We start from the raw sequence: 55,134 nt of genomic DNA on the forward strand, positions 1-55,134 counted from the left end.
GTCAACGAGATCCACCAGTTCAACGGTGCCACCACCGGTGTGGTGCGCTTCGGCTCCGGCCCCGCGCCGGCGGGGGGCTTGGTGCCACGGGCGGTGGCGCGTTTCGTGGCTGAATACCCGGCGGCGCGCACGTGTTTTCAGGTGGATAACTGGCAGGCGCTGAACCGTCGGCTGATTGCCGAAGAGATCGAATTCTTTGTCGCCGACACGCGCCAGTTCGAGTCAGACCCGGATTACCGCGTGCACAAGCTGACGCCGCAGCGCTGGCACTTCTGCTGCCGCGCCGGGCACCCGCTGACCACTCGTGCAGCCGTGCAGGCGCGGGACCTGTTCGAGTACCCGCTGGCCACCACCTTGCGCCCGCCGAACATTCGCAAGATCCTCAGCGACCTCAGTGGGCGACAGGACTTTCTGCCCTCGGTGGAATGCGAACATGGCTATGCGCTGCTCAACGTGGTGATGCATTCGGACACCATCGGCATTGCCTGCAATGCCAACCTGCGGCCGTATCAGCGGGATGGGGGGCTGGTGGCGCTGAAGCTTGCGGACCTGGCGCCGGAGCAGGAAGAGGCGTTCTATACCCGCTATGGGGTGGTGAGCCGAGTGGGGTATGGGCTGTCGCCGTTGGCGCAGGGGTTGGTCAGGCAGTTGATTGCCTGTGATACCGAGGTATGACCGGCATACCCCTGTAGGCGCGGCCTTGCCGGGGCGCCGGACCGGTCGGAAAGGGCCGCAAAGCGGCCCCAACAGGCTCACCCCTTACGCGTGGTGCGGCTCAGTTGCCCATCCACCCCAACCGGCACCTCACCCGCCAAGGTCACCCGCCGCACGATCCGCGGCTGGGTGCCGTAGTCATCCACCGCATAATGCTGGGTCGCGCGGTTGTCCCAAATCGCCACATCCCCCGCTTGCCAGCGCCAGCGCACGGTATTTTCCAACCGCGTTACATGCCCTTGCAGCACCGCGAACAGGTGTTGTGAGTCGGCCAGCGAATACCCTTTGATGCGTTTCACGAAGTGCCCCAGCTGCAGCGCCCGCTCACCGCTGATCGGGTGCACGCGCACCACCGGGTGCTCGGTCTCGTACACCGTCGAGGTGAACACCTTGCGATAGCGCTCAAGCTTGGCCGGGTCGACGTCAGGCTTGATGGACGCGTAGTCGTATTCGTTGCTGTGCACCGCCCACAGCTTGTCAGCCAGCTCGCGCAGCGGCTCGGGCAGCTCCTGGTACGCCGCCGCCGTGTTGGCCCAGACGGTATCGCCACCGGACGTCGGCGACACCACGCTGCGCAGGATCGAAGCCTTGGGGTAGGCGTCGACGAAAGTCACGTCGGTGTGCCAGGAATTGGCCCGCTGGCCCTCGGCACCGTCTAGCTGCAGCAGGTAGCTGGTGCCATCGACCACCGGCACCGTGGGGTGCGCGACCGGTTCGCCAAGCAGCTTGGCGAAGCCTTCCTGGCTCTGGTCGTCCAGGTGCGTCTGGCCACGGAAGAAGATCACCTTGTGCTGGACCAACGCGGCCTGAATGGCCTCTACAGTGGCGGCATCCAGTTCGGCAGAAAGCTTCAACCCGCGGATCTCGGCGCCGATACGGCCGGCAACCGGATGAATGTCGAGTTCAAGGGCGAGTGGCGCGGTGGCCAGGGCGGCATTGCTCATGGTCGTGGTCCTTACGGTTGTTGTCGGTTCAGAAGGTCAGCGGGCGGCCTGCACGGCCTGTTGCTGTTGCAGTGCGGCGTCGAGAAAACGTGGTTCGACCCAGTCGGCAACCTGGAAGCCGCGGCGGATCAGGCGCTCCTTGGCAGCCAGGTCGACGCCCTGCTGCAGCTGGGCCAGGAAGTCGGCGTCCAGGCGTGGGTCGAAGTAGTGCGCGAGGCTTTCCTGGGCCAGGTCGTCGCTGAGGATGCTGCGCGGCCAGCTGGCGTTATTCGCCACCAGGTCGACGTAGGCATCACGGTTGTGTTCGTCGCGCAGCCACTCGGTGGCCTGTTCCTGGGCATTGACCAGGCGCTGCACCAGGTCGGGGTGCTGGCGGATGAACGCGCCGGTACCCAGCAGTACCGCCTGGGTGCTGCCGGCGCCTTGCAGGTCACGCGAGCTGACGGGCAGTTCGACCAAGCCGCGTTCACGCAGCGAAAGCAGGTTGGACAGGCCCCAGGTGGCGTCGATCTGCTTGGCGGCCAGTGCGGCGTTGGCGGCGTTGAAGTCCAGGTTGATCACCTTCAGCTCACGCTCGGACAACCCCTGGCTGGCCAGCGCGCTGGCGAACGACAGCTGGTTGGCGGTACCGCGGAACACCGCCACACGCTTGCCCTTGAGGTCGTGCAGGGTCTTGATGCCAGACCCCGGCACCACACCCAGGTAGCTTTTCACCCCACGCACACCGGCCGACAGCACGCGGGTATCCAGGCCATTGGCCTTGCCGACGATCGCAGCCAGGTCGCCCAGGTAGGCGAAGTCGGCCTGGCCGTTGGCCAACGCCTCGTTCACCACCGGGCCCGCGCCCTTGAAGAAGTGCCAGTCGATGCGGATGCCGTCCTTGGCGAACTCTTTCTCCAGCAGTTGCTGGTCACGCAGCACATCGACCACGCCGCCGGCACTGTGCTTGCTGCCTGCGCTCAGGTCGGGGACGGCGATGCGGATGCTCTCTGGCTTGGCCGATTCAACCGCGTGAGCGTTGAGGGTGAAGACCAGCCCAAGGGCGGTGATCAGGTGGCGGATGGGGGTGTTCATGGCAAGGCTCCTTGGCAGGCTGCCACCGACGATGGCCGGCGCTTTGGGCAGAAGCTAGGCGGGACTGGTTAGAACATACAAAGATCAAAACTTCATTTTTTAGTAACCAGAAGGCATAAACCAAGCGGTGTGCGGGGCCGCAGGGGGCTTGCGGAGAATGCATGGAAAATATGAGGAAAACGCAACGGCAGGGGGCTTCCGTAGGCGGGGCGTGCGTGCTCTTATCTCTTGAAATGCGCACTGATTAATTTTTTATTCCATTAGTGCATAACGTGAAAACGCTTTGAGAGATGGCGATGAATGGAATTCTGAATTGGGGGCGGGGGCGGCGTCGGGGGCCGCTGCGCAGCCCTTTCGCGACGCAAGGCCGCTCCTACAAGGGCGCATACCTTTCGTGGGTATTGCCGGGGGTGATCGCGCTGTTGTGGGGGGTCGCCAGCCAGCAACACTGGATGAGCGAGCAGATACTGCCGGCGCCGGCGCTGGTGTGGCAGAGCGCGGTGGAGTTTGGTTCGGGGGAGCTTTGGGGGCACCTGTGGATAAGTTTGCAGCGGCTGTTCTGGGGGTTGGCGGTCGGTATTGCCAGCGGGCTGCTGCTGGGCACCTGGCTGGGGTCGTCGCGGCGGGCACAGACGCTGGTGCTACCCACCTTCGTGGCGCTGGCACAAATCCCGACCCTGGCCTGGATTCCGCTGTTCATGCTGTTCTTCGGCATCGGCGAGTTGCTCAAGTTGGTGGTGCTGGTAAAAGCCGTGGTGGTTCCTGTCACCCTGCACACCTTGGTTGGCGTGCGCGATGCCCAGCCCAAACTGCGTGAAGCCGCAGCGGCCCTGCGCCTGCCACGCCACTTGTGGTTCCTGCGCCTGCTGCTGCCCGCCGCCCTGCCCGCCTTTCTGACTGGCGTACGCCTGGCCCTGGCCACCGGCTGGACGTCGTTGCTGGCCGTGGAGCTACTGGCCTCCAGCGAAGGCATCGGCTACCTGATGGTGTGGGGCCGGCAACTGTTCATGCTCGACCTGGTTTTGCTCTGCATCCTGGTCATCGGCCTGGTCGGGGCGCTGATGGAGCAAGGCTTCTCGCGCCTGGAAAAACGCCTGTTGTTCTGGCCGCAACCCGCTACCGGCGAGCAACAGCGCGGCCCCATCCCCAAGGGTTGGCAGAGCCTGCTGCTGCCGGCCGCGCTGCTGGCCCTGTGGCAGGCCAGCAGCAGCCTTGGCTGGGTCGACCAGAACATCCTCACCTCGCCGCTGGGCGTGCTGCGCACCCTGTTCAGCGGGCTGGCGGACGGCACGCTGACAGAGGCGTTGCTGCTGAGCCTGCAACGTACCCTGAGCGGCCTGGCCCTTGGCGGCGGCGCGGGCTTGCTGGTGGGCGTGCTGCTCGGGCTTTCACACCATGCCGAACGCGTGTTCGGGCCAAGCCTGACCGCCGTGCGCCAGGTGGCGCTGTTCGCCTGGGTGCCGCTGCTCACGGCCTGGTTCGGCCTGGGCGAAGGCGCCAAGACCGTGTTTGTGGCCCTGGCTGCGTTCTTCCCGCTGCTGATCGCTACCCAGCGTGGCATCGCCGGGTTGTCGCCACAGCTGGGTGAGGCGGCCCGCACCTTGCGCCTGGGCCTGCTGCAACGCCTACACCGGCTGGTGCTGCCGGGCGCCGCACCGGCGATTTTTGCCGGCCTGCGCCTGTCGCTGATCTATGCCTGGCTGGGCACCATCGGCGCGGAATACTTCATGCCCTCAGACGGCGGCATCGCCAGCCTGATGATCGGTGCGCAACAGCTGTTTCGCATGGACCAGGTGATGGCTGCCATGGTCTTGATCGGCCTGGTCGGCGCCCTGCTCGGCACCCTCGGACAACGCCTCGAATCGCGCGCCACGCGCTGGAGAACTGCATGAACGCCTTCAACACCTCGCACCTGCCCGCCGCCAACCAGGCCGACGTCACCCCGCCGCTGGTCAGCTTCGAGGGGGTCGGTAAAGTCTTCAGCGTCGATGGCCAACCGTTCGAGGCCATCCGCGATTTCAACCTGGCGATCAACCAAGGCGAGTTCATCGCCATCGTGGGTGCGTCCGGCTGCGGCAAGTCCACCCTGCTGCGCCTGCTGGTCGGGCTCGACACCGACTACAGTGGCAACATCCGCGTCGACGGGCAGCCGGTCAGGGGCATCGGTGGCGAGCGCGGCATCGTGTTTCAGGAACACCGCCTGTTCCCTTGGCTGACGGTAGAGCAGAACATCGCTCTGGGGCTGGTCAACGAGTCGCTCACCCAGGGCGAACGCGCCAGGCGGGTGCATGAGTTCGTTTTGCTGGTCGGGCTCAGCGGGTTCGAATCGGCTTACCCACACCAGCTTTCCGGTGGCATGGCCCAGCGCGTCGCCATTGCCCGCGGGTTGGTGGCAAGCCCGCGTATTCTGCTGCTCGACGAGCCTTTCGGTGCGCTCGATGCACTGACCCGCCAGCAACTGCAGGATGAACTGCTGGCCATCCGTGAACGCGCCGGCATCACCACCCTGTTGGTTACGCACGATGCCGAGGAGGCGACGTACCTGGCTGACCGGGTGGTGGTGCTGGAACCACGGCCGGGGCGGATCAAGTCGGTGGTCGAGATTGATCTGCCGCACCCGCGGCTGCGTACGGGCGTGGCATTGCATGGGCTGCGCGAAAAGGTGCTGCACCAGATCACCGGTGACGGTGGTTACCTGCCGCAACCGGCGCGCCGGGTCGAAGGGCTGCGGCCTGAACTGATTGCGCTATGAATGGCTAGCGCGGTGTTTGTGGGCGCGTGCCGAGCTCGCGAAGATACGCCCACGGATAGATCCCCCGCTCATGCCCATCGCTGAAGACCAGTTGCACCCCATACCCTTGCGGCTCGACCCGCTCGATGCGGACATCGGCGGCAACCACGGCGATGCCCCCCAACAACCGCGCCGCACGGCATTGAGAGCACGGGCAGGCGCCGCGCAAGCGGGCATGGCTGATGCTGTGCTCGCCCTCCGCCCACTGCACCAGCAACTGCCCAGGCCCACGCAGGTTGCGGATCCCCCCTGGGGCGTTCATCAGGCTGCACCGCGCAATTGCGCCAGGGCAATGCGCACCGCCTTGCGCACTTCGGGGTCGCTGTCGGCCTCGGCAGCCTGCAACACCGGCAAGGCACGCGCCTGGCCCAACTCGCCCAGGGCCAGTGCCGCCTCCTTGCGCAGGTTGGCGATGCCATGGCCAAGCAGCTCACCCAGCGCGTCGAGCGCTGCGCCGTAACGCAGCCGCCCTAGTGAACGCGCCGCCCGCAAGCGCACCTGCCAGAAGCCATCGGCAAGCGCGCCCACCAGCGCCGGGCCAGCCTGGTCCTGGCCCACTTTGCCCAGGGTGGTCGCGGCTTCTTCGCGCACTTGCCAGGCCGCATCGCTCAACGCTGCCACCAACGCCGGCAGCACCCCGCTGTCGCGTGCCAGGCCGAGTGCGCCAATGGCGGCGCGGCGCACCTCTGTGTCTGGCTCGGCTGCGGCGAGCTTAGCCAGTGCCGGCAATGCCGGCTGGTGCTTGAGCCAGCCAAGAATGCCCACCGCCTCACGCCGCACGGCCGCGTCATCATCCGCCAGTGCCAGCAGTGCCGGGGCTGCTGCCTCTTCCAGGCGCAGCTCACGCAAGGCACGCAGGGCGCTGGCGCGCACGAAGGCCTCGGCGTGGTTGACCCACGGCAGAATCAGTTGCCCGGCCTCCAGGCTCTTGAGTTCGCTGAGGCTCTGCGCGGCCGCCAGGCGTACCGGCTCTGCCGCATCGGCCAGCGCGGCGCACAGTGCCTGCACCACCTCGGGTTCTTCCCAGGCTTCGAGCAGGCTCGCAGCCTCGCTGCGCACCTCGTCGGCGGCATCCACCAGCAGCGCGTCGGTGAGCCACGGCAAGCCATCAGGGTCTTCGAGGTCGGCCAGCTCGATCAGCGCGATGCGCCGCACGCCGGCGTCAGCAGCCTCAAGGCGAGGCAGCAAGGCAAGGATGTCGGGGTTATCAGTCGTTCGTTCAGTCATAGCGCGATCCGTAGCGGCGGGTGGTCGGTGTCTGGCAGGCCCAGCGGGGTCAGGCGCGGCAGTTCGCGGCCCTCCTCGTGGCGCAGCAAGGCCAGGCAGTGACGTTTGAGGTGAGTGAAGGCCGGGCTGGTCAGCAAGCTGGCCTGGCGAGGCCGCGGGAAGCCCAGGCGCAGGTCTTCGATAAAGCGCCCTGGGCGTGGGCTCATCACCAGGATGCGGTCGGCGAGAAACAGCGCTTCGTCGATGTCGTGGGTAACGAACACCACGGTCGTGCGGATGCGCGCCCAGATATCCAGCAGCAACTCCTGCATCCGTGAGCGTGTCTGCGCATCCAGCGCGCCGAACGGCTCGTCCATGAGCAGCAGGCGCGGGCGATTGATCAGCACCCGGGCGATTTCGGCACGCTGTTGCATGCCACCAGACAGCTGGCTCGGCCAACGCTCGGCAAAGTCTGCCAGGCCTACCAGTTGCAACAGCTCACGGGCCTGGCGTTGCCGTTCGGCCTTGCCCAGGCCTTGCATCTTCAGGCCGAAGGCGACGTTGTCGAGCACGCTGCGCCAGGGCAGCAGGGTATGGTGCTGAAACACCATGCCGCGTTGCGGCGACGGCCCGTCGACCGCCAGGCCATCGACCGTCAGTTGCCCGCTGCTGGGCACCAGGTGCCCGGCCAGTGCGCCCAACAGCGTCGACTTGCCGCAACCAGACGGGCCAAGAATGCACACGAACTCGCCGGGAGCGACGCTAAAGTCCAGGCGCTGTACGGCCTCGAAAGCCTGGCTGCCCTGGCCCAGGCGGATCGACACCCCCTGCCCCTCGATACGCCCAGGCTCTGGCACCTGTTGATAACTGCTCATCAAGCCGCCCTCCGCACGTGATACCAAGGGGTTGCCCAGCTGCCGAGGTACTTGACCAAGGCGCTGCTGCCCATGCCCAGCACGCCGATCAGCAGCATGCCGACGATGATGTCCGGGTAGTTCTGCAAGGTGTAGGACTCCCACGTGTAATAGCCGATGCCGAACTGCCCGGCGATCATCTCGGCGGTAACCAGGCAGAACCACGACGTGCCCATGCCGATGGCCAGGCCAGTGACGATGCCCGGCAGGGCACTGGGCAGCACCACTTCGGCGAGAATCGCCCAGCGCCCGGCGCCCAGGCTACGCGCCGACGCCACCAGGCGCGGGTCGACCGCCTCGGCACCGTGCACGGTGTTGAGCAGAATCGGGAACAGCGCCCCGGTGAACGTGATGAACACCATCGACAGCTCCGACGACGGGAACATCAGGATCGCCAACGGGATCCACGCCACCGCCGGGATCGGCCGCAGCACTTCGAGGGGCGGCAACAGGGTGTCTTCGGCCCACTTCGAGCGGCCGATCAACAGCCCCAGCGCCACGCCCAACACGGCCGCCACGCCATAGCCGGCAAATACCCGCGACAGGCTGCTGCAAAGGTGCGCCAGCAAGGCACTGGAGGTGAACAACTGCAAGGCTGCATCCAGCACCGCCCTGGGCGTGGGCACATAGGTAAAGGTGAACAGCCCAAGGTCGAGCTTGGCGCTGGCAGCCACCTGCCAGAACAACAGGCAGGCCAGCAATGAGGCCAGGCGCACGGGCCAGCGTTTGAGGTCGCGGGTCATGACGATGCCTCCGGGTCAGCGCTGGGCGACCAGCTTCTGGTTGGCGCTGACGAAGTCCAGCGCTTCACCGCCATGCGCCTTGGCGTACTGCTCGGCCTGGTCCTTGAGCAGGAAGGCGGCCAGCTCGCCGTTGGCGCTGCGCACGAACCAGGCCTGGTTGGCCAACAGCTTGATGCCACTGTCGGCGGCCTGGGCGTAGATGGCGCGGATGTCTTTGCCTTCCTGCTCCAGCTGGGCCAAGGCAGCGAGGGCAGCCTCGGGCGAGGCGTAGTGGCGTACCTTGCCTTCACCCCGTACCCAGATCTGCGCCAGACGGCTGAAGTCGGTGATCGGTTTGCCGCTCAGCGCATCCACCGCCTTGAGCGGCAGCGGCTCGTAATTGTTCAGCGCCTTGTCATAATCCACACCCGCCTGCTTGAAGGCGGCACGGATGTACTGGTCGTCGATGAACTGCTCGGTGTCCAGGCCGCGGTCGGTCTTTTTCAGCAGTTTGAGGGTCTCGATGGAGGTCGCCACCGCCTTGCGGTATTCCGGCTTCCAGGTCAGGTCGCGGGTCTGCAGGCCGAGCGGGCCGTGGAACAGGTAGTTGACCTCGGCTTCGATGCCGGTGACCTGCTCGATCAGCTCGCTGTACTTCTCGGGCTCGGCGGCGATCAGGCGGTCGGCTTCGAGGCTGGCACGCAGGTAAGCGGTGACCACTTCGGGGTATTTTTTCGCGTAGTCGGCATCCACCAGGGCACCGTGGAACGTGGGCGCGTTGGCCTGGGCACCATCGTAGATCTTGCGGGCGAAGCCTCGGTTGGGGAACAGTTCGGCAAACGGGACGAAATCGGCGTGTGCTTCGATGCGGTTGCTGCGCAAGGCAGAGCCTGCAATCTCGGGCGCCTGGGCAATGATGCGCACATCCTTCTGCGGGTCCCAGCCCTGGGCCGCGACAGCGCGCAACAGCATGCCGTGGGCGGTGGAGGCGAACGGCACGGAAATGGTCTTGCCCTTGAGCTCGCTCAGCGACTGCACGGCGGACGCCGCCGGCACGACGATGCCGTTGCCGCTGCCGTGCACACTGCCCGACAGCACGCTGATGAACAGGCTGCGCTTGCCGGCGTCCAGGTGCGCGACGCCGTTGAACGAGCCCGGGAAGTCGGCCATGGCGCCGAAGTCCAGCTTGCCGGCAACCATCTCGTTGGTCAGCGGTGCGCCGCTGGTGAAGTTTTTCCACTCGACCTGGTAATGGGCATCCTTGTACTTGCCGTCATGCGGCAGGTATTTGTCCAGCAGGCCCAGCTCACGGATCAACAGCCCGCCGGTGGCGCAGTTGATGGTGGTGTCCTGGGTGCCGATGGCGATACGTATGGTTTGAGCACTGGCATTGAGGCCAGCAAGCGCCAGCGCGAGGCCGGCCACGGTTGCTACAAGGCGCATGGGTGTTTCCCCTCGAATCGTTATAGGTTTTGCAATCGTCTCCGCCACCAGGCTTGGTGGTGGGAAACGAGGGGCATTGCAGAGGGGCGTCCGGTGGTTCGCCGGATGGCCTGTGGGTCAGCGCAGCAGGTAAGGGATGTCGACCTTCACGGCGCCGGTGGGGCAGTCCTTTTCGCAGGGCATGCAATACCAGCACTCGTCGAAGGCCATGTAGGCCTTTTGCGTGGCCGGGTTGATCGCCAGCAAGTCCATGGGGCAGACCTCGACGCATACGGTGCAGCCCTTTTCGGCGATGCATTTGTCTTCGTCGATGGTTACCGGGGCGCTGCTGCGGAAGAAGATCTCTTGCGGCTGGTAGGCCATGTCACGGTTTCCTCGGGGCCTGCTTGGGCACCCTTCTCTTGTGGTTTCTACAGCCCTGTGGGCGCGGGATCACGCGCGAACCAGGGCGACCTCTTCGCGGGTACCGGCCTTGACCCGCAGGCGGTCGTAGGCAGTCTGCTCATCGGCATCCAGGGCAATCAGGTAAGGTTCGACGGCTTTCTTGAAGCTGGTCATTTCGCCGTCCTCGCCTTTTTTGAGGTGGCAATGGCAGAACCAGTCGCCATCATTGCGCTCGGGGAAGTCGACCCGGTGGTGGTACAGCCCCCAACGGCTTTCTTCACGGAACAGCGACGCGCGGGCGGCCATTTCGGCGCAGTCGCGGATCACCGTGACTTCCATCGCGCGCATCAGCTCGTGGGGGTTGCTGGCCTTCATCTGTTGCAGGTCGCGCTCGATCTCGGCAAACCGCGTCAGGCCGATCTCCATCTTCTTGGTCACCTTCGGCGGCTGCAGGTAATCGTTGACCATGCGCCGCAGCTTGTACTCGACCTGCGCCGGCGGCAGGCCGTGCTCGCGCTGCAACGGCGCGAACACCCGCGCACGCTCACGCTCGACCTGGGCGCTGTCGACCTCGGCCAGCTCGCGCTCGGCCACGTAATGCGCGGCGTTGACGCCGGCGAACCAGCCATAGGTAAATGCACCGAGCATGTAGTTGTGCGGCACTGCAGCCATGTCACCGGCGGCATACAGGCCTTTGACGCTGGTTTCGGCCTTCTCGTTGACCCACACCCCCGAGGCCGAATGCCCCGAGCAGAAACCGATCTCGGAGATGTGCATCTCGACCATGTGCTGGCGGTAGTCGGTGCCACGCCCGGCATGGAACTGGCCGCGGCTGGGGCGTTCGTTGCTGTGCAGGATCTCCTCGATGTTCTGGATGGTTTCTTCGGCCAGGTGGTCGAGCTTGAGGAACACCGGGCCATTGCCGCCTTCCAGCTCCTGATGAAACTCCCACATCATCTGGCCGCTCCAGTAGTCGCACTCGATGAAGCGCTCGCCCTTGCTGTTGGCGGTATAGCCGCCCAACGGGCCAGTGACGTAGGCGCAGGCCGGGCCGTTGTAGTCCTTGATCAGCGGGTTGATCTGGAAGCACTCAAGGTTCGCCAGCTCCGCACCGGCGTGGTAGGCCATGGCATAACCGTCGCCGGCATTGGTCGGGTTCTCGTAGGTGCCCATCAGGTAGCCAGAAGAAGGCAGGCCCAGGCGGCCGGCCGCACCGCAGGCGAGGATGACCGCTTTGGCGCGGACCACGCGGAACTCACCCGTGCGGCAATCGAAGCCGAGCACCCCGGCCGCAGCGCCCTCGTCGTCGAGCAGCACGCGGGTGCAGACCATGCGGTTGCTGATTTCAACCCGAGCGCGCTTGAGCTGGCGGTACAAGACCTTCTTGATGTCGTGGCCTTCGGGCATGGGCAGCACGTAGGCGCCCATGTGGTGGACCTTCTTCACCGCGTAGTCACCGGTCTCGTCCTTCTCGAACTTGACGCCCCAGCGGTCCAGTTGTTCGAGGGTCTCGAAACTGTGAGTGGCGTAGGCATGCACGGCGGCCTGGTTGACGATACCGTCGTTGGCTACAGTGATTTCCTTGGTGTACTGCTCAGGCGTGGCATGGCCAGGAATGATCGCGTTGTTCAGGCCATCCATGCCCATGCTGATGGCGCCACTGCGCTTGACGTTGGCTTTGTCCAGCAACAGCACACGCAGGCTTTTGTCCTGTTCCTTGGCCTTGATCGCGGCCATCGGGCCGGCGGTGCCGCCGCCGATGACGATGATGTCGTAGTCCTGGGTCTGGATGCTCATGCCTTGCCCCCTTTCTGGCGGTCGATGCGCAGGCGGTACTGGAAGGCATCGCCGCGGTAATAGAGGTGTTCGAAGTCCAGCGGGGCGCCGTCGGCGGTGTGGGTCAGGCGCTCGATGCGCATGATTGGCGAACCCTCTTCCACCTCCAGCGCCTGGGTCAGGTCGCTGTCGGCCAACACCGCATCGATGGCCAGGTCGGCGTGGCCGAGCGCGATGCCGCAGTCGTTCTCCAGCAGCAGGAAGATGTCGCGGGTGACCAGGTCGGCTTTTTCAAGCTTCTCGCCGACGGCCTTGGGCAGCCAGGTCAGCTCCAGCGAGACCGGCTCGCGGTTGATCAGGCGCACGCGGCGGATCTCGGTAACCAGGCTGCCCTCCTCGACCTGCAGCCGCGCGGCCACCAGCGCACTGGCGGGCACATGACGAAAGCTGCGCAGTCGGTTGAGCACTTCGTAGCCCATCTGCGTCATGGACTCGGCCAGGCCTTGCAGGGTGCTGACGTTCTGGAAGGCCTTGGGTTTGGCGACGAACGTGCCCTTGCCGTGGATCTTGAAGATCAGCCCCTCTTTCTGCAGGTCGCCCAACGCCTGGCGCACGGTGATACGGCTGACATCAAACGCCTTGCCCAGCTCGCTCTCCGAGGGCATGCGGCTGTGCGGCGGGTAGGTGCCGTCAAGAATGCGCTCGCGCAGCAGCTCCTTGAGCTGGGTGTAGAGCGGAACAGGGGAAAGGGGGAGCAGTTCGGCCATGGGTCTCTTCGCTGTCAGTTACTTGTTATAACAAGTTGTGACCAGATAGTAGCCAGCATAAGAATCCGCTTGGAAATACTGTTATTGCATATGGATAGAGGTTTTTGCGGCTGGGCGGTGCCTGGGGCAGGATCACCCCGGGGAAAAACAGCCACAGATCAAGGCGATGGACGCAACCGAATCAGATGGGTATCATGCGTGCGCGTTGCACTCGTAGCTCAGCTGGATAGAGTACTGCCCTCCGAAGGCAGGGGTCGTGGGTTCGAATCCCGCCGAGTGCGCCATCTTCGAAAGCCCTGGGATTATTCCCGGGGCTTTTTCGTTTGTGCGACATGTCGCGTTTCTGGTACTCCCGTACCGCAGAGCATTGGTGTTAGCGTGGGCACCTTCCCGTTTTTCGAACGGGTACCTCCCTACAACGATTCGCGAAGGAATGCGCGCACCCATGCACCTGAAAAAACTCACCGCAACCTCACTGCTGCTGGCCAGTATCGGCCTGTTCAGCGTGCCGGCCCAGGCCAACCTCTCCCAGCAACAATCTGCGGCCATCATCAAGGCCTACGACGGCACCGACCCTGCCGACTTCAAGCAGTTCATCGGCAAGCTCAACGGCAGCGACCTGGCCAAGGCCGACAACCTCGGCGAAACGCTGAGCGCCTACCTGGCCAACAAACCCCTGGCCGTCGAACAGCAAAACGAGATCAACCGCCTGCTGGGCCTGTATACCCGCATCAAGTACGGCAAGGCCGCCACCGAAACCCTGCGTGAACTGGTGGCCATCCCCACCTTCAGCGTCGACGGTGTGCCGCAGCACGAGAACCCGCAATTCCTGAAGATCGCCGACAAGATCAAAGCCCTGGCCGAAGGCTTTGGCCTGACGTTCCGCAATGTCGACAACCGGGTCTACGAGATCACCCTCGGCGAAGGCAAGGAAGTGGTCGGCATTCATGCCCACGCCGATGTGGTGCCGGTCAACCCGGACAACTGGAAGCTGGACGATGGCACCCGCCTCGACCCGTTCAAGGTGACCCTGGTAGGTGACCGCATGTACGGCCGTGGCACCGAAGACGACAAGAACGGCATCGTCGTGGCGCTGTATGCACTGAAGGTGGCCAAGGACGAGAAGCTGCCCCTGGCCCGGCAGCTGAAACTGCTGGTGGACACCACCGAAGAGACCAGCGGGGACGCCATCCCCTACTACTTCGAGCGCAACCCGACGCCCGACTACAACCTGGCGCTCGATGGCGGCTACCCGGTGGTAATTGCCGAGAAGGGCTACGGCACGGTGATGGCCAGCTTCGACAAACGCGCCGCCAGCGGCCAGGGCGCTGAAATCACCCACCTCACCGGCGGCCTGGCCACCAACCAGATCCCCACCACCTCGGTAGCCACCCTGGCCAGCGACAAGCCGGCTGAACTGGCCGCAAGCCTGAACAAGGCCGGTGCCGAGTACGTGAAGGGCAATGGCGGTGACTTCAAGATCGACGCCAAGGTGGCCGGCAAGGACGTGCTGCTGACCGTCACCGGCGTCTCGGCCCACTCTTCGGAGCCCGAATCGGGGGTCAACCCAGTGGCGCGCATGCTGGTGTTCATCGATGGCCTGGGCCAACAGGTGCCGCTCAAGCACAACCAGTTCACCGACGCCGCTCGCTATGCCAACGACAACTGGGGCCTGGACTACCTGGGCAAGAAGCTGGGCGTAGGCTTCGAAGATGCGTTCATGGGCCCGCTGACCGCCTCGCTGACCTTCGTCGGCGTGGATGACAAGGGGCTGAAACTGGCGGTGAACCTGCGCATCCCGAAAGGCAAGCCGGTCGCCACGATCAAGCAGGAACTGGTAGCCAGACTGGGCAAATGGACCAGCACCAGCCATGTCCCGGTCGCGTTCGACTACAGCCTCGACGAGCCGATGTTCCGCAACCCGGAAGGCGAATGGGTCAAGGCCCTGCTGGCCGTGGCCAGCGAAAACCTGGGCATGAAACATGAGTTCGGCACCTCGGCGGGTGCCACCTCGGTGCATGACCTGCCCAACGGCGTGCAATTCGGCCTGGCCATGCCTGATGTGAAGTACACCGGGCATAACGACAACGAGTTCAAGACCGTGGAGCAGTTCATGCTGGATCTGCAGGTAGTGAGCGAGATGGTCGCGCGCATCGGGCAGATGCCGAAGCTGTAAGCAAGCGCACTGGGGCCGCAGCGCGGCCCCGGTGTCTGATTATCGAAGGTCGGTGCTCAGGCTCGGTGTACCAAAGCCTTCCAGCGTCGCGTTGGACGCATTCAGGTACTGCGCCCAGAAGTTGTTCAGCGCATCCATGGTCTTGCCGGAACGGTAGGCATGCTTCACCGCGTCGGTGACCAGGCCTGCGCCAGACACATACACCCGTGCACCCTGCAGGTCCGCATACAGCCCCTTGCTTTGCGCAAGCTTGAGCTCGCTGGCGACATCCAGCTGCTTGATCTGATTGGCGGCGTAGAAGCTGGTGTAGTCGGAATGCTCAAGCATGTCCGAAATCAGGTACACCACCCGCTCCTGAACACCCTGCTCCTTGCCCATGTCTTCACCCACGCGGCGCAGCGTGTTCATGATCTCGCTCTTGGGGATGTCCTGGCGGGCTTCACGCAGGCCTTTCACGAACAAGCCGCCAAAGCCTGCCTGAAAGGCTTTTTTCTGGGTCGCCAGGCACTGGTCCAGGCCACGCAGTTTGCGCATGTTCACATCGTCACGCACCTCGCCCTGCAACGGCATGTCCAGCTCGCCGGCATACACCAGGCGCTGATACTCACCCGGCAGGAACGCCGAGAAGGTATACAGCCTGACGCGATCGCCCGGCTGCACGAACCGGTCGATCTGGCCCCAGCTGCTGCGCTGCAGGTCTTCAGGCATCGGGATGGTCTGATCGATGATCACCACCAGCTCGCGGCCGGTCCCTGCTGGCTTGATATCGGCCAGGCCGTTGCGCGTGTAGCAGCTCTGCAGGTCGTTGCGTTCGGCGGCCAGCGCTGCACACGGCAGCGCCAGCGCAAGGATCAGGGCCTTGGCAAGCCTCATGACAGCATGCCCTCCTTGTTCGCCGGGAACAGGCCAAGCGCCTTCAGCGCCTGCTGTTGCTCGCGGATATCGCGCAGTTGCGCCTCGCTGACATTCAGCGCACGGCTGGCGGCGGCCAGGCTTTCTTCCGGCAGGCCGGTGACATCGTGGAAGTCAGACGCCTTGATAGCGGCCGGCTCGACCACTGCCGCAGCAGGGGCGGCTGGGGCAACTGGGGCAACTGGGGCAACGGCAGGCTGGGGCTCGACCGGCGCTGCGGCGACGGCTACGGCGACCGCAGCTGGCGCTGGCGCAACGGCTTCAACGGGCCGAACTGGCTTTTCCGGCTTCTCCGAGATTTTGTCTGCCTTGTGCTCGACGAAACTCAGGAAGTTGCGGCGGGCGGTATTTTCCCCGTCCAGTGCAGTCAGCACGTTGGCATCGGTGTGATCGCGGCTGGACAACAAGGTCTGCAGGCGACGCAGCTTGTCATCGGCATGGCTGGCGATGGCCGAACGCTGCTGATCCATTGCATCGAGCATCTCTTCGGAGGTGGCGTACTTGTGGGTACGCTGCCAGGCGGTATGCGAGTGCGTACCAGCGAAGAAGTAGCGGCTCGCCAACCACAGGCTGATGCCTTGAATCGCCACGTAGATCAGCGACAGCATCACATAGGTGGTCAGGCTGGCCTTGCGGATCGCCTGCATCTTGTCGTCGATGGTGGCGTTATCGGCTTCATCGTTGATGGCCTGGGACTCTGCCGGCAGGTCGAATGGCGACCCTGCAGTGCTGCTTTGCGAGGACGCTTCGGCACGCATGCCGTTGACCATTTCGGTCTCGATGCTGTCCAGGGTGGCCGAACGGATGACGAAGGCGCCGATGGCCATGGCGACCACAAACACACCACAAGTGATCAACCAGAAGAACTTGCGCGTGACGTTGGCGTTTACATCCTTTACGCGGGCCAGCAGCTGCTCGTAGTCAGGCTTGTCCGAGTCGTCGAACGAGTCTTCCAGGTTGATCGCTTTGTTGGATTTCAGGGAGCGGGAGCGCTTGGAGGGCTCTTCACCTTGCCACCAGTGGCGGGCGCGAGCGACCAGGCTGTTGTGGTGCAACGCGTGCCCGGCGGCTTCGGCAAGAAACGCCGAGGCGACAGCCAGCAGGATCGCCACAAAAGCGGTCAGCCAATGACGGTCGTTGGTGGAGGCATCCATGTTCACCCAGCCGGCGACCACATAAGCGAAGCCCATGGCCTCGACCACCACCAACATCAGTACTACCGCCAATACCCACCACGGGCGCGCAGAACGCCCGGCCTCACCCGCTTTGGACAGGTAATCGAGGTAGGCGCTGTAGGCGTTCGCGTCCTTGGCGTACAACTTGAATTTTTTGTTGTACACGTTCGCCAGGTTGACTTCGTGGTTGATCCAGCCGTCACCGTCGACCGAAGCTGGCTTGCGCGACAAGCGCGCCACCGTGCCGATCAAGGGGAAGCTGTGCCAGACACGGATCAGAAAGTAGGACACCTCTTCCCAGTAGTTACGCACGATCACCGCCGTGATCAGCAGCGAAAGCAGGCCAGCGGAAAGCAACTGATTGGCGAGAATCAGCGATTTGAGTGCAGCAAGCGAAAAGTCTTCCATTCAGGACGTCCTTGACGGGGATTTATTTTTTGGCCGGGATCGGCTTGTAGGAAGCGACATACGCGTCACTGCCGGCGGCATAGAACAAGGCACCTTCGTTGACTTCGGCGTTGCCTTTGCTGAACACGATATCCATGCAGGAAATCGAGGCCTTGGCATCACTGGCGAAGACCCGGTACAGCACTTCGCTTTCGCCTTCATAGGTGTTGGCCACGGCGTTCATTGTCCGCGTCTTGTGCTGGGTGGGCAGCTTGTAGTCTTCGACCAGCTGAAGGATCGGCTGGCGATCGACACGGGCGTTCTCGCGCAAGATCGAGACCGGCGACACAGTCACCAGGTGGCCGTTGACCAAGTTGGCCCAGACACGGTTGTTGTAGCCCGGCAGATAGTCCTTGGTGGCGCGCCGCTGCAAAGGCTGGTCATTGGCCATGCTCAGCACTTCACCGGCATTGCGTGGCCGGTCGGCTTCGCAGCTGGACATCGGCATCTGCGCCGCGTAGGCGCTGCTGATCAGCGTGAAACCGCTCTGTTTCGGCTTGATGTTCTGGGCCATGGTCCAGTTGTAGCTGGCAACCGGCGTACCCGCGAAATCGACTTGCGGTCGTGCGCCAGCAACGGCCTTGGCAGTGCTGGTGCTGGTGCTGGTCGCGACAGGCGTACGCTGCGCCGTGGTGGCTTTGGTGGGCGCAGGCTTGCTGCTCGCTTGCGCCGTGGTGGCCGCCTGACGGGGCTTGGCGGCGGTCGAGGTGCCGTAGTGCAGGTAGCGGGTGTTGCTTGCTTCGGCCTGGGCACGCATTACCAGGGCCTGTTCGTTGGCCAGCTCGACGATTTCCACGCGGCGATTCTTGCCACGCAGCAGCGGGTCGCTGTTGTCGGCGATCGGGCGCGATGCCCCGGCTCCTTGGTAGTAGATCGCGCCGGCCGGGATGCCGGCCTGCAGCATGACCTTGCCGACCGTCTTGGCGCGGCGCTCGGACAGCTTCTGGTTGAACTCGGCATTACCCACCGCATCGCTGTGGCCAACGATCAGCAGGCGACGTGCTTGCGCCTCCTTGGCGGCAGCCTGCTTGTCGCTGGCCGCAGGCTTGGCATACATCTGCGCCAGCTTGGCCACGGCCCGCTGGCCGCTGGTAGTCAGTTTGTCGGAACCGGTGGCGAACATGCCGGTGTCCTCGATCTGAGTCACCAGGCCTGCCTGTTCAGGCACCGCCGTTACCACGGCGGCCGAGGCGACTGTCAACTGCTCGGTGGTGATCTTCAGGTTTTCTTCCTTGGCGATGCGGTCAAGCTCCTGCAGGCGGGACTGCCACACATAACCGACGACGCAACCCAGGGCGCCGCCAGCTGCGGCGCCCGGCAAGATGCCGTCCTTGCCTTTGAGGGCATAACCGGCAGCCCCCCCGGCCACGGCCCCGACACCACAGAGCACTGGCAGGCCGTAGTCCTTGCCAATGTCTTTCACAGTCTTGGAAATACTCTCCCTCTGTTGGCTGCTGCAACCGGCAGCGATCATGAAGGCGCAGCTTAGCGCTGTAAGGCGAAACATACTTTGCATTGCGGCTCCTTGCCGAACGAGGTCTAGATGATGGCAACTTGACATTCATTGTCACAGATTATTGGGAACTTTGCCGCCCCCAGGAAGGTTCCCAGCACACTAAATCTGGCCTGGCTCCTGCGCGAAGTACGCAATCAGCTCAACCATGACGTTTTTCAATCGCCTCCATGCCGTTTCCTGCATTGCCGTGCAGAGCGCCGTGCCGGATGCTTTATTTACTTGGAGACATCGCTTTTTCCACCGCAGAGGCCCGTATGAAAAACGTCGAACAAATTCTCAAAACCAAGTCGAAACACCAGACCGTTTACACCATCGGCCCTGACGACTCGGTGCTGGAGGCCCTCAAGCTGCTCGCGGAGAAGAATATCGGCGCACTGCCGGTGGTGGAGAACAACCAGGTGGTGGGCATCGTCAGCGAACGCGATTACGCCCGCAAGCTGGTGCTCAAGGGCCGTTCGTCAGCGGCAACACCGGTGCGCGAGATCATGAGCGCCCCGGTGATCACGGTCGAACCCAAGCACAACCTGGAATACTGCATGAACCAGATGACCAACCTGCATTTGCGCCACCTGCCGGTGGTCAGCAACGGCGAGCTGCTCGGCCTGTTGTCGATCGGCGACCTGGTAAAGGAAACCATTGCCGAGCAGGCCAACCTGATCCTGCAGCTGGAGCAGTACATCCGCGGCGAATGAACTGCGTCAATGGTAGGCGCGCTCCAGTTCGTCCAGTTGATGGTCGAAGCTGCGCAGGCGCGCCGACCAGGTGTACACCAACACTTCAAGGTCGCGATTGAGTACTGCGGTGGTACCGTTGCCGGTACAGGTGGGCTCGCCCAGGTCGAGCTGGTAGCGCTCACGGGCCATGGCCGCCGCCACACTGGATAAGTCCCGCGCGTTGGCCAGCCAATGGTGTTGGTGATCGTGGATTTCGCGGTCGAGCGCCCGGCACTGGCGCTTGAGGGCATCCAGGCTCTGCTCAAGCGGTGTGCCCTTGAGCTCGCCCATGACCTCTTCGAAGGTACGCCCGGAATGCCAGTAGCTACCCCAGAAATAGCGGTCGAACACCGTTTCGACCCGGCGTAGGGCCACCTTGGTGTTCCAGATGGTCAGCAACGTTCGCCCCTGAATCACTTCGCGCTTGTTCAGGTGCAAGTGCTGCCAGGCGATCCAGGTCAGCGCCACCAGCGCAACCGCCACGGTGACCGCGGCGGCGGCGTAGAGAAACTGCACCGCCTGGTTCATCTGTTGCGTCTGCCTGATGCCATAGAAGTAACTGGCCGTCAGCGTGCCCAGGATCGTCACGGAGCACCAGAAGCCTGGTGCGTAGGGATCTTTCATCGCGCTATCCCCTTATTGTTTTCCTGAGCATAGCAACGGCCAATCACTCGTCAGGTGCCGCTCGGCGCTTTATTTTCGGGGGCGACGCAACGCTTCGTTGAGTTGGTCGAAGGGCACCGCCCAATCGGCATCTTCATTGATGCTTTCCTTCAGGAAATTGCGCTGGGCGTCGGTCCAGAACGGGGCATCCACCAGCTTGATCTCGTTTTGCAGCGGTGAATGGCTGGTGATGAATTGATCGATACTCAAGGCATCGTCAGGCAAGCCCAGCTGTTTGAAAAGGTCTGCAAATGGGTGGGTAGGTGCTTCCATGGTTCCTCCTGAAAGCCGGCCAGGCCGTCCACGACGCCCGCCCGGCATTGGTTTGAGAACATCAGCACAGCTCACGCACTTCGGCGTGCGGTACCAGCTTCATGAACTGCTCCATGCTCATGTGGATCAGGTGATCGTGGTCACCTGCCTCCAGGTAGACATCACCTTGGCGGGTAAGGGTCGGGTCGAGCATCATTTTTATCGCGTAGGCATCGCCAAGCGCCGGTACCGCGCCCCGTTCGCAATCACCGAACAGGCTCGGCAAGCCGCTTTCGCGGGTCAGTTGCCAGGCGCCGGACATGCGTACCTTGCTCATGTCCAGATGCCGGTTGGCCGGTAGCACGGCCATGATGTAGTTGCCATGCCGGTCATCGAGCATCACCGACTTGGCGACCCGCTCGGCGGGTACGCCGGCCGTGCGGGCCGATTCCAGGCTGGTGGCCGAATGTGGATGGGGAATGATGTCGTAGTCGCAGTTGGCCTTGTCCAGGCGAGCCTGCAGCGTCTTTGCCATGCGCATGATGCACCTCCGCAGTTACCCCCAATCTTCAATTTTAGGCCTTGGGCCGCCAGCCATGACTAAACTTGTGAAATAGAGGCGAACGAGGTGACGACAGGTGGCCGCTCGCTGGTGGCGCTGGCTGTTGCTGTTGATGCTGCTCGGGTTGACGCCGAGCGGCCAGGCCGCGCCCGGTGCGGTCTGGGTGTTGAGCATCGACGATGCCATCGGCCCGGCCAGTGCCGACTACCTGGTGCGCAGCCTGGACCAGGCCCAGGCGCAGGGCGCGCAACTGGTGGTCATCCGCATGGATACGCCCGGCGGCCTGGACAGCGCCATGCGCCAGATGATCAAGGCAATACTCGCCCGCCCCGTGCCGGTTGCAAGCTTCGTCGCCCCCAGCGGGGCACGCGCTGCCAGCGCCGGCACCTACATCCTCTATGCCAGCCATGTCGCAGCCATGGCCCCGGGGACCAACCTGGGGGCTGCCACACCGGTGCAGATCGGCGGCGCCCCCAAAGACGACAAGGCCAGGCCCGGTGAAGATGAGCAAACCCTCGCCCGCAAACAGGTCAATGACGCCGCCGCCTACATACGGGGCCTGGCGCAGCTGCGCGGGCGCAATGCCGATTGGGCGGAGAAGGCGGTGCGTGAAGCGGTCAGCCTGTCAGCCAGCGAGGCCATGCAGCTGAAGGTAATCGACTTGGTGGCGAACGACCTGCCCGACCTGCTGCGCCAGCTCGATGGCAAGACGCTGGAGGTTGCCGGCCAACCACGGCAACTGCACACCCGCGATGCCAGCCTGGTCGAGCACCTGCCGGACTGGCGCACGCGCTTACTGGCGGTGATCACCAACCCCAGCGTGGCGCTGATGCTGATCATGGTCGGCGTGTACGGCCTGCTGTTCGAGTTCATGAGCCCTGGCTCCGCCGTTGGCGGGGTGATCGGCGGCATCTGCCTGCTGTTGGCGCTGTATGCCCTGCAGTTGCTGCCGGTGAGCTACGCCGGGGTCGCGCTGATTCTGCTTGGGCTGGCCTTCATGATCGCCGAAGCGTTCTTGCCCAGCTTTGGCGTGGTCGGCTTTGGCGGCATCGTTGCGTTCGTGGTCGGTGCGGTGATCTTGATGGATACCGATGCCCCCGGCTTTGGCATTCCTTTGGCGTTGATTGCCAGCCTGGCGCTGCTTTCGGCGCTGTTCATCGGTGGCGTGCTGGGCATGGCGCTGAAAACGCGCAAGCGCGCCTTGGTCAGCGGTGATGCCGGCCTGGTCGGCAGCCTGGTCACTGTCACCCAGGTGCTGGCAGACAACCCGTACTGCGGCTCGGTACAGGCGCAGGGCGAACAGTGGCAGGTACAGTGCGCGACGCCACTGCAACCTGGCCAACACGTGCGCGTCATGGCGCGTCGCGGCGTGATGCTGGAGGTAAGCGCCGCTGCACCTTCGGCGCAAGGAGAATGACGATGTTCATGCAATTGGGTTTCGGCGCCCTGCTGATGCTGCTGGGCGTGCTGTTGCTATCGGCGTTCCGTATCTTGCGAGAGTACGAGCGCGGCGTGGTGTTCCAGCTGGGGCGCTTCTGGCAGGTCAAAGGGCCGGGGCTGATCTTGCTGATCCCGGTCATCCAGCAGATGGTCCGGGTAGACCTGCGCACGGTCGTGCTGGATGTGCCGCCACAGGATGTGATCACCCGCGACAACGTCTCGGTAAAGGTCAATGCGGTGCTGTACTTCCGCGTGCTCGACCCGCAAAAAGCCATCATTCAGGTCGAGGACTTTCTCGTCGCCACCAGCCAGCTGGCCCAGACCACCTTGCGCGCAGTGCTCGGCAAGCACGAACTGGACGAGCTACTGGCCGAACGCGAGCAGCTCAACGCCGACATACGCCAGGTGCTGGATGCGCAAACCGATGCCTGGGGCATCAAAGTGGCCAATGTCGAGATCAAGCACGTCGACCTCAATGAATCGATGGTGCGTGCCATCGCGCGCCAGGCCGAGGCCGAACGTGAACGGCGGGCCAAGGTGATCCATGCCGAAGGGGAATTGCAGGCGTCCGAGAAACTGATGCAGGCGGCGCAGATGCTTAGCAAGGAGCCGGGGGCCATGCAGTTGCGCTATATGCAGACGCTGGGGGCGATAGCCGGGGACAAGAGCTCGACCATCGTGTTTCCGCTGCCGTTGGATTTGCTCAAGGGGTTTGTGGAAAAACCGAAATAGCGGCGGTGCGGCGATCCGACTTGCCCCGCGAACACCGGCGAAGCCGGTGCCATCACTCGCGGGCTTTTTTCAGATAGGCGCGCGGCGCAGGGTCGCCAGGAAGGTCGCCGCGCCGAGGAACAACCCGGCAAAGGTACGGTTCAGCCGCTTCTGCTGCTTGGGCGTACGCAGCAGGCGCAGCACGCGCGAAGCCAGGCCGGTGTAACCCGCCATCACCAGCATGTCGACGGTGATCATGGTCACGGTGATTGCCACGTACTGCGGCAACAGCGCTTCATGGGGGTTGATGAACTGCGGCAGCACCGCCAGCATGAACACCAAGGCCTTGGGGTTGCTGACGTTGACCAGAAAACCACGGAACACCAGGCTCAGCGGTTTGCCGATGGGGCGTACGGCAGGCTCGTCGCTCATGTCCATCGGCAACGCACGCCATTGCTTGTAGGCGAGGTACACCAGGTAGGCGACGCCAAACCACTTGATGATCGTGAAGGCAGTGGCGGACGCAGCAAGGATGGCGCCGACGCCGGCGGCAATGATGGCGATCTGCACGATCAGGCCAATCTGCAGGCCCAGGGCGTTCCAGTAACCGCGCCAGAAACCGTACTGCAGGCCGCTGGACATCGAGGCAATCGCCCCAGCCCCCGGTGAAAGGCTGATCACCCAACACGCGGCAAAGAAGCCCAACCACACTTCCATCGACATCACACACCTCGCTCGAACATATGTTGCAAAACGTTAAGCTAAGGTGTTGGTGAAAAAATAACCAGTGATTTTGCAGATATGTTTAAGGCTTGAGTTGTAGGGTGCTGTTGAGATCGAGCGCCGCCCGCGCGGCGCATCGCGAGCAAGCTCGCTCCTACATTTGTTTCGGGCCAGTTATCCCTGAAGCATTGGCGCGCGCCCCCTTGGTGCCCGCATAGATATCGTGTCGTACAAACAAAGGGTCGCGCGCCTCTATCACAGGCGATATTGGCCCGAAGCAAATGTAGGAGCGAGCTTGCTCGCGATGCGCCGCGCGGGCGGCGCCCGATATCACAGGTGCTGGAAGGCTCTCACCCTGCACACAAACGCCCTGATCCTACCTAAAGACCTGCGCCCCAAACACCTCAGCCATCAGGACAGCGCCTCGAGCTCGGCCTGCATGCTTTCGAGGGTTTCCAGGGCTTCCATCCAGCCCTCTTCCAGCTCGCCTTCACGCTGCTTGAGCTTGCTCTGGCGGGCCAGCAGGTCACGCAGTTCATCCTTGCGCGCCGCCTCGTAGACGCCACTGTCGCCCAGCGCGGTCTCGATCTCGGCCAACTGGCCGTGCACCTGGTTGAGCTCGGCCTCCAGCTTGTCGGCCGCTTTCTTGTGCGGTGCCAACTGCTGCCGCAAGGCCGCTGCCGCCTGGCGCTGGGCCTTCTTGTCAGTCTTGTCCGGGTTGGCTGGGGCGTTGCTGGCCGGCGCACTGCGCTGACGGTAGTCGAGCAGCCAGCGGCTGTAGTCTTCCAGGTCGCCATCGAAGGTACCGACCTTGCCGTCGGCCACCAGCAGGAAGTCGTCGGTGGTGCTCTTGAGCAGGTGACGGTCGTGGGAAACCACCACCACGGCACCGGCGAACTCCTGCAGGGCCATGGTCAGGGCAAGGCGCATTTCCAGGTCGAGGTGGTTGGTCGGTTCGTCCAGCAGCAACAGGTTCGGCCGCTCCCAGGCGATCAGCGCCAGGGCCAGCCGGGCCTTCTCGCCGCCGGAGAAATTCACCACCGGTTCGTCGACACGGTTGCCATGAAAATCGAAGCCGCCGAGGAAGTCGCGCAACGTCTGCTCGCGCTCTGTGGGGGCAATGCGCTGCAGGTGAAGCAGCGGGCTGGCCTTGTCGTCCAGGGAGTCGAGCTGGTGCTGGGCGAAATAACCCACCGCCAGGTTCTCGCCACGGACCAGGCGCCCCGACAGCGGTGCCAGCTCGCCGGCGAGGTTCTTGATCAGGGTCGACTTGCCCGCGCCATTGGGGCCGAGCAAACCGATACGCGCACCCGGCACCAGCTGCAGCTTGACCTTCTCCAGGATGGCCTTGTCGCCATAACCCAGGCAGCCCTCGGACATGTCCAGCAGCGGGCTGGAAATTTTCTGCGATTCGCGGAAGACGAAATCGAACGGCGAATCCACATGCGCCGCCGACAATTCTTCCATGCGTTCCAGGGCCTTGATTCGGCTCTGTGCCTGGCGGGCCTTGGTGGCTTGCGCCTTGAAGCGGGCGATGTACTTTTCCATGTGCGCGCGCTGGGCCTGCTGCTTCTCGTAGGCTTGCTGCTGTTGCGCCAGGCGCTCGGCACAGGTGCGCTCGAACGCGCTGTAGCCGCCCTTGTACAGGTTGAGCTTGCGCTGCTCGACGTGCAGCACGTGGTCGACCACGGCATCGAGGAAATCACGGTCGTGGGAAATCAGCAGCAAGGTGCCGGGGTAACCCTTGAGCCAGTCTTCCAGCCAGAGGATCGCATCCAGGTCCAGGTGGTTGGTGGGCTCATCGAGCAGCAGCAGGTCGGACGGGCACATCAGCGCCTGCGCCAGGCTCAGACGCATCCGCCAGCCACCGGAGAAGTCACCGACACGGCGGCCCATCTGCTCGTTGGTGAAACCCAGGCCTGCCAGCAGCTTGCGCGCGCGGGCATCGGCGGTATAGCCGTCGGCACTTTCCAGCTCACTGTGCAGGCGGGCCAGGGCGGTGCCGTCATGCGCCGTTTCGGCTACGGCAAGCTCGGCCTGCACCTTGCGCAGGCGCACGTCGCCATCGAGCACATAGTCCACGGCCAAGCGGTCGAGGGTGTCGACCTCCTGCCGCATGTGGGCTATGCGCCAGTCGCCGGGCAGCTGGCAGTCGCCGGAATCGGGCGAAAGCTCACCGCGCAGCAAGGCGAACAGGCTGGATTTTCCGGCGCCGTTGGCGCCGATCAAACCGGCCTTGTGGCCGGCGTGCAAGGTCATCTCGGCGCCTTCTAGCAAGCGCTGCGGACCACGCTGTAAAGTGAGGTTGGATAGTCTGATCATGATGGTCGCGGAGTCTACCAGCTTCCTCGACCCGTAGCGTGAGTGGAATCATGTGCACCGACCTGTGGAATCACGCCCTGGCCTTGTATGCCAGGCCCGGCGTGGAAGAGGCCTGCCTTGGCGTGCAAGCGCTGGGCGGTGACGTTTGCCTGTTGCTCTGTGCGACCTGGCTGCAAGCACGCGGCGTGGCCGTGAGTGAGGAGCGCGCGCAAGCCCTGCGTGACATCGCCGAACCTTGGCAGCGTGAAGTGGTGGCCCCGTTACGTGGCCTGCGCCAACAATGGCGCACGGCAGCGCGCAACGATGCGCTGTTGGCGGCATTGCGTGAGCAGGTAAAGGGGCTGGAATTGCAGGCCGAGAAGACCTTGTTGGAACGCTTGCAGGCGCTTTCGCAACAGTGGCCCGCAGACTCTCAGGAGCCCACGGACGACTGGCTGGCCCGGCTAGCGCCGGACCAGGCCCGAGAACACCGCGCGCTGCATCAATTGCGCGTCGCGGCGGCAGCGCTTCAGGAGGCCGAAGACGGCGCCTGAGCCGGGGTGCTGGCGGGTGCCGAAGCGGCTGGGGCTGGCGCGGCCGAGTTGGTCGCGGCCGCAGGCGTGCTGGTGGCAGCTGTGGCCGGCTTGGTTTCGGCTGGCTTGGCGGCCGCTGGCTTGGCTGCAGCTGGCTTGGCGGCCGCTTTCACCGCCGGTTTTGCAGCGGGCTTAGCAGCTGGTTTGGCGGCGGCACGCGCGGGTGCCTTGGCGGCAACGGCCGGTTTCGCTGCAGGCTTGGCCGCTGCTGTTTTAGCCGGGGCTTTGGCAGCGGCTGGTTTGGCTGCAGGCTTGGCGGGTGCCTTGGCAGCAGCTGGCTTAGCTGCGGGTTTGGCAGCAGCAGCCTTGGCCGGGGCTTTGGCAGCAGCTGGCTTGGCTGCGGGTTTGGCAGCAGCAGCCTTGGCCGGAGCTTTGGCAGCGGCTGGTTTGGCGGCTGGCTTGGCCGCAGGTTTGGCGGCGGCGGTTTTGGCTGGCGCCTTGGCGGCAGCGGGTTTAGCGGCAGCTTTGACTGGCGCCTTGGCAGCGGCGGCTTTGGCGGCTGGCTTGGCGGCGGTGCGAGCGGCTGGCTTGGTAGCGGCGGCTTTCGCCGGGGCTTTGGCAGCGGTCGGTTTTGCAGCCTTGGCGGCTACGGCGCGCTGGTCCAGTGCTTTGCTTGCGGCTTCACGCACCTTGCCCACACCCTGGGCCAGCTTCAGGCTGTCCTGGGCATCACGCTTGAGTTGCTGGATATAGGTGCGGGTCTGGGTCTGGCGGTCTTTGAGCGAGTCGAGCAACCCTTCAAGTTCACCAATGGCTTTCTGGGCCTTGGACTGCGCCTTGGCTTTACCTGCCTTGGCCGCGTCCTGCATTTTCAGGCGACCATTGTGCAGTTTCTCTTGTGCCTTGCCCCGTTGCTTTTCCAACTTGGCCAGCAGTTTTTCCGCATCAGCCAGCGCTTGCGAGCAGGCATCTTCCAAATGTTCGAGCAGGCTGCCCGAAAGTTGCTGGAGCAGGTGCAACGGCGTACTTACTGGCTTCTTTTTGGCCGACATGGTTTACCTCCTGGCTGACGAGATTGCGGCTCATACTATGCTTCTGCTGCTACCGCCGCTAGGGCATGTTGACAGTAATATTTACGCCGCGTTGCATGCCTGGGCAAAGTTGTTATCTTGCAGCTCCGTGAAAGTGTAGTTGCTGAATTAAGCGTTGCTCATATTTGGCAGATACTGGCCCACCCCGATGTTGGCTGTAACGGCCCGCTCATTGCGCAGGAACTGCCCATGCCTCGTTTTCTTGTTTTAGGTTTGTGCCTGGTGGCGCCCTTCGCCCTGGCCAATGCGGACGACCACGACCTGGCCTACAGCCTGGGCGCCAGCCTGGGCGAGCGCTTGCGCACCGAGATGCCTGGCTTGCAACTGGACGCCCTGGTCGAAGGCCTGCGCCAGTCCTATCAAGGGCAGCCGCTGAAGCTCGACAAGGCACGCATGCAGGCCGTGCTGCAGCAGCATGAGGCGCAGGCAGACAGCACGGCCGAGCAGGCCGAGGCAGACAAGCTCAAGGCGGTGGAAACACGCTTCATGGCCAACGAGCGGGCACGGGCCGGTGTGCATGAGCTACCCGAAGGCGTGCTCTACAGCGAACTGCAAAGCGGCACCGGGGCACAGCCCAAAGCGGGGGGCAAGGTACAGGTTCGCTACGTGGGCAGGTTGCCGGACGGCTCGGTGTTCGATCAGAACCAACAGCCGCAGTGGTTCAGCCTGGGCTCGGTGATCGAGGGGTGGCAGGTGGCCTTGCCTCGGATGCATGCAGGCGCCAAATGGCGCCTGGTGATTCCGTCGGCACAAGCCTATGGGGCAGAGGGCGCGGGTGACCTGATCGCACCCTATACGCCTTTGGTATTCGAGATCGAACTGCTGGCGGTTGGCGACTGACGCCAAGCCTCAGGCTTCGACTGCGCCCTCTTCCTTGTGCGCGTTGTGCAGCACTTCGATCAGGCAATCTTCCAGCTCGAAGCGCTCGTGCAGCAGGCCGCCCAGCTTGGCCAGTTTTTCGGCGAAGCGCTCCGGGTCCTTGCACTCGCCCTTCTCGCAATGGTCATTGAATGCCAGGGCGATCTGGGTGCTGTCATCGATACGTGGGTTGATCTGTGTGGCCAGTTCAAGGCCGCGCGTATCACCGAAGGCCTTGGCTTCGCTGACCAACTGTTCGCTGACCTCGAAGTGCCAGGCCGACACGTAGTCGACCAGAACCGCACAGAAATCGCGGTTCTTGTCCTTGTCGGCGAAGGCCGGCTTGGCGTCGCGCAACGCGCGAAAAGCCTGCACCAGCTCCTGGCGCTCCAGAAGCCAACGGTCGATCAGCTTATGAACCCCGCCCCAGCGTTCCTGGGCGTTCTGACAACTATCGAGCATGGCGATCTCTTCCCTTCTGGGTAGATGCCGCTGCACCTCGCACCACGACCGCGCAGCACAAAGGTGACATCAGCAGGACGGCATCGAGCAGTTGTATTTTCGGTATGCGTGCTGGGAGATTATTCCCGCGCGTGCTGACCATCAAGGTACTCAGCAGACAAAGTTCATACAAGTGTTTAATACCCCCATACAACGCCATTGGTCGCGATGGCGCCCCAGGTGTGCGCCAGGTCAAGTACCGGCCAGGGTGCGGAAACGATACGCCAGCAGGTGGCTCAAGGGCAGCGCAGCCAGCAACAGGAAGGCCAACAGGCTCCATTCAGGTAGCGTCAGGTCTAGAAAACTCCAGGTCAGCGAGTCACAATCCGGCCCACCCAGCAGCAATTGCCGGGCGGCCTCGCGCCAGGATTGCTCGAACACCCGCCAGATCGGTGCCGGGCATACATGGACCGCCCCACTCGCCCCTTGCAGCCAGACATGCCGGGCGGCCAGCAGCGCCCCCGTCAGCGAGCAGGCCAGCAGCGCCCGCGTGTAACCGCGGCTGGCCGAAGGCGCCTGTACCACTGCGCCCAGGCAAAGCACCGCGTACAGGCCCAACAGCAGGCGCTGGGTGAAGCACAACGGGCACGGTATCAACCCCAGCGTATATTCCAGGTAATAGGACCCGACCAGCACCGCCAACGAGGCCAGGCAGGCAGGGACAAAGAAAGTGCGTAAACGGGCCGGCAGCATGGGCAATGGTGGTCCCGGGGAATGAAGTGGCTTGAAACGGTAGAGGAAACAACCGCTTTGTTTCAAGGCACTACAGGGACGACAAGTCGCTGAATAGCAAAGGAAGTTTCCATTCTGGAAGTAGGAAACGTCTTAAGAAATGGATTGCAGATCTAACTTATATTGCCAGACAAGTTACCCAGCCCCTGATTCCGCACTTCGGCGCGGGCTCAGGGGTGGCTCAGGCAAAGGTTCAGGCGCGAACGGCTTCTGGCAACGGCAGCGCCAACAGACGCTCATCCAGCAAGCCGAGGCCCTCTTGGAACAGCTGGTTGCTGCGCTCGGTCTCGCCAAGGCCGGCGAGCAAGCGGGCCAGCTCGGCGCAGGTTTCCGGGTTGCGTTCCATCCGCAGGCTGTTTTCCAGATAGTCACGCGCCTTGCCCCACAGGCGGTTCTGCAAGCTCAGGCGGCCGAGGGTCAGCAACAGGCTCGGGTCCTGAGGGTTGGCTTTAAGCCAGCCTTCGGCAGCCTGTAGCTGACGTGCCGGGTCATCACCGCGCACCAGGCCATACAAACGGGCCAGGTGGCTTTCGTATTCACGCTTGAGGGCAGTGCGCAACACCTGCTCCGCCTCGCCCTGGGCGCCCACCTGCCGCAGTTGCTCGGCATAGGCCAGCACCAGTTGCGGTTCCTGGCGCTGGGCGGCGGTAAGCTGTTGCCAGGCGCGCTCCAAGGCCTGACGCGCACTTTGCGCATCTTCGCCCCGGGTCGTCGCCAGGCTCAGGTTCTGGCCCCAGGCGCGTTTTTCCAGTTCGGCGAGCTCATCGGCCGGCAGCACCTTGCCCTTGCGCAGCTCAGGCAGCAGGCGAATCAGCGCCGACCAGTCGCCGCGCTCCAGGTGCAGGCGCTGCAGCAGGCGCAGCACCTGGCCGTTGTGCGGGTGTCGCTCGTGCATGGCCAGCAGGGTTTCCAGGGCGCCGTCGGTATCACCGCGGTCCATCTGCAACTGGGCGTGGGTCAGGGCAATGGCAAGCTCGGCCTGCGGCTGACGCTCCAGAGCACGCTCGAGCAACTGGTCGCTGTCTGCCGTGCGGCCTTGCTCGTTGGCCGCGCGGGCGGCACCGAGGTAGTACAGCAAGGGTTGGCGCTCGGCTTCGGCGGCGCGGTGCAAATGGCGTTGGGCGCTGGCCCAGCGGCCCTCGGCGAGGTCCAACTGGCCTTGCTCGATGGCCACCCGGATGCGACGGCTGCGGTTGCGTCGCGACCACGGGTTGACCACACCACTGGAGGTCAGCACCAAGCCGACCAGGTAGCGCAGCAACCAGAGCACGGCGACCACGGCGATCAGCCCGGCCAACGCCGCCCACAACCCCGACTGGTAACGGAAGCTGCCATAGGAGATCAATACATAGCCACTGTGCTTGGCCACCGCGATACCCAGCGCGGCGGCGATCACGATCGCCAGCACGGCCAGCAGGTAGACCCGCTTCATGGTTTGCCCCCTTCACCCTCGGCCGGCAGGTGACGGCGCTGGATGTAGGCCTGCACCGAGGCCAGGCTTTCGCTCAGGTCAGGGGTGACGACAGACACCGGCTGCTCGGCCAGGGCGTTGAGGCTGTCGAGCATGGCCTTGCTCTGCGGGTTGTCGGCGTTGAAGTTGGCCAACAGCACAGAGCGCGCATCATCCAGCGCCTGGGTGTAGACCTTGGCCTCGCCGTTGAGCGCCGCCCACTGGGCCTGCTCAATGGTCAGGCTGAGGGCCAGGCGCAACTGGTTGAGCGACTGCCCGGCCAGCAGCGGCCGCACGTTGTCATCGGCATTGAAGTCGATCTGGAAGTACTTGGAGATTTCCGCCCACCACTGCGACCAGCGACTGGCGCCATCGCCGTCGGCAGTCAGCGCGCCAAGGGCATCGGCGTTGCTGTCGAACTCGGGCGACTGGGCGCTGAGCTGCTGCACCAGTTCACGTTGCGCGGCCAGCTTGAGGTACAGGCCGGTGCGGTCGGGTTGCTGGGTGCTGTTGAGCGTTGCCAGGCTGCGTGCCAATTGCTCGCGGGCGGCGAAGGCGCCTGGGTCGCTCTGCTCGCGCAGGATTTCGTCGGCGCCTTCGACCAGCGCCTTGGCACTGGTAATGTCTTGCAGGGCCGAGAGGCGCAGGGTGGCCAGGCGCAGCAAGTGCTCGGCCTCTGCCAGGCGCCATTCCTTGCGGCTTTCGCCAAGCACGGTTTCCAGGCGCTGGCTGAGGCGCTGCTGGTCGCCTTGCAGCTGCGAGACCAGCCGGCGGCGGTCTTCCAGCTCGCTGGCGGCCGGCAGGCTGGCCAACTGTGCACTGATCTGCTGCTCACGCTGCTGCAGCGCTTCGGCGCGCTGGTTCAGCGCTTCAAGGTGCTGCCCTTGGTTGAACTCGTTGCCTTGCAGTTGACGCACCTGCCAGACACCCCAGCCACCTATTGCGACCCCGGCCGCTCCCAGCAGCAGGGCCAGTGCTGCCAGACCACTGCCGGAGCGCTTGGCAGGTGGGGCGGTGACGGGGTCCGCCGGCGTCTGGGCCGACGGCTGATCATTATTGGACAAGACAGTTTCGCTCACGTATCCATCCTTTGCATGGGGGCGCTTGGCGTTCAGCTTAGCGCCTTAAGAGGCAGGTGCAGCGCTGCGCTGCACGGCTGCCAGCAAGGCCGTGGCACTGGCGCCACGGCAATCCACAACCTGTTGGGCCCCGGCGGCCCTGGCCTGCTCGGCAACCCGCGGGCTCGGCACGAACAGCGGCAGACGCGCCACCTGCGGCCAATCGGCGCCGGCCATCTGCTGCAAGTGTTCAAAGCCCTGCCCACTGCTGACCACCAGGCCATTAAGGCGTTCCGCTTCGATGCGACGCATCAAGGTGCCCACCGGGTATTCCGGCAGGCTGCGACGATACAGTTCCAGATAATCGACACTAGCACCTTGCTCTGCAAGACGCTCTGCCAGCAGTTCGCGACCTCCGACGCCGCGGACGATCAAGACACGCGGCGCAGGCACGCCGATAGCCTCGCGCAGGGCCGCCAGCGCGAGCAAGGCTTCACTGTCGTCACCTTGCGCTGGGCAGGCCACCTCAAGGCCCGCGCCCTGCAGCACCGCTGCGGTCGCCTCGCCCACCGTGAACCAGCCTTGAACCGGTGGCTGCAGCCCGGCCTGGGCCAGCCGTTCGAGCAGCAACCTGGCTGCCGGCTTGCTGACCACGATGATTGCCTGAAAGCCCTGCAGGCCACCCAGCAACTGGCGTTGCCGCTCATCCACAGCAACAGCGTCTATCGCCAGCAGCGGCAGACAACTGCTGGCCACCCCCGCCGCCGCCAGCCGTTGCGCCAGTGCTGTGCAGTCATCGGCAGGCCGGGTCAGCAACAGGCGCCAATCGCTCACGGGTGCCCGGCCTCGCCATAGACTTCCTTGAGGATGGCTTCGGCGCCCTGGCCCAGCAGGTCTTCGGCAACCTGCACGCCCAACGCCTCAGCCGCTGCGCGCGGCGCCCGGGCGTCGGCCACCAGCAAGGTGCCACCGCTGGGCTGGCCGACCAGGCCACGCAGCCACAGCTGGTCGCCTTCAAGCACCGCGTAACAGGCGATCGGCACCTGGCAGCCGCCATTGAGGTGTTTGTTCAATGCCCGTTCGGCCACCACCCGGTCGGCGGTGTCGAGATGGTGCAGTGGCGCCAGCAGCGCATGGATTTCGCTGTCGGCGCTGCGGCATTCGATGCCCACCGCACCTTGGCCGCCCGCTGGCAGGCTGTCGTCGACGCTGATGCTGGAGGTGATGCGGTCTTCGAAACCGAGGCGGATCAAACCCGCCGCAGCGAGGATGATTGCGTCATATTCGCCGGCATCGAGCTTGGCCAGGCGGGTATTGACGTTGCCCCGCAGGAAGCGGATTTCGAGGTCCGGGCGGCGCGCCAGCAACTGGGCCTGACGGCGCAGGCTGGAGGTACCGACGATGCTGCCGGCGGGCAAGGCTTCAAGGCTTTCGAAACGGTTGGAGACGAACGCATCGCGCGGGTCTTCGCGTTCGCAGATGCAGTACAGGCCCAGGCCTTCGGGGAAGTCCATGGGCACGTCCTTCATCGAATGCACGGCGATGTCGGCTTCGTTGTCCAGCAGGGCGGTTTCAAGCTCTTTGACGAACAGGCCCTTGCCGCCGATTTTCGCCAGCGGCGCGTCGAGCAGCTTGTCACCGCGGCTGACCATGGGCACCAGGGTCACGATCAGCCCAGGGTGGGCCTGCTCGAGGCGGGCTTTGACGTATTCGGCCTGCCACAGGGCCAAGGCACTTTTACGGGTGGCAATGCGGATTTCGCGAGTGGACATGGAACGCCCCGATGCAGAGAAATACCGCCGATGATAACAGCTCCGGTGGCATCGCTAGCAGATACGGGTCAAAGGCGGTGCGGTGGGGGTGGCTGGTGTGTTTGTGCCCACGGATGGCTGTTTGTAGGAGCGGCCTTGCGTCGCGAAAGGGCCGCGAAGCGGCCCCGGCAATCTGTGCGGTGAAGCTGAAAACCTGGGGCTGCTGCGCAACCCTTTCGCGACGCAAGGCCGCTCCTACAACAGGCAGTGCACGGCGGGTCAGAGCGTCTGCATCATCTTGCGCACGCCAGCCACGTGGCGCCGGCTGACGGTCAGCGCATCACCGTCAAGGCCCTTGAGAAACAGCTGAAAATGCCCCAGCGGCGTGCGCTGCAGGCGTTCGATACGTTCGCGGGCCACCAGCGCGTTGCGATGGATGCGCACAAAGCGATCGCCAAATTCATCTTCCAGGGCCTTGAGCGGCTCATCGAGCAGCACTTCTCCGGTCTCGTGGCGCAAGGTCACGTACTTGTGGTCAGCTATGAAATAGATGACCTGGGGCAACGGAATCAGCTCGATGCCCTTTCGCGTTCGCGCGCTGATATGGCTGCGCGGGCCTCCGCCTTCATTGGCAGGCCGGGTAAGCGCCGCCAACTGGGCGCGGTTGGGCTTCTCGGCCTTGCGCAAGGCATCGCGCAGCGCCTGGGGCTGGAAGGGTTTGGTCACATGGCTGAGGGTGCTGTCCTTGAAAGCCTCGGTGCCGTATTCGTCGTCGCCGGTGCAAAACACCACCGACGGCGGCGCCTCGCGTTCGCACAGGCGAGCGGCAACCTGCAGGCCATCCAGGCCGGGCATGCCGATGTCGAGCAGGACGACATCAGGCTTGAGGCTTTCAATCAGCGCCAGGGCTTCCTCGCCGTTGGTGGCGCTAGGCTCCAGCACGGTGTAACCCTCCAGTTCGCCGAGCAGCCTACTGAGGCGTTCACGGCCTTGGGGTTCGTCATCAACGATCAGGACATTCATAATTGCGCTGGATTCCTGAATGAGTCTCGCACAGGTATAGCGTAGACAGATGTGGTTCGAGCGACACTGCGGTCACGCTCTAGACCGGTGCGATGGCCAAAGATTCACTCGGCTGGCAGATTCACTGCCAGTCCTCTGTCCAACTGTAGACGGTCCATGGAACACTGCCGTTCAATCCTGCAAATCCTTGTGTGCGTGTCTGCCTGCCGTTTTCGGGCCATTTCTCTCGACCGGCGCCCTGCGGCAGCAAGCCCAACCCTGCTATCATCGTTGCCACTTTTTCGTTCACGCCTGCAATGAGTGAATCCATGAGCACCGACAAGACCAATCAGTCCTGGGGCGGCCGCTTCAGTGAGCCCGTCGACGCCTTCGTCGCCCGTTTCACCGCTTCGGTCGATTTCGACAAGCGCCTGTACCGCCACGACATCATGGGTTCGATCGCCCACGCCACCATGTTGGCGCAGGTCGGCGTGCTCAGCGATGCCGAGCGCGACACCATCATCGATGGCCTGAAGACCATCCAGGGCGAAATCGAGGCCGGCAACTTCGACTGGCGCGTCGAGCTTGAAGACGTGCACATGAACATCGAGGCACGCCTGACCGATCGCATCGGCATCACCGGTAAAAAACTGCACACCGGCCGCAGCCGCAACGACCAGGTGGCCACCGACATCCGCCTGTGGCTGCGCGACGAGATCGACCTGATCCTGGCCGAAATCACCCGCCTGCAAAAGGGCCTGCTGGAGCAGGCCGAGCGTGAAGCCGACACCATCATGCCCGGCTTCACCCACCTGCAGACGGCCCAGCCGGTCACCTTCGGCCATCACCTGCTTGCCTGGTTCGAAATGCTCAGCCGCGACTACGAGCGCCTGGTCGACTGCCGCAAGCGCACCAACCGCATGCCCCTGGGCAGCGCCGCGCTGGCAGGCACCACCTACCCGATCGACCGCGAGCTCACCTGCAAGCTGCTGGGCTTCGAGGACGTGTCTGGCAACTCGCTGGACGGCGTTTCCGACCGCGACTTCGCCATCGAATTCTGCGCTGCCGCAAGCATCGCCATGATGCACCTGTCGCGCTTCTCCGAAGAGCTGGTGCTGTGGACCAGCGCGCAGTTCCAGTTCATCGACCTGCCTGATCGCTTCTGCACCGGCAGCTCGATCATGCCGCAGAAAAAGAACCCGGACGTACCGGAGCTGGTACGTGGCAAGAGCGGCCGCGTGTTCGGCGCGCTGACCGGCCTGCTGACCCTGATGAAAGGCCAACCGCTGGCCTACAACAAGGACAACCAGGAAGACAAGGAACCGCTGTTCGACGCCGCCGATACGCTGCGCGACTCGCTGCGTGCCTTTGCCGACATGATCCCGGCGGTCAAGCCCAAGCACGCGATCATGCGCGAAGCTGCCCTGCGTGGCTTCTCGACTGCCACCGACCTTGCCGACTACCTGGTACGCCGTGGCCTGCCGTTCCGTGATTGCCACGAAATCGTCGGCCATGCCGTGAAGTATGGTGTGGACACCGGCAAGGACCTGGCCGAGATGAGCCTGGAAGAACTGCGCCAGTTCAGCGACCAGATCGAGCAGGACGTATTCGCCGTGCTGACCCTGGAAGGCTCGGTCAATGCCCGTGACCACATTGGTGGTACCGCGCCGGCGCAAGTGCGTGCGGCGGTAGTACGCGGCCAAGCCTTGCTGGCTTCGCGCTAAGGCCATGGCGAGGGCTTTGCCCTCGATCGCGGGGCAAGCCCGCCCCACAGAGAAACCGCTAACTCATTGATTTAACGGAACCCTGTGGGGGCGGGCTTGACGCTTCTGCAAACCTCAGCGCTTGCCGCTGCGGATCATCTCCATGAAGGCCGGCATCGACGCCTCCTTGTCTGCCAAAATCCGCGCCATGTGCGGGTTCTCGCCCATTCGCTGCAACAACGCCTTCGCCTGCGGGAAATCCGCCAGGAAGTCGACGTTCAGCACCTTCTTGCCCACCGCGTAAGCCAGGTCGACCGAGAAGCAGAACATCAGGTCGGCAATCGTCAGCTGCTCACCCGCCACATACGGCGCGAAGCGACCATTGCGCTTGAGCGTGGCAAAGCCGGCCAACAGGTCGGCCCGCGCGCGCTCCTTGATCAACGGCTCTACCGCCATGCCAAAGAACGACTCGGCGTAGCAGGTGCGTGCCGGCAGCTCGATGTACAACTCGATTTCTTTCAGCAGCTCGCGCACCTTGGCCTGCTCGAACGGGTCCGCAGGCAACAGCGCCTTGCCGCCCTGGGTCTGCTCGATGTAGTCGAGAATCACACTGGTCTCGCTGAGGAAGCCGTGTTCGGTTTCCAGCACCGGCACCTTGCCCCGTGGGCTGACTTCCAGTGCATGCGGCGCCTGGCCGCCATAGAAGGTGACCTCCTCGAAAGGCAGGCCTTTTTCCAGGAGCGCCAGCTTTACCATGTTGTAGTAGTTGCTGACTGAGAATCCGTGAAGCTTGAGCATTGGGTAACAGCCTCCAGGCCGTATGGGGATGGCCCGGCTTTTATAGCCCCTCAGCCTGCCCCTGACCAGCGTCATGCACCCGGTCAATGACCGGACATTGCCGCCACAGGCGTGGCAAACTGTATGCCCAATCACAGGAGTACCGCCATGAGCGAGCCCACCGACATCGACAATGACGACGAAGCCTTCGCCGAGGCAACGCTGACCCAGGCCATCGAGAACCAGATCGAAAGCGACGAGCCGCCAGCGGCCAAGGCCACCTTCAACAAGCTCACCCTGGTTGGCTATGCGCGCGAGGACATCCTCAACCTGATGGCCCATGTGCTGGCCTTCGAGATCGACAACATGCTGGTGGAAGACCGCGCGTTCAACAGCGAATGGTATGAAAACGCCCTGCGTGCCCTGCCCGAGCTGCCACCTGAGATGGATCAAGGCGACGACGAATAACCCGACTACACTCGAAGGTCAGGCACCCATGAAGGTGCCGCCATCCTCGTCTGGAAGTCAGGAGTCGCCATGTCCTTTACCCCCGAGCTGATCGCCGAACTGGAAGTACTCGCGCTGTTCAAGCACGACAGCAGCCAGGAAGGCATCAAGATAATAGAAAGCGAAGCCCCCGCTAAGCTGGTCGCGGCTGCTAAACGCCTGCACGAAAAAGGGCTGACCGATCAACCCGATGGTGGCTACTTGACCAGCCTGGGTCATGACGCCGTCGAAAGTGTGCATCTGCTGCAGAACATTCTCACGGCGCCACAACCGGCCTGACCCCATCGGTTTACCAGGATGGCGGCCTCAGCTGGCCGCCGCCCTGCGTTTCTCTGCCAGCCACGAGCGCCCGTACAGGAACACGATGGCCAGCAAGGCCACTGCCTGCGCTGCCAGCGAATAGGCATCGGCATGAATGCCCAGCCAGTCGAACTCGAAGAACGCCACCGGCCGCGTGCCCAGCACCCCGGCTTCCTGCAGCGCCTTCACGCCATGCCCGGCGAACACCACCGACAGCGCACACAGCAGCGCGGCGTTGATGCTGAAGAACAGCGACAGCGGCAGCTTGGCCGAGCCGCGCAGAATCACCCACGCCAACCCCACCAGCAGCACCACCGCCGTGGCGCCCCCCGCCAGCACGGCCTGATGCCCGGCAGGCCCGGCCTGCAGCCACAGGGTCTCGTAGAACAGGATCACTTCGAACAGTTCGCGGTACACCGAGAAGAACGCCAGCATGGCAAAGCCGAAGCGCCCGCCACCACTGACCAGGCTGCTCTTGATGTAGTCCTGCCAGGCAGCGGCGTGGCGGCGGTCGTGCATCCACACCCCGAGCCACAGCACCATGACCGCGGCAAACAGCGCTGTGCAGCCTTCCAGCAGCTCGCGCTGGGCACCACCCACGTCGATCACGTAAGCCGCCAAGGCCCAGGTGGCAAAACCTGCGACCAGCGCCAGGCCCCAACCGACGTTGACGCTGCGCACAGCCGATTGCTGGCCGGTGTTGCGCAGGAAGGCGAGGATCGCCGCCAGCACCAGAATCGCTTCAAGGCCCTCACGCAACAGAATCAGCAAACCGGAGATATAGCTCAGCGACCAGCTCAGGCCATCACTGCCCAACAGCTTGGCGGCCTGGTCGAGCTTGGCCTTGGCTTCGGCCAGCCGTTGCTCGGCCTGGGCCACTGGCAAGCCGTCCTGCAGCGACTGGCGGTAAGCCATGAGGGTTTTTTCGGTGTCCTTGCGCGCCTGGGTGTCGATGTTGTCCAGCGAGCTTTCCACCAGCTCGAAGCCTTCCAGGTAAGCGGCTACCGACAGGTCGTAGGCCTGGTCGTGATCACCCTCGCGGTAGGCCGCCAGGCTTTTGTCCAGGGTACTGGCGGTGTATTCGAGCAACTGCGCCGGGCCACGTTTGACTTGCGGCGGCTGGGCACGCTGGGCGCGGAACGCCGTTACTGCATCGGCGCCTTCGTTGGCCGCCACTTCGGCCGGGGTCTGGCGCGCCAGGTCTGCCAGGTTCCAGGCTTTATCGCCGTTGGCCGCGTCGGGGTTGGCGGTGAAGCTCGCCACATAAGCGGCCACGTCCCAGCGCTGACGCTCGTCGAGCTGGTCGGCGAACGATGGCATCTCGGTACCTTCGATGCCCAGGCCGAGGGTGTTGTACAAGTCGAACAGGCTCAGCTGGTCTAGCCGCTCGACACTGCGCAGGTTGGCTGGAGGTGGCTCCAGGCCAACGCCGGCCGGGCCGTCGCCGGCACCGCTGTCGCCATGGCAGATCGAGCAGTTCTGCGCATACAGCGAAGCACCACGGGCCGGGTCTGGGGTAATCACCGGGGCCTGGCTGACCTCGTAGGCCACCGCCAGGCGTGCGCCCAACTGACGGGCCTGACGGGCTACAGCGGCGCCGTCCTGACGCTGGTCGATGGCTTGGCGCAACCCCAGCACGCCCTGTACCAGCGCGGCTTGTTCGGCATGCGCCGGCAGGTTCTTGACCAGGTCGGCCAGGACCGCGCTGAACTCCTGTTGCTCGCGGTACTCGCCCTCGTCGATCACCTGACCTTCGCGCACGGTCGGCGGGTAGTCGGCACCCAGGTAATCGAGCAAGTGCAGGGCCTTGGTAGCCTCGGCGGGGGCTTCGGCCAACGCCAGGGTGCTGCACAGCGCCAGCATTGGGCCCAGCAGTAAAGCAGGCAGCCAGGCAAGCAGACGGGAATGGGTATTCATGGCCAGTCTCGGAGGGAATGCGAAAGAGAACATTGTTCACTTCCACTCTATTTCTCTCAAGGGTGGTGGGCGGATTTCATGAAAAATCTTGTGACAAAACAGGACAGGTTTCAGGTTCGGAAATGTCTTACGGCTTCAAGGTGTTCGCCGTGAGAGTTTCAGCGCCCTTGAGATCGAGCGCCGCCCGCGCGGCGCATCGCGAGCAAGCTCGCTCCTACATCTGTTTCGGGCCAGTTGATCCTGAAGCCACCGCGCGCGGCCCCTTGGTGCTCGCCTCAATCTCGAGTCGAAAAAACAAGGCGGTCGCGTGCGATGGCACAGATGTGACTGGCCGAAACAGATGTAGGAGCGAGCTTGCTCGCGATGCGCCGCGCGGGCGGCGCTCGATCGCATAAGCGTCGCGACTCTGTCGTCAAACACCTTCCCACAACCCCACAACCCTCAAGGCTTGCCACCACCCCCCTTCCACCCCCCACCCAACGCCAGGAACACCCCAATCTGCCCCATCGCCACCTGGCTATTCGCCGCCGCCAACTGCGCGCGCATATCGGTATACGTCCGCGTCGCCTGCAAATCCGCCAGGAACGACTCACGCCCGGCCTGGTAATACCGGTGCGTCTGGTCCGCCGCTTCCTTGGCCGACTGCTCCGCCTCGGCCAAGGCATCACGCCGGTCCAGCAAGGCGCTGTACTGCGCCAATCGGGTCTGGGTCTCGCGAATGGCGTTCAGCACCACCCCATCAAAATGCGCCAGCGCCGCCTGGGTCGAGGCTTCGGCCATGCGGATGCGGGCACGGGTACCATTGGTCGGGATGCTCCAATTGATCTGCGGGCCAAAGCCCCAGCGGTTGGTGGCCGGCTCCCCAAGGTTCTCGAGAATACCAATGGTGCCGACCTGGGCGCCGATGCTGATATCCGGGTACAGCGCGCCGGTGGCCACGCCGATGTTGGCGGTAGCCGCCGCCAGTTGGCGTTCGGCCTGGCGCACATCGGGGCGGCGTTTGAGCAACGCGGCGCCGTCGCCCACCGGGACCAACTGCGCCAGGTGCGGCAGCTCGGCGCAGTCGGCGGTGCCGGCCGGCAGCTGCTCCACGGGTTTTGCCAGCAGTGCAGCCAAGGTATACAGGCCGGTCTCGCGCTCGGCCTTGAAGCGCGGCAACTCGGCGCGCAACGATTTGAACTGGGTCTGCGAGCGGGTGACCTGGGTTTCATCGCCACGGCCGGCATCGCGCAGGCGCTGGTTCAGCTTCACGCCTTGCTCCTGCAAGTCCAGCGACTCGCGGGCAATGTGGTATTCCTCGTTGGCCGAGCACACTTGGGTGTAGGCCTTGACCACATCGGCCACCAGGGTGATGCGCGCGGTGTCTGCGGCGGCTTGCACCGCGTCGGCGTTGGCCTTGGCCGCTTCGGTGCCGCGCTTGAACGTGCCCCACAGGTCGAACTGGTAGGAGGCGCTGATGATGGCCTCACCGATATTGGCCACGGGCACCTTTTCAGGCAGCAGGAAGGCCTCGCCGGACTCCTGCAAGCGCTGCGCGCCGGCCTTGATGCCACCGCTGAAGCCGCCCTGCGATTCGGCCACTTCAACCTGCGCACGGGCCTTGGCAATGTTGGCAGCGGCCACGCGCAGCTCGGTATTGGCGCTCAATGCCTGGCGTACCAGTGCGTTGAGGCGCTGATCCTGGTACAGCTGCCACCAGTCTTCGGGCACCGGCGCCGACACCACACTGTCGGCATCCTGACGCAGCGGGCCGTTGAGGTCGCTGCGCTGCACGGCCGCGTCTTTCGGCACTTCATAGTCCGGGCCAACCAGGGCACAGGCACCGAGGGACAAGGCCATGCCCACCAGCATCAGGCGTTTCATGGGCGCTTGTCCTCGATGATCGATACCGTGGCGGTGCGCCCGGCGATCATGCGGAAGTCTTCCGGCACTTCATCGAAAGCGATACGCACCGGAATCCGCTGGGCCAGGCGCACCCAGCTGAAGGCCGGGTTGACGTTGGGCAACAGGTTGGCGCCGCTGCTGCGGTCGCGGTCTTCGATACCGGCGGCGAAGCTTTGCACGTGGCCGCGCAGGCGGGTGTTGTCGCCCATCACGCGGATGTCCACGGCGTCACCAATGTGGATGCCACCGAGCTTGGTTTCTTCGAAGTAGCCATCGACGTGGTACGAGGCGCTGTCGACCACCGACAGCACCGGGCGGCCAGCGCTGACGAACTCATGGTTACGCGGGGCGCGGTCGTTGAGGTAGCCATCGACCGGGCTGCGGACCACCGAGCGGTCGAGGTTGAGCTGGGCAGTATCGACCGCCACCTGCGCCTCGTTGACCGCCGAGCGGGCGCGGGCCTCGCGAGACTGGCTCTCTTCCAGTTGCTCGGCCGCCACCAGGTTGCCCAGTTTGCGGTTACGGCGCGTTTCACGGGCGGCCTGGGCCAGGGTTTCCTCGCGCTCGGCCAGGGTTGCCTGGGCCTGGCGCAGGGCCAGGCTGAAGCGGTCCTGGTCGATGGTGAACAGCACGTCGCCGCGCTTGACCACCTGGTTGTCACGCACCTCGACCTTCTGGATCAGCCCGGACACATCCGGGGCGATCTGGATCACGTCGGCGCGGATGTGGCCGTCGCGGGTCCAGGGGGCAAACAGGTAGTACACCACCATCTGCCAGACGAGCACGGCGGCGAAACTCACGACCAGCAAGGTCAGGACCACACGGCCCAGGGTCAGCAAAGGTTTTTTCATGGCAGCATCAGGTTTCGGCAAAAGTGGTCGACCGCGCCCAGCATCACGGCGTAGAGGGCAACGTTGAACAAGGCCCGGTGCCAGACCAGGCGGTAAAAGTGCAGGCGCACCAGTACAGCGTGCACGCCCAGGAACAACAGGTAGGTGAACAACATCATCACCAACAGCGTGGGCAGAAACACCCCGCTGATATCCAGATCACCGATCACAGTGGGGCTCCATCGATGCCGGGGGGCAGTTGCGGTTGTTCGGTAGGTTCGAGCATCACTTCGACACCGGGCAGCAAGGCCAGGCGCAGGCCACTCAAGGCGTGCAGCAGGTGTACACGGGCATCGCCGCGGTCGTTGTGATCGTCCAACGCCAGCCCTTGTCGCGCACGCTCCATGTTGCGCAACAGCGCGGCCGGGGCGTGCAGGCGCTGATTGGCGCGCAGGCAGGCGGCGTAGTGGGCGCCGACTTCTTCGATGACCAAAGCCAGGCGCTCGCGGGCCTGCGGGTTGGCGCGTGGCAGGTAGGCCAGCAGGTCAAGCAGGTTCAGGCCTACGCGCAGGTCACGCAGCGCCACACCGCTGTCTTGGCCGGTTTGCGACAAGCGTGGCAGGTGCTGCATCAGGCGGTCGAGCATCTGTACGCCCACCTGGCGGTGTTCGGCCAATGTCGCGGGCTGGGTCATTTCGACGATATCGCGCCAGGCGAAGCGGGTCATGCGCTTGGCCGCCAGCTCCACGCCGAACGGGCGCAGCAGCAAGGTCCAGATGAAGGCGAACAGCAGCCCCACCGGGCCTGCCAGGTTGGCGTTGATGAAGGTCAGGAAGTCCGCATCATAGACGCCCTGGATGCTGATGAAGGTGGCGGTGTTGACGATGGTCAGCAAGGTGCCGAGGTAGAAACGCGGCTGCACGGTCAGCGTACCGACGCAGATGAACGGCACGGCAAAGGCCAGCACCAGCATCGGGAAGTCGTGCAGGTTGGGCAGCACCAGGAACAGGTAGACGCTGGAGAAGATCACCGACATCAGCGTCCAGAAGAAGAACCGGTAGATCTGCGGCGCCGGGTCGTCCATTGCGGCAAAGAAGCTGCAGGCTACGGCAGCGAGGATGACCGCGCTGCCACCGTCGTTCCAGCCGAGCAGAATCCACAGGCCACTGGCGACGATGATCGCGGTAACCGTGGAAAACACCGAGTAGAGCATCAGGCCACGGTCAAAGAACGGCGTCAGCCGGCCCAGGCGCCAGTGACGGTAGGCGGCGCGCCAGGGCGTGGCGTCGTCCTTGCGCAAGGCGTGCTGGAGGGTGCAGCAGTCTTGCCAGAGGTCGACCCATTCGGTCAGGCGATACAGGGCGTTGGACAGCAGCAGGCCGGCGCGCTGGTCCAGGGCCGTGGCGCTGGGTTGCAGGCGGGTGATCTGCTCGTGCAATGCGGTCCAGGGGGCCAGGGAGGCATCGTCAGCGGTGCCTTTGAGCCATTCACGGGCCTCGGCCAGCAGCGGTTGCAGCTGGGCGAACTGGGCCGGCGCACGGCCTTCGAGGGCGACCAGGGCGTCGTCCAGGGCGTCGATCACTGGCAGCAGGTGGATCATGCGCCCACGCAGTTCACTGGCGTTTTTCAGGGTGTGGGGGCCGGCACCTTCGTGGCCGAGCTGGCCGATCATCATTTCCAGGGTATTGAACGTGGCCACCATCGAGGCGCGCATGCTGCCGACCTTGTCGGCGGCAACGTCGCGGGCCAGGTAGGTATCGCTGTAGCGGATCGCCTCGGCGAACCAGTTGCCGGTCGAGCCGACCACCACCGGGGCTAGGCGCCGCGGCCAGAAGATCGCGCCGACCACCGCCGCGCAGACGATGCCCAGGCAGATTTCCTGGGCCCGCGACGAGGCCACATCAAACACCGCCGTAGGGTTGTCGACCACAGCCAGGGCAATCATCGGCAGGGTGTAGCCGGCCAGCATCAGCACGTAGTTGTTGGCCGTGCGCAGGTTCAGCGAGAGGAACAGCAAGGTGCCGGTCCACAAGGCGATGGCCACGCTCAGCAACAGCGGCGACTGCACCAGCGGTGGCACCAGCAATACCGCCCCGCCGGCACCGAGCAAGGTGCCCAGGGCGCGGTACAGGGCCTTGGAGCTGGTGGGGCCGACGAACGGGCTGGAGACGATATAGACGGTCGCCATCGCCCAGTAAGGGCGTGGCAGTTGCATGAGCAGGGCAATGTACAGGGCGATCATCGACGCACCGAAGGTGCGCACGCCGTAGAACCAATCGCGGGCCGGGGGCACCGAGCTGAAGAATCCGTTCATGCTGCCCCGCCTGGTGTGCCGAGGCCGACGGCTTCGAAGGCGCGCAGTACGCGCAAGGTGGCCTCCAGGTCGGCCTGGTCGATGCCCTGCAGCACATCACGGCGCAGGCGCACCAGCTCGGCTTCGATGGACTCGGCCAGGGCGCGGCCTTCGGCGGTCAGGCTCAGGGCCTTGGCGCGGCGGTCCAGAGGGTCCTCGCTGCGACACACCAGCCCGGCTTTGCACAGTTGGTCGAGCAAGCGCACCAACGACGGGCTTTCGAGGCCGGCGGCCTGGGCCACCGCCACCTGATGCACGCCGTCGCCCAGGCGCACGATCATCAGCAACGGCGCGGCGCAGGCCTCGGAGATGCCGTAACTGGTGAGGGCCGCATGGCAGATGCGCCGCCAATGGCGTGCGGCAACCACCATGCCGCTGCTGACTTGCAGGCGCAGGAGATCAAGGGTCATGAAAGGAACCAAGGATATTCATAGTTTGCTAACTATCAATATACGCCTGGCCCTCCCCCTGTCGTCAACAGCGGGCGACGGATAGCGTGGATGAATTGTTGTTCATGTAATGCCCTTTCGCGGCGCAAGGCCGCCCCCACAAGGGGCTGCGCTTTGCCGCGAATATGAGGCAACGGTCAGGGCTGCACCTGGTCTTCCAGCTTCATCGTCAGCGCCAGCGTGCTGCCCATCTGCACTGCCCGGTCGCGCCATTCCAGGTACCGCGTGCCGTCGCGGCTGCTGAAATGCACCGCCAGCTCCTCGGCCGCCTGCATCACCCCCGCCGCAGCCGCCAGTTCCAGCCAATACAACGCGCCTTTGATATCGGCTTCGACGTACAGGCCATGCATCAGCCGATAACCGACTTCAAACCGGCATCGCGCTTCGCCCCGCTGGGCGCCGCGCTGAAACCACTGGTACGCTTCTACCAGGTCGACCTGCCAGTCAAGGTCGCCATCGCACACTTCCTCTTCATACAAGTCACCGAGCGCAGCGGCAGCATGCAACATGCCGCGGTCGAACGCCTGCCGATAACACTCGGCCGCCTGCACGTACGACGCCTCGATGCCTTTGCCGAAATAGTGCTGCTGGCCCAGGTTGAACCAGGCCGCGGCGTTGCCCTGCAAGGCCGCCATGCGCAGCAGGTGGCCGGCAAGCACCGTGTCGGCACGCCAGTACTTGCCATTGAGCCAGATCCAGCCGAGGTCATTGAGCGCCGCTACGCTGCCTTGCAACGCCTGGCGGCGCAGGTCGGCATACACCACCTGCAAATCGCTGGCCTCATCCAGGCGGCTGACCAACAGCGACCGCTGGCTGGGCAACCCGACCCCGGCAAACAACCGATGACGCCTCGCCGCAGGGGCTGGTGGGGCGATGACCCGCTCTGGCAGAAGACGGGCGAGCAGCGAATGGATATTGCTGGCAGCAGACATGTTCATCCTCATTGAACGACACACAACCCCAACCTCAGCTGTGATGAGGCGTGATTCTGCGTGACGTCACGACAAAACCTGTCGCGAACGATTCGGCACGAGGCAACCAAATGCGACTTCCTTGATCTGAGCAGGCTGTGGCCAATTGCCATGCCCCGCTCGTGCCGCCATCCTATTGCGGCAAGCCTAGACAAGGACGTTATCTTTTGCCGTTCGCCACCACTCGCGCCACCCTCAGCCGTCAGTGGGCGCTGCTGCGCCAGCTGCCCAGCCGCTCCCCAGGCATCACCAGCGCCGAGCTGGTCTGGCGCCTGCGTGATGTGGGCTTCAATGTCAGCAAACGCACGGTTGAGCGCGACCTCAACGAGTTGTCGCTGATTTTTCCGCTGGAGCGCAATGACAAGAGCATACCGTTCGGCTGGCACTGGTCGTCGACTGCCGTGGGCGAGCTGCGCGGCAATTTCGACCTATTGACCTACCTGCGCGGTGACGCGCTGCAGCCGGCCCAGGGCGAAGGGGTGGAGCTGGTGGCGCGGATCAGTGACACATTGGCGCGGCAGCTGCGCGAGACGCCGCTAAGCACCGACATGCAGCTGACGGCGCAGGAGCATGGGCATCGGGTGCGTGCCACGGTGAGCGATGGCTGGCCGTTGCGCTGGTGGCTGCTGAGCCAGGGGGATGGGGTAGTGGTGGAGCAACCGGAAGGGCTGCGCGAAGAGATTGGCAAGATGCTGAGCAATGCGGCTGCCCAGTACCAGAACCCATAACCTGTACCGGCCTCTGCGTGCCGGTTCGGCACCCCGATAACCCCGCCCCCACAGCAGCCGGTGCAGGCTTGCCTGCTAGCGCTGCATGCCCCAACGCCGCACCGTCAGCCGCTCCAGGGTATTGAACACCAACCCTTCGACCAGCAAACCGATCAGGATCACCACGGCCAGCCCGGCGAACACCTTGTCGGTGTACAGCTCGTTGCGGTTCTGGAAGATGTACCAACCCAGGCCACCCTTGCCACTGCTGGCGCCAAACACCAGCTCGGCGGCAATCAGGGTACGCCAGGCAAACGCCCAGCCGATCTTCAACCCCGACAGAATCGACGGCAAGGCCGCCGGTACCAGGATATGCAACACCAGGCGCAGGCCCCTCAGGCCATAGTTGCGGCCGGCCATGCGCAGGGTTTCGGACACCCCGAGAAAGCCCGCGTAAGTGTTCAGCGCCAGCGCCCACAGCACCGAGTGCACCAGTACGAAGATCAGGCTGTTGTCGCCCAGGCCAAACCACAGCAGCGCCAGCGGCAGCAAGGCGATCGCTGGCAGGGGGTTGAACATCGAGGTCAAGGTGCCCAGCAGGTCACGACCGAGCTGGGTCGACACCGCCAGGCTGGTCAACCCAAAGGCCAGCACGATGCCCAGCACGTAGCCCTTGAGCAAGATCACCAGCGACACGCCGACCTTGGCCGGCAGTTCACCGCTGATCAGGCCATCCCATAACGCAGCGGACGTTTGCAGAAAGCTCGGCAGCAGCAGGTCGTTGCCTTGATAGCGGGCTGCGGCCTCCCAAAGCGCGGCGATCACCACCAGGATGACCGCCTTGCGCAGCCAGCCGTGCTGCCACAAACGCTGGGCCAATGGCAGTTGGCGTTCCAGAGGCACACTGAGCAGCGGCTCCAGCTGCACCTCGTATTCCTGACGTACAGGGGTAGTGGTCATGGCTGAAGCTCCTGTCAGTGGGCGATACGGATATCGTTGAAGCCGAGTTCGTCGGCTTGCTCGGGCGTTTGTGCCTCATCGAACAGCAGCCGATGAATGCGGCGGGCACTGGCCTGGAAATCCGCTGCGCCCAGGCTGCCAAGATCGTACTGATGGCTGTGCACCTCGGCCCGTACCCGCCCCGGGTGCGGCGACAGCAGCAAGATGCGGTTGCCGACCACCAGCGCCTCTTCGATGGAGTGGGTGACGAACAGCAAGGTGAAACGCACCTCTTCCCACAGCAGCAGCAGCTCTTCCTGCATCTTGCGCCGGGTCAGCGCGTCGAGCGCGGCGAACGGTTCGTCCATCAGCAGAATCTTCGGCTGGGTGGCCAAGGCCCGGGCAATCGCCACGCGCGCCTTCATGCCGCCAGACAGGGTATGGGGATAGGCATCGGCAAACGCCGCCAGGCCGACCTTGTCCAGGTAATGCAGGGCCCGTTCCTCGGCCTCGGCGCGCTTGAGCTGGCCAGAGACCAGCAGCGGGAACATGACGTTCTGCTTTACCGTCTTCCAGGGCGGTAGCTGGTCGAACTCCTGAAACACCACGATACGGTCCGGCCCTGGGCCTTTGACGGGCTGGCCCTGCAGCAGGATCTGCCCTTCCTGGGGGTTGATGAACCCGGCCACGGCCTTGAGCAAGGTGGACTTGCCGCAGCCCGAAGGCCCCAGCAAGACGAAACGGTCGGCACGGTCAACTTCGAAGCTGACCTGGTGAGTGGCCCGCACCACGCGCTGCGCGGTGCGGTATTCGAGGCTGAGTTTATCCACCTTGAGCAAGGGTGGCGTGGCGACACGGCTCAGGTTGCTGGCCGCGTGGCCTGGCAATGGGGCGGTCATGATCGATCAGCTCCCCTGCAGCGGGCGTTCATCCTGGAAGAAGTAATCCTTCCACGACTCAGGCTTGTGCTTGATGGCGCCGACCCGATAAAGGAAGTCTGCCAGCTTGTAGGTGTTCTTCGGCGTGACGGTGAACTCGTACTGCGGGTTGTCGATCAGCTTGATCAGCGCGTCGCGGTCGATCTTGGCCTTGGTCACGCGGATGTAGGTATCGGCAGCAGCAGCCTTGTCCTTCTGCGCAAAGTCCGCAGCCTCGGCCAGGGCGTCGACGAAGGCCTTGTAGGTCTTGGGGTTGTCGTTGCGGAATTTTTCGGTGGCGAACAGCAGGGTCGGCGAGTTGGGGCCGAGCAGGTCGTAGCTGTTGAGCACGACGTGCACGTCCTTGTTGGCCAACGCCTGGTCCTGGAACGGCGGGTTGGAGAAGTGCCCGTTAAGCTCGGTGCCACCGGCGATCAACGCGGCCGTGGCATCGGGGTGCGGTACGGCCAGGGTGTACTTGTCGAGGCGGTTGTAGTCCTTGTCGCCCCACTGCTGGGCTGCGGCGTATTGAAGGAAGCGCGACTGCACGGAGACGCCTACCGCCGGCACGGCGATGCGGTCTTTCTCGGAGATGTCGGCGATGGTCTTCACGTTGGGGTTGCTGCTGACCAGGTAATACGGGAAGTTGCCCAGCGAGGCGACGGCCTTGACGTTCTGCCGGCCCTTGGTACGGTCCCAGACGGTCAGCAGTGGGCCAACGCCGGCGCCGGCGATGTCCACCGAGCCAGACAGCAGCGCATCGTTGATGGCTGCACCGCCAGAAAGCTGGGCCCAATCGACTTTGATGTCGATGCCCTGCTCCTTGCCGTGCTTCTCGATCAGGTGCTGGTCACGCACCACGTTCAGCAGCAGGTAGACGATGCCGAACTGTTCGGCGATGCGGATCTCGCCTTCGGCCTGGGCCACGGCAGGTGCCGCCAGGCTGCCGACGACCAAGCTCGCGCCCAGGCCGATGCTTGCCGCCAGGCGGCTGATGGATTTGCGCATGATGTGTTTCCTCAGTCGTCAGAACGGGGCATCGCCCTGGATGGTGGTGCGGTACAGCTTGCGCCGCAGGTGCGCGGAGCAGCCGGTGGCGAGGTGGATCAGCGAGCGGTTGTCCCAGAACACCAGGTCGTGGGGCTGCCACTGATGGCGGTAGATGTTTTGTTCGAGCACGCTCAGGGCATACAGCTGTTGCAGCACGTCGTGGCTTTCATCCGCTGGCAGGCCGACGATGCGGGTGGTGAAGCCTTCACTGACGAACAGCGCCTTGCGGCCGTTTTCCGGGTGGGTACGCACCACCGGGTGGATGACTTCCTGCACCTGGGCCAACTGCTCGGCGCTCAGGGTCGGGCGCCAGTTGCCCTCGAACTTGGTTTCGGAATAACGGGCCGTGTAGGAATGAGCGGCCGCGCGGCCCTCGATCACGCTGCGCAGGGCTTCGGGTACGGCGTCCCAGGCCTTGTGCATGTCGGCGAACAGGGTATCGCCGCCCTCGCTCGGCAGTTCCTGGGCATGCAGCATCGAACCGAGGCTGGGGAGCGTCTTGTACGACAGGTCCGAATGCCAGAACTTGCCAGCATCACCCAGGCCAATGTTGTGGCCGTCTTCGACGATGTTGGAAACGATCAGGATCTCGGGGTGCCCGGCCAGCAGAAACTGTTTGAGCACATGGATCTGCAGCTCGCCGAAGCGGCGGCTGAAGCTGATTTGCTGTTCAGGGGTGATGCGCTGGTCGCGGAACACCAGTACATGGTGATCGAGGTGGGCGCGATGAATGCGGGTGAAATCCTCGGCGTTGACGGGCTTGCCAAGGTCAAGGCCAATGATCTCGGCCCCGACGGCACCGGAGAACGGGCGGATTTCAAAGTGTTGCGGCTGGGCGCTGTCGATGGACGACAAGGCGTTCGAGGCGGCGGACATGGTTCACTCCCACGCAGTGCGCGACGTCAAAGTACGCGCAACGATCAGAAACGCACGGGGATTTCCCGTGTGGGTTCAAGTCGTGCGGCGCGTCGATTGGTCGACGGGTACGCAGTGGGAGCGACTATAAAGTCATAAGAAGGATATTTTAAATACCTTTATTGAATAACCATATCACTGAGGAACGGGGGCTGATCCAGTATCAGATCAACCCGCCCTGCTCTTCTTCATCGATCAGGTTGTTCAAGCTGCCGAGCGCCTTGCGCGCCTTGGAACGATTGAGCAACTTGGCCTGTGCCCCGGCAGGCAGGTCGGTGATGCTGAAGACGCCCTTGGCGGTCAGCACATCGATCAAGTCCTCGAGCACGCGGATCATGTCCAGGTCGCTTTGCTTGAGCTGCTTGAGGCTGTTTTCCACTTCGTCATCGCCGAACCATTCCTGGATTTCGGCATTGTCGGCGGGGAGTATCTCGCTGAACCCTTCGTATGAAGCGGCTTCTACCCGCAGCAACTGGCCGGTGGCGTCGCGTTGCACGTAGAACATGGCGGTGTCCCTCGTCACGTTGATTCCTTGTTGGTAGACAGCAGCATAGGCAAAGATTTCCGGGCGCGCAGGCCCGGCGCACGAGTATGCGCTGTCACGGGAAGGCAGGAAAGAGCCGGCGCCCAGCCGGGCGGTCATACAGACCGCCCGGCTGGGCTAGGCATCAGCTGTCCTTGTTGTCGATACGGATGGTCGGGTCGCCACCGCTGATCAACGAGTTGATCGAGGTATTGGACCAGTTCACCCCTTCCAGCTTGATTGTCACATCGGCGTTGGCCAGGCCACCGGCGGCGTTGAGCTTGCCTTCGCTGCTGACCTGCAGCGTCGAGGAGCCGTCCACCGTGGTGATCTTCAGGTAGTTGTCGATGGTGCTGCCCTTCTCGAACTGAAGCAGATCCTTCAGGTCGATACGGTCGCCTTCGGCCACCTTGAAGTCCTTGATCACGTCATTGCCGAGGTCGCCCGACTTCCACACGAAGGTGTCGGCACCACTACCGCCGATGAGGATATCGTCGCCCTGGCCACCGATCAGGATGTCCTTGCCGGTACCGCCCAGGAGGATGTCGTTACCTCTGCCACCATCGAGGGTGTCATCGCCACCTTGGCCGAAGAGGATATCGTTGCCATTGCCGCCCGACAGGAAGTCCTTGCCGTCGTTGGCGCCGGAGATATCGAACTCGGTGTAGTGCTCGGTGATGTACTGGTGAACGTTATTGGTGGTGATGGCACTGGCCTCGACACCGCTCTTCTGCGCCACGTACGCCTGCAGGGCCTGGTAGCCCTCGCTGACGACACCGTTGAGGCTGATCAGGTCACCGAAGATGATGTCGTTGCCGTTGCCGCCATCGACCTTGTCGGCGCCTGGCAGGGTCGCCTCGGAATGCCCGAGGATCGCGCTGGCCAGGTTGGATGGGTCGATATTGGCCTGCGGCTTGCCGGCGCTGTCGTATGGCTTCAGGTCGGTCAGGCTGACATCGTTGTTCAAACCAATTGCCTGGACCTTGCTTACGCCGTTAGTCCCGCCCAACAGGGCGAAGCTGGCAGAGGTGTTGTTCGCCGAATCCCAGTAGTTCCAGGAATCGGCATAACCGGTACCGCCCAGGCCGGAGAACTCGTAGGTGCCATCCCCTTGAGCATGAATCGTCCCGACAGTGCGGGTGGAATCAAGCACCAGGCTGCCCCAACGGTTTTCTGTGTAGGTCAGCACTTTGAGGGTGCCTTCGCTATTGATTTCAACTTTGTGCGTTGCGTCGGCCCAGACACTGAAGGTGTCACCCACCTTGTAGTTGTTGACGTTGACCACGTCATCCAGGTACTTGCCGCCGCTCCACAGGCGGTAATTGGTCGTCTCATTGGCCTGGTAATAGGTCGGCTTACCGTCGGTGATGAAGTAGGTCAGGTTCTCCGCGCTGCTGTTACCGGTAGCCATGGTGCTCTTGAAGAAGTTGGCCGTGGTCTTGAACACATCCTCATAGTTGGTACCACCGCCGTAGCTTGAACCACCCACCATTGAGTCCAGCACCGCCTGAAGCTTGGCCAGTGCGTCGGTATCGGCAAGGTTGACCGCCACGTTCTTGTTTACCTGGGTGTCGAAGTCGGCGATGAAGATATTCACCGTCCCCGAGGTATCCGAGCCCAGGCTGGCTTTCAGCGTCTGGAACACCGCAGCCAACTGCGCCTTGGCGGCATTGACGGACTGGGTGCTCATACTGCCCGAGCTGTCGACCATGAAGGCAATGTTGTAGTTCTTGCCCGCCACCACGTTCAGGCCAGCGACGTCGGCGACGATGATGTCGTTGCCTTCGCTGCCATTGAGGGTGTCATCACCCGAGGTACCCACCGTGGCCTTGTAGTTGGCGCCATAGACAGTCACCGGGATCTTGCCGGTGATGCTGTCCGAGCCGCCGAGGCTTTCGGTGGCGGTCGACGTGACGGTAATGTCGAACGAGCCCTTGTAGTAGGCCGGCGGGGTCAGTGTCAGGCCGCTGAGTTTCCAGCCTGTCACGTCCACCGGCGTGCCGCCGACAGTGACGGTGTGGCCCGCACCATCACTCAACAGCGTCCCTTTCGGAATGCCGCTGAGGGTCACGCTCAAGGTCTCGGAGCCATCGGTGTCGGTCAGGTTGGTGGTGATGCCGACCAGTTTGACCGAGCCGCCTTCCGGCCCTTCGTTGAGCTTGTAGCCGTCGTAGTAACTTTGGCCATTGACGGTGTGCAGATCGGACACGCCCAGGCCAGCGTTGGCCATCTCGGTCACGTTCTGATACATCGGGATGTTGCTGCTGCTCAGGTCGGTGACAGCACCCGAGCCCACCTGGATGTTCAGGTCATAGCTACCCGGGCCAGACTGGTTGGCGTGGTACACCTCGATCGGGTAGTAGCCGCTGGACGTTGCGGTGAAGGTGCCGGAGATCTGGCCACCTGCGCCCCAGAGCGCGGAAACCACGGTCTTGCCACCAATGGTGACCACCATGCTGTCATCGGCGACGCCGCTGAAGCTGTAGGTTTTGCCGGCCTCCAGGAAGATCAGCCCCGAGGTTTTCGAACCGCTGCCAGCGGTGACGCTACCATCGGACTGCACGTTGGTGGTGGTGGAGCTGGAGTTGGCTTTGCCGGAGTTGGCGAAGACCGCTTTCAGCGCATCGCCAGTGATGCCGTTGCCGTCGGTGCCCAAGCCTTTCAAGGTGGTCCAGACTTCCTTGGTCAGGCCTTTGGACTCGACATCGCTGCTGCCGAAGCTCAGGGTCGGTTTGTCGGCCACCGGGCTGATGTCGACCTTCATGGTCACTTCGCTGCCCAGGTTGGTGCCGTCGTTCGGCTTGTACTTGAACTGCGCGTAGTCAGCCTGTTTGTTGCCGACGCCCGAGCCGCCGTAGCCATCGGTGCCCGACTGGTTCAGCGTCGGGACGAACTTGAGGTACTTGCTGCCGATATCGGTCTGGCTGACCACCTGGCCTACGGTCACATCGACCCACGCGGTGCCGTTGAAGAACTTCAGGCTACCGTCGGCCGGCAGCGAGGTGATGGTTACGAACAGGCCGGTGTTGCCATCGGCATCGGTGACCTTGAAGTCGTTCCAGGCGAACAGGTAGTCGGTGTCTTCCACGC

Annotated in this window: 53 protein-coding genes and 1 tRNA gene (2 of these 54 cut by a window edge); 14 read left to right on the forward strand and 40 right to left on the reverse strand. The window is 63.8% G+C overall.

What is annotated here, in order from left to right:
- A protein-coding gene (locus DJ563_RS20030; protein ID WP_434518231.1) for a LysR family transcriptional regulator crosses the window boundary here: on the forward strand, window positions 1-675 show its 3' portion. 240 nt of this gene lie to the left of the window's left edge; 675 of the gene's 915 nt are visible here — the last part of the coding sequence; its start codon lies off the left edge, out of view; its stop codon occupies window positions 673-675.
- A gap of 77 nt (window positions 676-752) precedes the next feature.
- On the opposite strand, the gene DJ563_RS20035 is transcribed toward DJ563_RS20030, so the two are convergent.
- Window positions 753-1,658 (reverse strand): TauD/TfdA dioxygenase family protein, encoded by a 906-nt coding sequence (locus DJ563_RS20035; RefSeq protein WP_434518232.1) that lies wholly within the window; start codon window positions 1,656-1,658, stop codon window positions 753-755.
- Window positions 1,659-1,694: 36 nt separating this feature from the next.
- Entirely contained in the window at window positions 1,695-2,732 is a 1,038-nt protein-coding gene (locus DJ563_RS20040; RefSeq protein ID WP_274097912.1) for an ABC transporter substrate-binding protein, read from the reverse strand.
- Window positions 2,733-3,028: 296 nt separating this feature from the next.
- On the opposite strand from DJ563_RS20040, the gene DJ563_RS20045 reads away from it, so the two are divergent.
- Together DJ563_RS20045 and DJ563_RS20050 are read left to right on the forward strand one after the other, a co-directional pair.
- A complete protein-coding gene (locus tag DJ563_RS20045) occupies window positions 3,029-4,624 on the forward strand; it encodes an ABC transporter permease (protein ID WP_274097913.1) in 1,596 nt (531 codons plus the stop codon).
- On the forward strand, window positions 4,621-5,484 hold the full coding sequence (locus DJ563_RS20050) for an ABC transporter ATP-binding protein (protein ID WP_274097914.1): 864 nt from the start codon (window positions 4,621-4,623) through the stop codon (window positions 5,482-5,484). Before DJ563_RS20045 ends, DJ563_RS20050 begins: the two co-directional genes overlap by 4 nt.
- Window positions 5,485-5,488: 4 nt before the next feature.
- Here the strand turns inward: DJ563_RS20050 and DJ563_RS20055 are convergent, their stop codons facing one another.
- From DJ563_RS20055 to DJ563_RS20090, 8 genes are all read right to left on the reverse strand, one after another.
- Window positions 5,489-5,785 (reverse strand): DUF971 domain-containing protein, encoded by a 297-nt coding sequence (locus DJ563_RS20055; protein WP_434518233.1) that lies wholly within the window; start codon window positions 5,783-5,785, stop codon window positions 5,489-5,491.
- Window positions 5,785-6,750, reverse strand: a complete 966-nt coding sequence (locus tag DJ563_RS20060; RefSeq protein WP_274097916.1) for a HEAT repeat domain-containing protein — start codon at window positions 6,748-6,750, stop codon at window positions 5,785-5,787. Before DJ563_RS20060 ends, DJ563_RS20055 begins: the two co-directional genes overlap by 1 nt.
- Entirely contained in the window at window positions 6,747-7,604 is an 858-nt protein-coding gene (locus tag DJ563_RS20065; protein WP_434518234.1) for an ABC transporter ATP-binding protein, read from the reverse strand. Before DJ563_RS20065 ends, DJ563_RS20060 begins: the two co-directional genes overlap by 4 nt.
- The gene (locus DJ563_RS20070) at window positions 7,604-8,386 is read right to left on the reverse strand and encodes an ABC transporter permease (protein WP_274097918.1); all 783 of its coding nucleotides are present in this window, start codon (window positions 8,384-8,386) and stop codon (window positions 7,604-7,606) included. The genes DJ563_RS20065 and DJ563_RS20070 overlap by 1 nt, the downstream gene beginning before the upstream one ends.
- Before the next feature lie 15 nt (window positions 8,387-8,401).
- Window positions 8,402-9,808 (reverse strand): ABC transporter substrate-binding protein, encoded by a 1,407-nt coding sequence (locus DJ563_RS20075; RefSeq protein ID WP_434518235.1) that lies wholly within the window; start codon window positions 9,806-9,808, stop codon window positions 8,402-8,404.
- 117 nt (window positions 9,809-9,925) lie between these two features.
- Entirely contained in the window at window positions 9,926-10,171 is a 246-nt protein-coding gene (locus DJ563_RS20080) for a 4Fe-4S dicluster domain-containing protein (RefSeq protein ID WP_008096634.1), read from the reverse strand.
- Window positions 10,172-10,240: 69 nt separating this feature from the next.
- Window positions 10,241-11,989 (reverse strand): fumarate reductase/succinate dehydrogenase flavoprotein subunit, encoded by a 1,749-nt coding sequence (locus tag DJ563_RS20085; protein WP_434518236.1) that lies wholly within the window; start codon window positions 11,987-11,989, stop codon window positions 10,241-10,243.
- Window positions 11,986-12,735 (reverse strand): GntR family transcriptional regulator, encoded by a 750-nt coding sequence (locus tag DJ563_RS20090; RefSeq protein ID WP_434518237.1) that lies wholly within the window; start codon window positions 12,733-12,735, stop codon window positions 11,986-11,988. Before DJ563_RS20090 ends, DJ563_RS20085 begins: the two co-directional genes overlap by 4 nt.
- A gap of 207 nt (window positions 12,736-12,942) precedes the next feature.
- Between DJ563_RS20090 and DJ563_RS20095 the strand changes: the two genes are divergently transcribed.
- Both DJ563_RS20095 and DJ563_RS20100 read left to right on the forward strand, forming a co-directional pair.
- A tRNA-Arg gene (locus tag DJ563_RS20095) sits at window positions 12,943-13,019 on the forward strand.
- Between the two features lie 161 nt (window positions 13,020-13,180).
- On the forward strand, window positions 13,181-14,911 hold the full coding sequence (locus DJ563_RS20100) for a dipeptidase (protein WP_274097922.1): 1,731 nt from the start codon (window positions 13,181-13,183) through the stop codon (window positions 14,909-14,911).
- A 39-nt stretch (window positions 14,912-14,950) separates the two neighbouring features.
- On the opposite strand, the gene DJ563_RS20105 is transcribed toward DJ563_RS20100, so the two are convergent.
- From DJ563_RS20105 to DJ563_RS20115, 3 genes are read right to left on the reverse strand one after another with little or no spacing between them, the layout of a single operon-like run.
- A complete protein-coding gene (locus DJ563_RS20105; protein ID WP_033703282.1) occupies window positions 14,951-15,784 on the reverse strand; it encodes a hypothetical protein in 834 nt (277 codons plus the stop codon).
- Window positions 15,781-17,406 carry a hypothetical protein gene (locus tag DJ563_RS20110; protein WP_434518238.1) on the reverse strand — a complete coding sequence of 542 codons (1,626 nt, stop codon included), beginning with the start codon at window positions 17,404-17,406 and terminating at the stop codon, window positions 15,781-15,783. Before DJ563_RS20110 ends, DJ563_RS20105 begins: the two co-directional genes overlap by 4 nt.
- Window positions 17,407-17,428: 22 nt before the next feature.
- Entirely contained in the window at window positions 17,429-18,961 is a 1,533-nt protein-coding gene (locus DJ563_RS20115) for an OmpA family protein (protein WP_274097924.1), read from the reverse strand.
- 254 nt (window positions 18,962-19,215) lie between these two features.
- On the opposite strand from DJ563_RS20115, the gene DJ563_RS20120 reads away from it, so the two are divergent.
- On the forward strand, window positions 19,216-19,653 hold the full coding sequence (locus DJ563_RS20120; protein ID WP_033703285.1) for a CBS domain-containing protein: 438 nt from the start codon (window positions 19,216-19,218) through the stop codon (window positions 19,651-19,653).
- A 6-nt stretch (window positions 19,654-19,659) separates the two neighbouring features.
- Here DJ563_RS20120 and DJ563_RS20125 read toward each other — a convergent pair whose 3' ends face one another.
- The 3 genes from DJ563_RS20125 to DJ563_RS20135 form a co-directional block, all read right to left on the reverse strand.
- Window positions 19,660-20,298, reverse strand: coding sequence for a hypothetical protein (locus tag DJ563_RS20125; protein WP_033703287.1), 639 nt, complete (start codon window positions 20,296-20,298; stop codon window positions 19,660-19,662).
- Between the two features lie 69 nt (window positions 20,299-20,367).
- On the reverse strand, window positions 20,368-20,610 hold the full coding sequence (locus DJ563_RS20130) for a DUF2789 domain-containing protein (RefSeq protein ID WP_274097925.1): 243 nt from the start codon (window positions 20,608-20,610) through the stop codon (window positions 20,368-20,370).
- 61 nt (window positions 20,611-20,671) lie between these two features.
- Window positions 20,672-21,130, reverse strand: a complete 459-nt coding sequence (locus DJ563_RS20135) for an aminoacyl-tRNA deacylase (protein WP_033703289.1) — start codon at window positions 21,128-21,130, stop codon at window positions 20,672-20,674.
- Window positions 21,131-21,227: 97 nt separating this feature from the next.
- On the opposite strand from DJ563_RS20135, the gene DJ563_RS20140 reads away from it, so the two are divergent.
- A complete protein-coding gene (locus DJ563_RS20140; RefSeq protein ID WP_434518239.1) occupies window positions 21,228-22,568 on the forward strand; it encodes an NfeD family protein in 1,341 nt (446 codons plus the stop codon).
- Between the two features lie 2 nt (window positions 22,569-22,570).
- Window positions 22,571-23,323, forward strand: a complete 753-nt coding sequence (locus tag DJ563_RS20145; protein ID WP_027595137.1) for a slipin family protein — start codon at window positions 22,571-22,573, stop codon at window positions 23,321-23,323.
- Between the two features lie 69 nt (window positions 23,324-23,392).
- On the opposite strand, the gene DJ563_RS20150 is transcribed toward DJ563_RS20145, so the two are convergent.
- Entirely contained in the window at window positions 23,393-24,025 is a 633-nt protein-coding gene (locus DJ563_RS20150; RefSeq protein WP_033703291.1) for a LysE family transporter, read from the reverse strand.
- A 411-nt stretch (window positions 24,026-24,436) separates the two neighbouring features.
- The gene (locus DJ563_RS20155) at window positions 24,437-26,347 is read right to left on the reverse strand and encodes an ATP-binding cassette domain-containing protein (protein ID WP_434518240.1); all 1,911 of its coding nucleotides are present in this window, start codon (window positions 26,345-26,347) and stop codon (window positions 24,437-24,439) included.
- A gap of 50 nt (window positions 26,348-26,397) precedes the next feature.
- On the opposite strand from DJ563_RS20155, the gene DJ563_RS20160 reads away from it, so the two are divergent.
- Window positions 26,398-26,880 carry a TIGR02444 family protein gene (locus DJ563_RS20160; protein ID WP_274097942.1) on the forward strand — a complete coding sequence of 161 codons (483 nt, stop codon included), beginning with the start codon at window positions 26,398-26,400 and terminating at the stop codon, window positions 26,878-26,880.
- Here the strand turns inward: DJ563_RS20160 and DJ563_RS20165 are convergent.
- A complete protein-coding gene (locus tag DJ563_RS20165) occupies window positions 26,856-27,911 on the reverse strand; it encodes an AlgP family protein (protein WP_434518241.1) in 1,056 nt (351 codons plus the stop codon). The two genes, DJ563_RS20160 and DJ563_RS20165, sit on opposite strands and share 25 nt — an antisense overlap.
- Before the next feature lie 228 nt (window positions 27,912-28,139).
- Here DJ563_RS20165 and DJ563_RS20170 point away from each other — a divergent pair, with 228 nt between their 5' ends.
- Window positions 28,140-28,790 carry an FKBP-type peptidyl-prolyl cis-trans isomerase gene (locus DJ563_RS20170; RefSeq protein WP_434518242.1) on the forward strand — a complete coding sequence of 217 codons (651 nt, stop codon included), beginning with the start codon at window positions 28,140-28,142 and terminating at the stop codon, window positions 28,788-28,790.
- 9 nt (window positions 28,791-28,799) lie between these two features.
- On the opposite strand, the gene DJ563_RS20175 is transcribed toward DJ563_RS20170, so the two are convergent.
- From DJ563_RS20175 to DJ563_RS20205, 7 genes are all read right to left on the reverse strand, one after another.
- Entirely contained in the window at window positions 28,800-29,270 is a 471-nt protein-coding gene (locus DJ563_RS20175) for an Rsd/AlgQ family anti-sigma factor (protein WP_033703299.1), read from the reverse strand.
- A gap of 231 nt (window positions 29,271-29,501) precedes the next feature.
- Window positions 29,502-30,002 carry a disulfide bond formation protein B gene (locus DJ563_RS20180; RefSeq protein WP_434518243.1) on the reverse strand — a complete coding sequence of 167 codons (501 nt, stop codon included), beginning with the start codon at window positions 30,000-30,002 and terminating at the stop codon, window positions 29,502-29,504.
- Window positions 30,003-30,234: 232 nt separating this feature from the next.
- The gene (locus DJ563_RS20185; RefSeq protein WP_434518244.1) at window positions 30,235-31,473 is read right to left on the reverse strand and encodes a heme biosynthesis protein HemY; all 1,239 of its coding nucleotides are present in this window, start codon (window positions 31,471-31,473) and stop codon (window positions 30,235-30,237) included.
- Window positions 31,470-32,570 (reverse strand): uroporphyrinogen-III C-methyltransferase, encoded by a 1,101-nt coding sequence (locus DJ563_RS20190; RefSeq protein ID WP_047582865.1) that lies wholly within the window; start codon window positions 32,568-32,570, stop codon window positions 31,470-31,472. Before DJ563_RS20190 ends, DJ563_RS20185 begins: the two co-directional genes overlap by 4 nt.
- 45 nt (window positions 32,571-32,615) lie before the next feature.
- A complete protein-coding gene (locus DJ563_RS20195; protein ID WP_434518245.1) occupies window positions 32,616-33,383 on the reverse strand; it encodes a uroporphyrinogen-III synthase in 768 nt (255 codons plus the stop codon).
- Complete coding sequence (gene hemC / locus DJ563_RS20200; protein ID WP_033703306.1) at window positions 33,380-34,321, reverse strand: hydroxymethylbilane synthase; 942 nt, start codon at window positions 34,319-34,321, stop codon at window positions 33,380-33,382. Before hemC ends, DJ563_RS20195 begins: the two co-directional genes overlap by 4 nt.
- A 258-nt stretch (window positions 34,322-34,579) precedes the next feature.
- Window positions 34,580-35,323 (reverse strand): LytR/AlgR family response regulator transcription factor, encoded by a 744-nt coding sequence (locus tag DJ563_RS20205; protein WP_033703307.1) that lies wholly within the window; start codon window positions 35,321-35,323, stop codon window positions 34,580-34,582.
- Between the two features lie 308 nt (window positions 35,324-35,631).
- Between DJ563_RS20205 and argH the strand changes: the two genes are divergently transcribed.
- A complete protein-coding gene (argH, locus tag DJ563_RS20210; RefSeq protein ID WP_033703309.1) occupies window positions 35,632-37,026 on the forward strand; it encodes an argininosuccinate lyase in 1,395 nt (464 codons plus the stop codon).
- Window positions 37,027-37,140: 114 nt separating this feature from the next.
- On the opposite strand, the gene DJ563_RS20215 is transcribed toward argH, so the two are convergent.
- On the reverse strand, window positions 37,141-37,803 hold the full coding sequence (locus DJ563_RS20215) for a glutathione S-transferase (RefSeq protein ID WP_033703310.1): 663 nt from the start codon (window positions 37,801-37,803) through the stop codon (window positions 37,141-37,143).
- Between the two features lie 147 nt (window positions 37,804-37,950).
- Between DJ563_RS20215 and DJ563_RS20220 the strand changes: the two genes are divergently transcribed.
- Together DJ563_RS20220 and DJ563_RS20225 are read left to right on the forward strand one after the other, a co-directional pair.
- A complete protein-coding gene (locus DJ563_RS20220; protein WP_186660536.1) occupies window positions 37,951-38,250 on the forward strand; it encodes a hypothetical protein in 300 nt (99 codons plus the stop codon).
- 69 nt (window positions 38,251-38,319) lie between these two features.
- Window positions 38,320-38,568 (forward strand): TIGR02647 family protein, encoded by a 249-nt coding sequence (locus tag DJ563_RS20225; protein WP_274097933.1) that lies wholly within the window; start codon window positions 38,320-38,322, stop codon window positions 38,566-38,568.
- A 27-nt stretch (window positions 38,569-38,595) separates the two neighbouring features.
- On the opposite strand, the gene DJ563_RS20230 is transcribed toward DJ563_RS20225, so the two are convergent.
- The 7 genes from DJ563_RS20230 to DJ563_RS20260 form a co-directional block, all read right to left on the reverse strand.
- On the reverse strand, window positions 38,596-40,539 hold the full coding sequence (locus DJ563_RS20230; protein WP_434518246.1) for an FTR1 family protein: 1,944 nt from the start codon (window positions 40,537-40,539) through the stop codon (window positions 38,596-38,598).
- 408 nt (window positions 40,540-40,947) lie between these two features.
- Window positions 40,948-42,369 carry an efflux transporter outer membrane subunit gene (locus DJ563_RS20235; protein ID WP_033703314.1) on the reverse strand — a complete coding sequence of 474 codons (1,422 nt, stop codon included), beginning with the start codon at window positions 42,367-42,369 and terminating at the stop codon, window positions 40,948-40,950.
- Window positions 42,366-43,241: an efflux RND transporter periplasmic adaptor subunit gene (locus DJ563_RS20240; RefSeq protein WP_274097935.1), complete on the reverse strand. Its 876-nt coding sequence runs from the start codon at window positions 43,239-43,241 to the stop codon at window positions 42,366-42,368. The genes DJ563_RS20235 and DJ563_RS20240 overlap by 4 nt, the downstream gene beginning before the upstream one ends.
- Entirely contained in the window at window positions 43,238-43,450 is a 213-nt protein-coding gene (locus DJ563_RS20245; protein WP_033703316.1) for a DUF1656 domain-containing protein, read from the reverse strand. The genes DJ563_RS20240 and DJ563_RS20245 overlap by 4 nt, the downstream gene beginning before the upstream one ends.
- Window positions 43,447-45,534, reverse strand: a complete 2,088-nt coding sequence (locus DJ563_RS20250) for an FUSC family protein (protein WP_274097936.1) — start codon at window positions 45,532-45,534, stop codon at window positions 43,447-43,449. Before DJ563_RS20250 ends, DJ563_RS20245 begins: the two co-directional genes overlap by 4 nt.
- Window positions 45,531-45,983, reverse strand: coding sequence for a MarR family winged helix-turn-helix transcriptional regulator (locus DJ563_RS20255; RefSeq protein WP_033703319.1), 453 nt, complete (start codon window positions 45,981-45,983; stop codon window positions 45,531-45,533). Before DJ563_RS20255 ends, DJ563_RS20250 begins: the two co-directional genes overlap by 4 nt.
- A 176-nt stretch (window positions 45,984-46,159) precedes the next feature.
- Window positions 46,160-46,954, reverse strand: coding sequence for a tetratricopeptide repeat protein (locus DJ563_RS20260; RefSeq protein ID WP_274097937.1), 795 nt, complete (start codon window positions 46,952-46,954; stop codon window positions 46,160-46,162).
- 206 nt (window positions 46,955-47,160) lie between these two features.
- Between DJ563_RS20260 and DJ563_RS20265 the strand changes: the two genes are divergently transcribed.
- Window positions 47,161-47,721, forward strand: a complete 561-nt coding sequence (locus DJ563_RS20265) for a WYL domain-containing protein (RefSeq protein ID WP_033703321.1) — start codon at window positions 47,161-47,163, stop codon at window positions 47,719-47,721.
- Window positions 47,722-47,796: 75 nt separating this feature from the next.
- Here DJ563_RS20265 and DJ563_RS20270 read toward each other — a convergent pair whose 3' ends face one another.
- From DJ563_RS20270 to DJ563_RS20295, 6 genes are all read right to left on the reverse strand, one after another.
- Entirely contained in the window at window positions 47,797-48,660 is an 864-nt protein-coding gene (locus DJ563_RS20270; RefSeq protein WP_434518247.1) for an ABC transporter permease, read from the reverse strand.
- Between the two features lie 14 nt (window positions 48,661-48,674).
- A complete protein-coding gene (locus tag DJ563_RS20275) occupies window positions 48,675-49,538 on the reverse strand; it encodes an ABC transporter ATP-binding protein (RefSeq protein WP_274097939.1) in 864 nt (287 codons plus the stop codon).
- Window positions 49,539-49,544: 6 nt separating this feature from the next.
- Window positions 49,545-50,564 carry an ABC transporter substrate-binding protein gene (locus tag DJ563_RS20280; RefSeq protein WP_274097940.1) on the reverse strand — a complete coding sequence of 340 codons (1,020 nt, stop codon included), beginning with the start codon at window positions 50,562-50,564 and terminating at the stop codon, window positions 49,545-49,547.
- Window positions 50,565-50,582: 18 nt separating this feature from the next.
- Window positions 50,583-51,482 carry a TauD/TfdA dioxygenase family protein gene (locus DJ563_RS20285; protein ID WP_434518248.1) on the reverse strand — a complete coding sequence of 300 codons (900 nt, stop codon included), beginning with the start codon at window positions 51,480-51,482 and terminating at the stop codon, window positions 50,583-50,585.
- A gap of 202 nt (window positions 51,483-51,684) precedes the next feature.
- On the reverse strand, window positions 51,685-52,026 hold the full coding sequence (locus DJ563_RS20290; protein ID WP_033703347.1) for a hypothetical protein: 342 nt from the start codon (window positions 52,024-52,026) through the stop codon (window positions 51,685-51,687).
- Between the two features lie 163 nt (window positions 52,027-52,189).
- On the reverse strand, window positions 52,190-55,134 hold the 3' portion of the coding sequence (locus tag DJ563_RS20295; protein ID WP_434518249.1) for a retention module-containing protein. It continues 24,046 nt past the right edge of the window; the window shows 2,945 of its 26,991 coding nt (coding positions 24,047-26,991); its start codon lies beyond the right edge, outside the window; the stop codon is at window positions 52,190-52,192.

Origin of the sequence: Pseudomonas sp. NFX1, from assembly GCF_051123555.1 — a bacterium.
Classification (GTDB): domain Bacteria; phylum Pseudomonadota; class Gammaproteobacteria; order Pseudomonadales; family Pseudomonadaceae; genus Aquipseudomonas; species Aquipseudomonas capeferrum.

Excerpts from the sequence above, each read along its gene's own strand:
- DJ563_RS20035 (WP_434518232.1), bottom strand. The coding sequence starts at position 1,658 with ATGAGCAATGCCGCCCTGGCCACCGCGCCACTCGCCCTTGAACTCGAC.
- DJ563_RS20040 (WP_274097912.1), bottom strand. The coding sequence starts at position 2,732 with ATGAACACCCCCATCCGCCACCTGATCACCGCCCTTGGGCTGGTCTTC.
- DJ563_RS20045 (WP_274097913.1), top strand. The coding sequence starts at position 3,029 with ATGAATGGAATTCTGAATTGGGGGCGGGGGCGGCGTCGGGGGCCGCTG.
- DJ563_RS20050 (WP_274097914.1), top strand. The coding sequence starts at position 4,621 with ATGAACGCCTTCAACACCTCGCACCTGCCCGCCGCCAACCAGGCCGAC.
- DJ563_RS20055 (WP_434518233.1), bottom strand. The coding sequence starts at position 5,785 with ATGAACGCCCCAGGGGGGATCCGCAACCTGCGTGGGCCTGGGCAGTTG.
- DJ563_RS20060 (WP_274097916.1), bottom strand. The coding sequence starts at position 6,750 with ATGACTGAACGAACGACTGATAACCCCGACATCCTTGCCTTGCTGCCT.
- DJ563_RS20065 (WP_434518234.1), bottom strand. The coding sequence starts at position 7,604 with ATGAGCAGTTATCAACAGGTGCCAGAGCCTGGGCGTATCGAGGGGCAG.
- DJ563_RS20070 (WP_274097918.1), bottom strand. The coding sequence starts at position 8,386 with ATGACCCGCGACCTCAAACGCTGGCCCGTGCGCCTGGCCTCATTGCTG.
- DJ563_RS20075 (WP_434518235.1), bottom strand. The coding sequence starts at position 9,808 with ATGCGCCTTGTAGCAACCGTGGCCGGCCTCGCGCTGGCGCTTGCTGGC.
- DJ563_RS20080 (WP_008096634.1), bottom strand. The coding sequence starts at position 10,171 with ATGGCCTACCAGCCGCAAGAGATCTTCTTCCGCAGCAGCGCCCCGGTA.
- DJ563_RS20085 (WP_434518236.1), bottom strand. The coding sequence starts at position 11,989 with ATGAGCATCCAGACCCAGGACTACGACATCATCGTCATCGGCGGCGGC.
- DJ563_RS20090 (WP_434518237.1), bottom strand. The coding sequence starts at position 12,735 with ATGGCCGAACTGCTCCCCCTTTCCCCTGTTCCGCTCTACACCCAGCTC.
- DJ563_RS20100 (WP_274097922.1), top strand. The coding sequence starts at position 13,181 with ATGCACCTGAAAAAACTCACCGCAACCTCACTGCTGCTGGCCAGTATC.
- DJ563_RS20105 (WP_033703282.1), bottom strand. The coding sequence starts at position 15,784 with ATGAGGCTTGCCAAGGCCCTGATCCTTGCGCTGGCGCTGCCGTGTGCA.
- DJ563_RS20110 (WP_434518238.1), bottom strand. The coding sequence starts at position 17,406 with ATGGAAGACTTTTCGCTTGCTGCACTCAAATCGCTGATTCTCGCCAAT.
- DJ563_RS20115 (WP_274097924.1), bottom strand. The coding sequence starts at position 18,961 with ATGCAAAGTATGTTTCGCCTTACAGCGCTAAGCTGCGCCTTCATGATC.
- DJ563_RS20120 (WP_033703285.1), top strand. The coding sequence starts at position 19,216 with ATGAAAAACGTCGAACAAATTCTCAAAACCAAGTCGAAACACCAGACC.
- DJ563_RS20125 (WP_033703287.1), bottom strand. The coding sequence starts at position 20,298 with ATGAAAGATCCCTACGCACCAGGCTTCTGGTGCTCCGTGACGATCCTG.
- DJ563_RS20130 (WP_274097925.1), bottom strand. The coding sequence starts at position 20,610 with ATGGAAGCACCTACCCACCCATTTGCAGACCTTTTCAAACAGCTGGGC.
- DJ563_RS20135 (WP_033703289.1), bottom strand. The coding sequence starts at position 21,130 with ATGCGCATGGCAAAGACGCTGCAGGCTCGCCTGGACAAGGCCAACTGC.
- DJ563_RS20145 (WP_027595137.1), top strand. The coding sequence starts at position 22,571 with ATGTTCATGCAATTGGGTTTCGGCGCCCTGCTGATGCTGCTGGGCGTG.
- DJ563_RS20150 (WP_033703291.1), bottom strand. The coding sequence starts at position 24,025 with ATGTCGATGGAAGTGTGGTTGGGCTTCTTTGCCGCGTGTTGGGTGATC.
- DJ563_RS20155 (WP_434518240.1), bottom strand. The coding sequence starts at position 26,347 with ATGATCAGACTATCCAACCTCACTTTACAGCGTGGTCCGCAGCGCTTG.
- DJ563_RS20160 (WP_274097942.1), top strand. The coding sequence starts at position 26,398 with ATGTGCACCGACCTGTGGAATCACGCCCTGGCCTTGTATGCCAGGCCC.
- DJ563_RS20165 (WP_434518241.1), bottom strand. The coding sequence starts at position 27,911 with ATGTCGGCCAAAAAGAAGCCAGTAAGTACGCCGTTGCACCTGCTCCAG.
- DJ563_RS20170 (WP_434518242.1), top strand. The coding sequence starts at position 28,140 with ATGCCTCGTTTTCTTGTTTTAGGTTTGTGCCTGGTGGCGCCCTTCGCC.
- DJ563_RS20175 (WP_033703299.1), bottom strand. The coding sequence starts at position 29,270 with ATGCTCGATAGTTGTCAGAACGCCCAGGAACGCTGGGGCGGGGTTCAT.
- DJ563_RS20180 (WP_434518243.1), bottom strand. The coding sequence starts at position 30,002 with ATGCTGCCGGCCCGTTTACGCACTTTCTTTGTCCCTGCCTGCCTGGCC.
- DJ563_RS20185 (WP_434518244.1), bottom strand. The coding sequence starts at position 31,473 with ATGAAGCGGGTCTACCTGCTGGCCGTGCTGGCGATCGTGATCGCCGCC.
- hemC (WP_033703306.1), bottom strand. The coding sequence starts at position 34,321 with ATGTCCACTCGCGAAATCCGCATTGCCACCCGTAAAAGTGCCTTGGCC.
- DJ563_RS20205 (WP_033703307.1), bottom strand. The coding sequence starts at position 35,323 with ATGAATGTCCTGATCGTTGATGACGAACCCCAAGGCCGTGAACGCCTC.
- argH (WP_033703309.1), top strand. The coding sequence starts at position 35,632 with ATGAGCACCGACAAGACCAATCAGTCCTGGGGCGGCCGCTTCAGTGAG.
- DJ563_RS20215 (WP_033703310.1), bottom strand. The coding sequence starts at position 37,803 with ATGCTCAAGCTTCACGGATTCTCAGTCAGCAACTACTACAACATGGTA.
- DJ563_RS20220 (WP_186660536.1), top strand. The coding sequence starts at position 37,951 with ATGAGCGAGCCCACCGACATCGACAATGACGACGAAGCCTTCGCCGAG.
- DJ563_RS20225 (WP_274097933.1), top strand. The coding sequence starts at position 38,320 with ATGTCCTTTACCCCCGAGCTGATCGCCGAACTGGAAGTACTCGCGCTG.
- DJ563_RS20230 (WP_434518246.1), bottom strand. The coding sequence starts at position 40,539 with ATGTTCTCTTTCGCATTCCCTCCGAGACTGGCCATGAATACCCATTCC.
- DJ563_RS20235 (WP_033703314.1), bottom strand. The coding sequence starts at position 42,369 with ATGAAACGCCTGATGCTGGTGGGCATGGCCTTGTCCCTCGGTGCCTGT.
- DJ563_RS20240 (WP_274097935.1), bottom strand. The coding sequence starts at position 43,241 with ATGAAAAAACCTTTGCTGACCCTGGGCCGTGTGGTCCTGACCTTGCTG.
- DJ563_RS20250 (WP_274097936.1), bottom strand. The coding sequence starts at position 45,534 with ATGAACGGATTCTTCAGCTCGGTGCCCCCGGCCCGCGATTGGTTCTAC.
- DJ563_RS20255 (WP_033703319.1), bottom strand. The coding sequence starts at position 45,983 with ATGACCCTTGATCTCCTGCGCCTGCAAGTCAGCAGCGGCATGGTGGTT.
- DJ563_RS20260 (WP_274097937.1), bottom strand. The coding sequence starts at position 46,954 with ATGTCTGCTGCCAGCAATATCCATTCGCTGCTCGCCCGTCTTCTGCCA.
- DJ563_RS20270 (WP_434518247.1), bottom strand. The coding sequence starts at position 48,660 with ATGACCACTACCCCTGTACGTCAGGAATACGAGGTGCAGCTGGAGCCG.
- DJ563_RS20275 (WP_274097939.1), bottom strand. The coding sequence starts at position 49,538 with ATGACCGCCCCATTGCCAGGCCACGCGGCCAGCAACCTGAGCCGTGTC.
- DJ563_RS20280 (WP_274097940.1), bottom strand. The coding sequence starts at position 50,564 with ATGCGCAAATCCATCAGCCGCCTGGCGGCAAGCATCGGCCTGGGCGCG.
- DJ563_RS20285 (WP_434518248.1), bottom strand. The coding sequence starts at position 51,482 with ATGTCCGCCGCCTCGAACGCCTTGTCGTCCATCGACAGCGCCCAGCCG.
- DJ563_RS20290 (WP_033703347.1), bottom strand. The coding sequence starts at position 52,026 with ATGTTCTACGTGCAACGCGACGCCACCGGCCAGTTGCTGCGGGTAGAA.